This window comes from Ruegeria sp. CG4 (assembly GCF_056537185.1).
Window position 1 is genome coordinate 113614 of sequence record NZ_JBQFRB010000008.1, and the last position, 56294, is coordinate 169907.

56 protein-coding genes (2 of these 56 only partly in view) are annotated in these 56294 nt (G+C 55.4%); 29 read left to right on the plus strand and 27 right to left on the minus strand.

The genetic code is table 11. The features are described from left to right. Both ACR0J2_RS18610 and ACR0J2_RS18615 read left to right on the plus strand, forming a co-directional pair. Window positions 1–90, plus strand: the end of a protein-coding gene (locus ACR0J2_RS18610) for an AraC family transcriptional regulator (RefSeq protein ID WP_171676790.1). 888 nt of this gene lie to the left of the window's left edge; only the last 90 of its 978 coding nucleotides appear in the window; its start codon lies beyond the left edge, outside the window; the stop codon is at window positions 88–90. Between the two features lie 46 nt (window positions 91–136). Then, the gene (locus tag ACR0J2_RS18615; protein WP_480813463.1) at window positions 137–1201 is read left to right on the plus strand and encodes an alpha/beta fold hydrolase; all 1065 of its coding nucleotides are present in this window, start codon (window positions 137–139) and stop codon (window positions 1199–1201) included. Window positions 1202–1313: 112 nt separating this feature from the next. Here ACR0J2_RS18615 and ACR0J2_RS18620 read toward each other — a convergent pair whose 3' ends face one another. Further along, window positions 1314–2225 carry an alpha/beta fold hydrolase gene (locus ACR0J2_RS18620; RefSeq protein ID WP_480634877.1) on the minus strand — a complete coding sequence of 304 codons (912 nt, stop codon included), beginning with the start codon at window positions 2223–2225 and terminating at the stop codon, window positions 1314–1316. Between the two features lie 320 nt (window positions 2226–2545). Beyond that, window positions 2546–3571 carry an ankyrin repeat domain-containing protein gene (locus ACR0J2_RS18625; RefSeq protein WP_171676786.1) on the minus strand — a complete coding sequence of 342 codons (1026 nt, stop codon included), beginning with the start codon at window positions 3569–3571 and terminating at the stop codon, window positions 2546–2548. A 340-nt stretch (window positions 3572–3911) separates the two neighbouring features. Between ACR0J2_RS18625 and ACR0J2_RS18630 the strand changes: the two genes are divergently transcribed. The 3 genes from ACR0J2_RS18630 (at window position 3912) to ACR0J2_RS18640 (ending at window position 5393) form a co-directional block, all read left to right on the plus strand. Further along, window positions 3912–4217 (plus strand): ArsR/SmtB family transcription factor, encoded by a 306-nt coding sequence (locus tag ACR0J2_RS18630; RefSeq protein WP_253762237.1) that lies wholly within the window; start codon window positions 3912–3914, stop codon window positions 4215–4217. Between the two features lie 221 nt (window positions 4218–4438). Further along, window positions 4439–4771: a YegP family protein gene (locus ACR0J2_RS18635; RefSeq protein WP_171676784.1), complete on the plus strand. Its 333-nt coding sequence runs from the start codon at window positions 4439–4441 to the stop codon at window positions 4769–4771. A 304-nt stretch (window positions 4772–5075) separates the two neighbouring features. Then, window positions 5076–5393 carry a bactofilin family protein gene (locus ACR0J2_RS18640; RefSeq protein WP_171676782.1) on the plus strand — a complete coding sequence of 106 codons (318 nt, stop codon included), beginning with the start codon at window positions 5076–5078 and terminating at the stop codon, window positions 5391–5393. A gap of 139 nt (window positions 5394–5532) precedes the next feature. Here ACR0J2_RS18640 and ACR0J2_RS18645 read toward each other — a convergent pair whose 3' ends face one another. The 3 genes from ACR0J2_RS18645 to ACR0J2_RS18655 form a co-directional block, all read right to left on the minus strand. Next, the gene (locus ACR0J2_RS18645; protein WP_171676780.1) at window positions 5533–6873 is read right to left on the minus strand and encodes a DUF7986 domain-containing protein; all 1341 of its coding nucleotides are present in this window, start codon (window positions 6871–6873) and stop codon (window positions 5533–5535) included. A 120-nt stretch (window positions 6874–6993) separates the two neighbouring features. Beyond that, window positions 6994–7230, minus strand: coding sequence for a DUF6429 family protein (locus ACR0J2_RS18650; RefSeq protein WP_171676823.1), 237 nt, complete (start codon window positions 7228–7230; stop codon window positions 6994–6996). Window positions 7231–7262: 32 nt separating this feature from the next. Next, window positions 7263–7556 carry a hypothetical protein gene (locus ACR0J2_RS18655; protein WP_371810755.1) on the minus strand — a complete coding sequence of 98 codons (294 nt, stop codon included), beginning with the start codon at window positions 7554–7556 and terminating at the stop codon, window positions 7263–7265. Window positions 7557–7816: 260 nt separating this feature from the next. Here ACR0J2_RS18655 and ACR0J2_RS18660 point away from each other — a divergent pair, with 260 nt between their 5' ends. The 6 genes from ACR0J2_RS18660 to ACR0J2_RS18685 all read left to right on the plus strand — a co-directional run bounded on the left by ACR0J2_RS18660 (window position 7817) and on the right by ACR0J2_RS18685 (window position 13567). Beyond that, window positions 7817–8122, plus strand: coding sequence for a WGR domain-containing protein (locus ACR0J2_RS18660; protein ID WP_480813464.1), 306 nt, complete (start codon window positions 7817–7819; stop codon window positions 8120–8122). Between the two features lie 526 nt (window positions 8123–8648). Beyond that, the gene (locus ACR0J2_RS18665; RefSeq protein ID WP_253762224.1) at window positions 8649–9053 is read left to right on the plus strand and encodes a DUF3768 domain-containing protein; all 405 of its coding nucleotides are present in this window, start codon (window positions 8649–8651) and stop codon (window positions 9051–9053) included. Between the two features lie 253 nt (window positions 9054–9306). Beyond that, window positions 9307–11172, plus strand: coding sequence for a ParB/RepB/Spo0J family partition protein (locus ACR0J2_RS18670; protein WP_171676775.1), 1866 nt, complete (start codon window positions 9307–9309; stop codon window positions 11170–11172). A gap of 176 nt (window positions 11173–11348) precedes the next feature. Beyond that, the gene (locus ACR0J2_RS18675) at window positions 11349–11885 is read left to right on the plus strand and encodes a hypothetical protein (RefSeq protein ID WP_171676773.1); all 537 of its coding nucleotides are present in this window, start codon (window positions 11349–11351) and stop codon (window positions 11883–11885) included. A gap of 246 nt (window positions 11886–12131) precedes the next feature. Beyond that, window positions 12132–12734 carry a class I SAM-dependent DNA methyltransferase gene (locus ACR0J2_RS18680; protein WP_171676771.1) on the plus strand — a complete coding sequence of 201 codons (603 nt, stop codon included), beginning with the start codon at window positions 12132–12134 and terminating at the stop codon, window positions 12732–12734. Window positions 12735–13366: 632 nt separating this feature from the next. Then, window positions 13367–13567, plus strand: a complete 201-nt coding sequence (locus ACR0J2_RS18685) for a hypothetical protein (RefSeq protein WP_171676770.1) — start codon at window positions 13367–13369, stop codon at window positions 13565–13567. Window positions 13568–13652: 85 nt separating this feature from the next. On the opposite strand, the gene ACR0J2_RS18690 is transcribed toward ACR0J2_RS18685, so the two are convergent. Beyond that, complete coding sequence (locus ACR0J2_RS18690; RefSeq protein WP_480813465.1) at window positions 13653–13853, minus strand: hypothetical protein; 201 nt, start codon at window positions 13851–13853, stop codon at window positions 13653–13655. A 183-nt stretch (window positions 13854–14036) separates the two neighbouring features. On the opposite strand from ACR0J2_RS18690, the gene ACR0J2_RS18695 reads away from it, so the two are divergent. The 3 genes from ACR0J2_RS18695 to ACR0J2_RS18705 all read left to right on the plus strand — a co-directional run bounded on the left by ACR0J2_RS18695 (window position 14037) and on the right by ACR0J2_RS18705 (window position 17407). Then, window positions 14037–14456: a ribbon-helix-helix protein, CopG family gene (locus ACR0J2_RS18695; RefSeq protein WP_171676768.1), complete on the plus strand. Its 420-nt coding sequence runs from the start codon at window positions 14037–14039 to the stop codon at window positions 14454–14456. Next, complete coding sequence (locus tag ACR0J2_RS18700; RefSeq protein ID WP_171676766.1) at window positions 14453–16282, plus strand: relaxase/mobilization nuclease domain-containing protein; 1830 nt, start codon at window positions 14453–14455, stop codon at window positions 16280–16282. The genes ACR0J2_RS18695 and ACR0J2_RS18700 overlap by 4 nt, the downstream gene beginning before the upstream one ends. A gap of 87 nt (window positions 16283–16369) precedes the next feature. Then, the gene (locus ACR0J2_RS18705; protein WP_170514426.1) at window positions 16370–17407 is read left to right on the plus strand and encodes a hypothetical protein; all 1038 of its coding nucleotides are present in this window, start codon (window positions 16370–16372) and stop codon (window positions 17405–17407) included. A gap of 484 nt (window positions 17408–17891) precedes the next feature. Here the strand turns inward: ACR0J2_RS18705 and ACR0J2_RS18710 are convergent, their stop codons facing one another. The 3 genes from ACR0J2_RS18710 to ACR0J2_RS18720 all read right to left on the minus strand — a co-directional run bounded on the left by ACR0J2_RS18710 (window position 17892) and on the right by ACR0J2_RS18720 (window position 22626). Continuing rightward, window positions 17892–19661, minus strand: a complete 1770-nt coding sequence (locus ACR0J2_RS18710) for an adenylate/guanylate cyclase domain-containing protein (protein ID WP_171676752.1) — start codon at window positions 19659–19661, stop codon at window positions 17892–17894. A gap of 449 nt (window positions 19662–20110) precedes the next feature. Further along, a complete protein-coding gene (locus tag ACR0J2_RS18715; RefSeq protein ID WP_253762242.1) occupies window positions 20111–21436 on the minus strand; it encodes a pyridoxal-dependent decarboxylase in 1326 nt (441 codons plus the stop codon). 122 nt (window positions 21437–21558) lie between these two features. Then, a complete protein-coding gene (locus ACR0J2_RS18720) occupies window positions 21559–22626 on the minus strand; it encodes a pyridoxal-phosphate dependent enzyme (protein ID WP_171676757.1) in 1068 nt (355 codons plus the stop codon). Window positions 22627–22720: 94 nt separating this feature from the next. Between ACR0J2_RS18720 and ACR0J2_RS18725 the strand changes: the two genes are divergently transcribed. Then, window positions 22721–24244 (plus strand): winged helix-turn-helix domain-containing tetratricopeptide repeat protein, encoded by a 1524-nt coding sequence (locus tag ACR0J2_RS18725; RefSeq protein WP_480813466.1) that lies wholly within the window; start codon window positions 22721–22723, stop codon window positions 24242–24244. Between the two features lie 329 nt (window positions 24245–24573). Here ACR0J2_RS18725 and ACR0J2_RS18730 read toward each other — a convergent pair whose 3' ends face one another. Continuing rightward, window positions 24574–25206 carry a tyrosine-type recombinase/integrase gene (locus ACR0J2_RS18730; protein WP_152460026.1) on the minus strand — a complete coding sequence of 211 codons (633 nt, stop codon included), beginning with the start codon at window positions 25204–25206 and terminating at the stop codon, window positions 24574–24576. Window positions 25207–25404: 198 nt separating this feature from the next. Here ACR0J2_RS18730 and ACR0J2_RS18735 point away from each other — a divergent pair, with 198 nt between their 5' ends. Together ACR0J2_RS18735 and ACR0J2_RS18740 are read left to right on the plus strand one after the other, a co-directional pair. Continuing rightward, the gene (locus tag ACR0J2_RS18735) at window positions 25405–25674 is read left to right on the plus strand and encodes a hypothetical protein (protein ID WP_480813467.1); all 270 of its coding nucleotides are present in this window, start codon (window positions 25405–25407) and stop codon (window positions 25672–25674) included. 151 nt (window positions 25675–25825) lie between these two features. After that, window positions 25826–28048: a tetratricopeptide repeat protein gene (locus tag ACR0J2_RS18740; RefSeq protein ID WP_480813468.1), complete on the plus strand. Its 2223-nt coding sequence runs from the start codon at window positions 25826–25828 to the stop codon at window positions 28046–28048. 423 nt (window positions 28049–28471) lie between these two features. Here ACR0J2_RS18740 and ACR0J2_RS18745 read toward each other — a convergent pair whose 3' ends face one another. Together ACR0J2_RS18745 and ACR0J2_RS18750 are read right to left on the minus strand one after the other, a co-directional pair. Further along, a complete protein-coding gene (locus ACR0J2_RS18745) occupies window positions 28472–29689 on the minus strand; it encodes an HlyD family secretion protein (RefSeq protein WP_480813469.1) in 1218 nt (405 codons plus the stop codon). Then, window positions 29686–30066 carry a hypothetical protein gene (locus ACR0J2_RS18750; protein WP_170613811.1) on the minus strand — a complete coding sequence of 127 codons (381 nt, stop codon included), beginning with the start codon at window positions 30064–30066 and terminating at the stop codon, window positions 29686–29688. The genes ACR0J2_RS18745 and ACR0J2_RS18750 overlap by 4 nt, the downstream gene beginning before the upstream one ends. A gap of 397 nt (window positions 30067–30463) precedes the next feature. Here ACR0J2_RS18750 and ACR0J2_RS18755 point away from each other — a divergent pair, with 397 nt between their 5' ends. The 5 genes from ACR0J2_RS18755 (at window position 30464) to ACR0J2_RS18775 (ending at window position 34784) form a co-directional block, all read left to right on the plus strand. Further along, a complete protein-coding gene (locus tag ACR0J2_RS18755; protein ID WP_480813470.1) occupies window positions 30464–31471 on the plus strand; it encodes a helix-turn-helix domain-containing protein in 1008 nt (335 codons plus the stop codon). Between the two features lie 143 nt (window positions 31472–31614). After that, window positions 31615–31905, plus strand: coding sequence for a hypothetical protein (locus tag ACR0J2_RS18760; RefSeq protein WP_480813471.1), 291 nt, complete (start codon window positions 31615–31617; stop codon window positions 31903–31905). Window positions 31906–32302: 397 nt separating this feature from the next. After that, window positions 32303–33685 carry a cytochrome ubiquinol oxidase subunit I gene (locus tag ACR0J2_RS18765; protein WP_480813472.1) on the plus strand — a complete coding sequence of 461 codons (1383 nt, stop codon included), beginning with the start codon at window positions 32303–32305 and terminating at the stop codon, window positions 33683–33685. Then, window positions 33685–34686 carry a cytochrome d ubiquinol oxidase subunit II gene (gene cydB / locus ACR0J2_RS18770; protein ID WP_480813473.1) on the plus strand — a complete coding sequence of 334 codons (1002 nt, stop codon included), beginning with the start codon at window positions 33685–33687 and terminating at the stop codon, window positions 34684–34686. Before ACR0J2_RS18765 ends, cydB begins: the two co-directional genes overlap by 1 nt. Further along, entirely contained in the window at window positions 34683–34784 is a 102-nt protein-coding gene (locus tag ACR0J2_RS18775) for a DUF2474 family protein (RefSeq protein WP_480813474.1), read from the plus strand. The genes cydB and ACR0J2_RS18775 overlap by 4 nt, the downstream gene beginning before the upstream one ends. Before the next feature lie 971 nt (window positions 34785–35755). Here ACR0J2_RS18775 and ACR0J2_RS18780 read toward each other — a convergent pair. From ACR0J2_RS18780 to ACR0J2_RS18810, 7 genes are all read right to left on the minus strand, one after another. Continuing rightward, window positions 35756–36436, minus strand: coding sequence for a DUF6629 family protein (locus ACR0J2_RS18780; RefSeq protein WP_480813475.1), 681 nt, complete (start codon window positions 36434–36436; stop codon window positions 35756–35758). A 158-nt stretch (window positions 36437–36594) separates the two neighbouring features. Then, window positions 36595–36873 (minus strand): hypothetical protein, encoded by a 279-nt coding sequence (locus ACR0J2_RS18785; protein ID WP_281971844.1) that lies wholly within the window; start codon window positions 36871–36873, stop codon window positions 36595–36597. A gap of 481 nt (window positions 36874–37354) precedes the next feature. Then, window positions 37355–37987, minus strand: coding sequence for a tyrosine-type recombinase/integrase (locus ACR0J2_RS18790; protein ID WP_480634875.1), 633 nt, complete (start codon window positions 37985–37987; stop codon window positions 37355–37357). Window positions 37988–38221: 234 nt separating this feature from the next. After that, window positions 38222–39316, minus strand: a complete 1095-nt coding sequence (locus ACR0J2_RS18795; RefSeq protein WP_171676740.1) for an alpha/beta hydrolase — start codon at window positions 39314–39316, stop codon at window positions 38222–38224. A 60-nt stretch (window positions 39317–39376) separates the two neighbouring features. Then, complete coding sequence (locus ACR0J2_RS18800; protein ID WP_480813476.1) at window positions 39377–40279, minus strand: mechanosensitive ion channel family protein; 903 nt, start codon at window positions 40277–40279, stop codon at window positions 39377–39379. Window positions 40280–40394: 115 nt separating this feature from the next. Next, window positions 40395–40952, minus strand: a complete 558-nt coding sequence (locus ACR0J2_RS18805) for a hypothetical protein (RefSeq protein WP_216601677.1) — start codon at window positions 40950–40952, stop codon at window positions 40395–40397. A 62-nt stretch (window positions 40953–41014) separates the two neighbouring features. Beyond that, entirely contained in the window at window positions 41015–43462 is a 2448-nt protein-coding gene (locus ACR0J2_RS18810) for an arylsulfatase (protein WP_480813477.1), read from the minus strand. Between the two features lie 256 nt (window positions 43463–43718). Between ACR0J2_RS18810 and ACR0J2_RS18815 the strand changes: the two genes are divergently transcribed. Continuing rightward, on the plus strand, window positions 43719–44738 hold the full coding sequence (locus tag ACR0J2_RS18815) for an AraC family transcriptional regulator (RefSeq protein WP_171676734.1): 1020 nt from the start codon (window positions 43719–43721) through the stop codon (window positions 44736–44738). Window positions 44739–45058: 320 nt separating this feature from the next. Here the strand turns inward: ACR0J2_RS18815 and ACR0J2_RS18820 are convergent, their stop codons facing one another. Continuing rightward, window positions 45059–45691 (minus strand): tyrosine-type recombinase/integrase, encoded by a 633-nt coding sequence (locus ACR0J2_RS18820; protein WP_171676732.1) that lies wholly within the window; start codon window positions 45689–45691, stop codon window positions 45059–45061. A gap of 356 nt (window positions 45692–46047) precedes the next feature. Here ACR0J2_RS18820 and ACR0J2_RS18825 point away from each other — a divergent pair, with 356 nt between their 5' ends. Genes ACR0J2_RS18825 through ACR0J2_RS18845 form a run of 5 tightly spaced genes read left to right on the plus strand, consistent with a single transcriptional unit; the run spans window position 46048 to window position 50068 of the window. Beyond that, window positions 46048–46662: a TetR/AcrR family transcriptional regulator gene (locus ACR0J2_RS18825; protein ID WP_171676730.1), complete on the plus strand. Its 615-nt coding sequence runs from the start codon at window positions 46048–46050 to the stop codon at window positions 46660–46662. Continuing rightward, on the plus strand, window positions 46659–47813 hold the full coding sequence (locus tag ACR0J2_RS18830) for an efflux RND transporter periplasmic adaptor subunit (protein ID WP_171676728.1): 1155 nt from the start codon (window positions 46659–46661) through the stop codon (window positions 47811–47813). Before ACR0J2_RS18825 ends, ACR0J2_RS18830 begins: the two co-directional genes overlap by 4 nt. Further along, complete coding sequence (locus ACR0J2_RS18835) at window positions 47810–48946, plus strand: ABC transporter permease (RefSeq protein WP_171676726.1); 1137 nt, start codon at window positions 47810–47812, stop codon at window positions 48944–48946. Before ACR0J2_RS18830 ends, ACR0J2_RS18835 begins: the two co-directional genes overlap by 4 nt. Before the next feature lie 4 nt (window positions 48947–48950). Further along, window positions 48951–49664 (plus strand): ABC transporter ATP-binding protein, encoded by a 714-nt coding sequence (locus ACR0J2_RS18840; protein WP_171676724.1) that lies wholly within the window; start codon window positions 48951–48953, stop codon window positions 49662–49664. Then, the gene (locus ACR0J2_RS18845) at window positions 49661–50068 is read left to right on the plus strand and encodes a hypothetical protein (RefSeq protein WP_171676722.1); all 408 of its coding nucleotides are present in this window, start codon (window positions 49661–49663) and stop codon (window positions 50066–50068) included. The genes ACR0J2_RS18840 and ACR0J2_RS18845 overlap by 4 nt, the downstream gene beginning before the upstream one ends. Before the next feature lie 217 nt (window positions 50069–50285). Here the strand turns inward: ACR0J2_RS18845 and ACR0J2_RS18850 are convergent, their stop codons facing one another. Genes ACR0J2_RS18850 through ACR0J2_RS18860 form a run of 3 tightly spaced genes read right to left on the minus strand, consistent with a single transcriptional unit; the run spans window position 50286 to window position 51698 of the window. Next, window positions 50286–50867 carry a helix-turn-helix transcriptional regulator gene (locus tag ACR0J2_RS18850; protein ID WP_171676720.1) on the minus strand — a complete coding sequence of 194 codons (582 nt, stop codon included), beginning with the start codon at window positions 50865–50867 and terminating at the stop codon, window positions 50286–50288. Further along, window positions 50864–51439 (minus strand): cytochrome b/b6 domain-containing protein, encoded by a 576-nt coding sequence (locus tag ACR0J2_RS18855; protein ID WP_171676718.1) that lies wholly within the window; start codon window positions 51437–51439, stop codon window positions 50864–50866. The genes ACR0J2_RS18850 and ACR0J2_RS18855 overlap by 4 nt, the downstream gene beginning before the upstream one ends. A 7-nt stretch (window positions 51440–51446) precedes the next feature. Then, window positions 51447–51698 carry a PepSY domain-containing protein gene (locus ACR0J2_RS18860; RefSeq protein WP_171676716.1) on the minus strand — a complete coding sequence of 84 codons (252 nt, stop codon included), beginning with the start codon at window positions 51696–51698 and terminating at the stop codon, window positions 51447–51449. 411 nt (window positions 51699–52109) lie between these two features. Here ACR0J2_RS18860 and ACR0J2_RS18865 point away from each other — a divergent pair, with 411 nt between their 5' ends. Continuing rightward, window positions 52110–52604: a c-type cytochrome gene (locus ACR0J2_RS18865; protein WP_171676714.1), complete on the plus strand. Its 495-nt coding sequence runs from the start codon at window positions 52110–52112 to the stop codon at window positions 52602–52604. 299 nt (window positions 52605–52903) lie between these two features. Here the strand turns inward: ACR0J2_RS18865 and ACR0J2_RS18870 are convergent, their stop codons facing one another. The 4 genes from ACR0J2_RS18870 to ACR0J2_RS18885 form a co-directional block, all read right to left on the minus strand. Next, entirely contained in the window at window positions 52904–54796 is a 1893-nt protein-coding gene (locus ACR0J2_RS18870) for a type IV secretory system conjugative DNA transfer family protein (RefSeq protein ID WP_152460673.1), read from the minus strand. After that, window positions 54789–54947 (minus strand): DUF4177 domain-containing protein, encoded by a 159-nt coding sequence (locus ACR0J2_RS18875; protein WP_152460674.1) that lies wholly within the window; start codon window positions 54945–54947, stop codon window positions 54789–54791. The genes ACR0J2_RS18870 and ACR0J2_RS18875 overlap by 8 nt, the downstream gene beginning before the upstream one ends. Window positions 54948–54959: 12 nt before the next feature. After that, entirely contained in the window at window positions 54960–55973 is a 1014-nt protein-coding gene (locus ACR0J2_RS18880) for an ATPase, T2SS/T4P/T4SS family (protein ID WP_152460675.1), read from the minus strand. A gap of 205 nt (window positions 55974–56178) precedes the next feature. After that, window positions 56179–56294 carry the final stretch of a TraB/TrbI/VirB10 family type IV secretion system protein gene (locus ACR0J2_RS18885; RefSeq protein ID WP_170575215.1) on the minus strand. 718 nt of this gene lie beyond the right edge of the window, so only the last 116 of its 834 coding nucleotides appear in the window; the start codon falls outside the window, past its right edge; the stop codon is at window positions 56179–56181.

The window sequence follows — 56294 nt, forward strand, 5'->3', positions numbered from 1 at the left end:
AGATTTGGCTTTTGGGAGCTCGGTCGGTTTTCCGCGCAATTCAGGGCATTGTTTGGAGAGCTTCCCAGCCAGGTTCTGGCGCGCCAGTAGAAGTTGATCGGTTGTCATTATTGCCTTTCTACAACTCCAAAAGTTGATGATGCGCGAACGTCTGTTATGGGGAAGCTGCACTGCGGCGTTTAATGACTTGGCCGAGGGCGGCTTTGGGCCGGTTGTTTATGTCCTTGAGAATAGGGCGGGGATGTATGCTGAGACGGTTCCAAGTTCTGCGCTCGAGTCTACAAGGGAAGTCGGCTGTGGCAGCATGCATTTGTATAAAGGTCGTGCTAAAATCTGTTCGTCTGTTTGGACGGGGGAAATCATGCCGACAGCCATTCTGAACGGCGCGAAAATTTACTACGAAGATACTGGTGGCGAAGGCGAAGCGGTCTTATTCTCGCATGGCCTTCTGTTCAGCGGGGCCATGTTTGAAACGCAGGTCGCTCACTTGAGGGACCGCTTTCGCTGCATCACGTACGACCATAGGCGTCAGGGACAAAGCAGTGTGACCGAAAGTGGTTATGATATCGACTCGCTGACCGCCGATGCCGCAGAACTAATCAGAAGCCTGGACGCGGCACCTTGCCATTTTGTCGGCCTGAGCATGGGTGGGTTCGTGGGCATGAGACTGGCAGCTCGTGAACCAAGCCTTTTGAAATCGCTGACGTTGCTTGAAACCAGTGCTGATCCTGAAGAGCCAAAAAATGCTCCCAAATATCGAATTTTGAACTTTGTGGCGCGATGGATCGGATTATGGGCCGCCATCAATCAGGTCATGCCAATAATGTTCGGTCGCTCTTTTCTTGCCGATCCAGAACGAGCGGAAGAAAGGAAAAGGTGGTCAAAGGCAATTGTGAGCAGCCATCGGATCGGGATCACACGGGCGGTCAAAGGTGTGATTTCCAGAGAAGGCTGCGCCGAACTGCTTGGGAAGATAAAGGTTCCGGTCGGTATTGGCGTCGGAGACGAAGACATCGCAACGGTTCCGGAGAAATCACATCGAATACATAACTTAATCGCAACCTCAGAATGGGTTGTTTTCAAGGGAGCTGGCCATTCCTCTTCGATTGAAACACCTGATCAGGTGACGGCGTTGATAGAGCGTACAATTCAGAGAACTTTGAACGGTAGATCGGCGAAGACGTTACACCGCCGCCAATGATAGAATGAGTTTATCTATCTATTGCTTTAATTGGATACGGGTGGGTCCTCGAAGGCGTTTGAACATGGGGCAGGGCTTGCCGCAGTCGCTATTGGGTCTGCTGTCAGCCCCCTCAGCCGCCGCTGGCAAGGAATTCTTTGATCCTCGCATTCAGGGTTGCGGGTGCGTCCTCGTGGATGATGTGTGACCCATTTTCGATGATTTCGACACGTGCATCAGGCAGCCGTTCGCTAAGTCCATTGATTAGCAGCCTGAACAAGTGCGGACTATCACCTCCGCCTATAAGAAGGACCGGCATATGGATATCCGAAAACGATGTTCCGATAAGATCGGGGAAGCCATGATACAGTGAGAGGGCTCTGTCAGGCCCTCGGTTGTCCCAAACTTGAGCGTATCGTTCCTCCGATAGCGCCTCGAAGTATCTGTCACCCAAAACCCCTCGGCCAAACTTTTCAACGGCCAACTCATCATCGCCGGTCCGAAACGCCTTTTCAGATGGGCCTACGGTACCTATGCCAAACTTAATGATGTCAAACGCAAGCCGGGGCGCAGAGAACAAAAGGCCGATCAACTGGGCAGGCTTTGGCGGAATACTCACGTGCATTGAGACAGCAGGCGGTTCAATGAGGACGAGGCTGCGGAACATTTCCGGCACCTGCTTGGCCGCTAAGAGTGAAACAAGGCCGCCCCACGAATGCCCCACGACGTGCGCTGGTCCTGCATCCATCACTTTGATCAAACTCGCCAGATCTTCCACATGCACCTGGATTGGGTCCCTGGCATCGGTTGGTATCGGAGCGTTCGGGACATGATAGCGTCGACTGTAGGCAATCGTGCGATAGTTTTCCGAGAAAACGCCAAGCTGTTGGGACCAAGTGCGCACGTCCGAGGCGCTGCCGTGCACAAAAACCAGGGGCTCGCCTTCACCCTTTTCGAAGGTCGCAAGAACGGTGCCGTTCACTTCCACTGACTTGGCTTCATCCAAATCGAGCATGGTTACAAGAATATCGCAATCTAGCTTCATTGTTAACGGCAGCTTCGGCGGCCGCACTGCAGGTGCGGCTTTGCAAGATCAACGGCGGGTTTGGGCCGCGAACTTCTGCAAGAAGATCCGTGACACGCTCAGACGCTGCACTGAGTCCGAGGTCCTCTTCTAGTCCCTAGCAGGCAGTGAATGCACGGCGCGGTGGGGAACGGCAGCAATCCTGATATCTATGATTTTCTGGGTTGGCACGAAGTGCGCATCACAAGCACTCGCGTTTAAGGCAAGTAAACCTCTCGCTCAGAAATGCGAAACACTTGATGGGCTTCGAGGCCGGGATGAGGGTATCTAAGCCGGGCGCGTTACTCCCAACAAGCCCGCGTGCCGGACCGCGCGCCGGCAGCATCGAGCAGCGCCAAGATCTCTTCGTGGCCTAGATCGGCGGCAAACCAGCGCGCGGTACGTCCGTAAACATCGGCACGGTTAAGGCCATCGGGGTCCGATATCGCAATGATCCGCTCTACCATCGTCTGATCATCGCGCCAGGCGGCCGCCATCAGGGGCGTCTGACCCAGCGCGTTGATCTGGCCGGCATAGTGGGGCAGCAGCGCTTTGGTGGCGAAAAGCTCGTAGAGCCCGTGCTGCTGTCGGTCGATCGCGTCGAAGAGGAGTGGTCTGAACTTCTTGTTCTGGCTCATGTCACGTATCCAGGTCTTCTCGAACGCCTCGTCGCCGGTTGAATTGAGTAGAAGCGGCAGGCTCGGCACCCCTGGGTCGTCCAGCGCTCGAATCGGGCCGGGCACCAAGATCGTTGCAGCCTCCACTTCGAGGATGGGGCCCACATTCTGGTTCTCATAGACCACACCTGTCACCTCAACCTCGGCCCCTAGGGGAAGCTGCAGATCTCGGTTGTGGTGGAACTCGGTTTCGAACTTCGAAAACAAGAGCGGGACTTGTTGTCCGTCGGGCGTGTCGATCCAGACGTCCCAGCTCGTGGCATAGCCTGTCTCCTCGTTGAATTGGCCGAGCCTCAGGCCCGCCTGGACCGTGCCCGTGAGGCTCTGCCGGTCGCCCCAGCAGCTTCGCGCCGTCCGCATCACCGCACGTACGATGACAAGGCGCGGTTCGTTCGCGTCGAGCGTTACGGACCAATCCAGATTTTCCACAGGGCCCCAGAGCAGCTCGAGCGCGGCGCCGATGGGGCTCTCTACCTCTGGGCCCCCGACCACATTGGCGCCACGGGCGAGTGCGGCCTCGACGCCCGCGATATCAAGAGCTTCGATCGCGGCGATCAGGGCGTCCTCAGCGGGACCACCCCGTGCCGGTGCGGCGAGTGTCAGCAGGAGCCCTAGGACCCAGGCTCCTTTTATGCGATGCGATCCGATCATCTTTGGCTCTCCTTCGTGCTAGACCCTTTTACCAGGCGGGAACATGCACAGAAAGGAAGAGGATAACTGCAACCAGCATCAACGATGCGGCGAATGACAGGTTTGGTGAGCTGCACCACGGCGTGGCTGTATTCGATGAAGGTCCGGAGTGGGCCTAGCGTGAGCGTTTCATGTTCAGTGAAGTTTTCAATTTGTAAGTTCCTGCTGAGTTTCCCGTAGCGGGCGTAGTTTTATCGGAACCAATCCACTGGTTGGGCGGTGATCGGCGAATTTTTCGCCGTGTCGAGACAGTGCTTAGAGTTCGTGATATCAAGATTTATCGTTCTTTTGGGAGCGCCACTTGAAACCCGATCTCAGCAAAAACGCCCTTGAGGCGACCGATTTATTAAAGGCCATGGCGCATGACGGCCGTTTGCAGATCTTGTGCCTGCTTCTTGGCGGTGAGAAATCTGTCAGCGAAATCGAAACCACCTTCTCCATGCGGCAGGCAGCAGCTTCCCAGCAGCTTTCACGTCTGCGCCTCTCTGGTTTGGTTGAGTCAAGGCGCGACGGGAAAAGCATCTATTACAGGATTGCGGACGAACGAGTTTCGGCGATTGTGGAGGTCCTGTACGATCTGTTTTGTAGCGAAGATGTGGAAAAGTGATCTGCGTTCGATGCGGTCATAACAGGGCTGGACCAAACCGGACTGACGAAAACGCAGCGCCTTTTCCGTCTTTTCTGAGCAACTAGTTTGAAACTATGGGCGCTGTTTCTAAACTCACCAACTGGATGACATAGTTTTTTTTGTTTTTTTGCCTTGTGACGAACCGGTGAACATAGCAACGTCGTGTCGAATTTTTGTTCAACTATAAAGAGGTAGATCACATGGCTGGGAAATTTGAGATCTTTGAAGACAAGGCGGGAGAGTTCCGGTTTCGGCTTAAAGCCGGAAATGGCGAGATTATCTTGGCCAGCGAAGGTTATGTACAAAAAGCAAGTGCCGAGAACGGTATCGAGTCAGTGAAGACAAATGCGCCAAATGACGACCGGTACGAGCGTAAGGAGACGAAGTCAGGCGGGTATATGTTTAACCTCAAAGCCAGCAATGGTCAGGTGATCGGCACCAGCGAGAGCTATACCAGTGCATCCGCTCGGGATAATGGAATTGAGTCTGTAAAACGAAATGCGCCAGACGCGCGTGTCGAAGACCTGACCTGATCAGACAAGAACAGCAACGGCTGTTGGTTCCTCGCGTTCATCCTATCACGGCGACTATTTCAAACAATTGTTGAGATTTGTGCGCCGGTCTGAAGATGCACGCAGGGCTTTTTGAAGTCAGCCTTCTGCGCGCAGCTGCCTTGTACGCTCCGCGTTGACTTCTGCTGCCGAGTACGGCGGTCCGACATGAATATCCGTCGCTAGAGGCGGATATTCGCCCTGTGATCAAGTCAATTTCCCTGCAGGTGGTCAAATCCCGACTTGCATCTTAGGGTCGCCGTTGTTTCAAGCAGAGGATCTCAACGTGGCCAACTCAATAGTTGAAGAAGACCTGACAATCGAAGGCAATGTCAGCTCCAACGGAGGAGGTGTTGACGTCAAGGGCAATGTGGTTGGGGATGTCAGTGCTGACGCGATTACCGTTCAGTTGGGCGGATCTGTAGATGGCGCGTTGTCAGCAAAGCAGATCACGATAGAAGGCAAGCACAATGGCAGCTTGAGTTGCGACGATCTGAAGCTTGCCTCGAGCGCACAAGTTCAGGCCGATGTCGTGGCCAGGATGATGGAAACCGAAAGCGGCGCCCAGGTTGTGGGCAAGGTAAATATCACCGGGGCGCAATAGAACCCGTCCGGGATTGGTCTGTTTCTTAACGATCGCCGAGCCTGTGAAGAAACTTCGGGTGTTCCGAGACGCGCTGTGGCGGCAGTTTCTCTGCAGACCGAATGCCCGAACACGGACCACGTCTCAGCACCGCGCGGGATTATTTCCGGTATTCTGACAGCCCAAGCTCGTCCCACATCCAGCCGAAATCATAGTCTGCAACGGGCGAGCCTGTCTGTCGGGCACTGCGGTTCTCAATTGTCTTCAACCAGTCAATGACTTTGTTCTTACCCTTGGCACTGCGAACGGCCTGGCGCGGGGTCTTGTCTCCCAGCGCCGGGATTGGCTGGTCGAGCGTCTCACGGTAATGCTGATCGAGATACTCCTGGGCGAGTTGCCGGGCTAGGGCAGGGGGGATGTCCTCATCTGCAGCGAGTCCGGTCTCCGGTTTTTCCTCTGCCATCATCTGTTCGACGGTCTGGATCGCTGTCAGCGGCGGCTTCACCAGATCACCTAGCAGCTCAAGGATGTATGCTTCGCCGCGTCTCGCACGCGCGACTGAATCTACAGATAGCGTCAGCGCCCTGCCTTTCAGGGACAGAGACCCGAGGACGGCAGCGCCAGACATCGACTTGTCCAGGACCAGGCCGGTCCCGCGTCGCGGACGGCTTGCGTTGTCCAAAGCCAGCCACGTCCATTCTTTCTGACCCGAGGCCACGAGTTCATCGGCCTGCAACAGTCTCTCTGAAACCCGGTTTTGTGTAACCCCGGTGACAAGCGGGAAGCGCAGCTCGTGGAAGATCAGGTCGTCGCCATCGCTGTTGCTGATCTGCGGTGGTACCGGATCCAGCAGGTTTGGCAGATGTGCAAAGAGCCAGGCATTGGCAAAAAGTGGTGCAGAGCGCCCTAACTGGTCCTGCGTCAGTCTCAGGTCATCATCAGCGTTCAGCTTCAAGACGGACCGAAGCCCATCTTCGAAGAACGCAACGGCATCGGCGTTGAACGGAAGCAGTGCGCCTGAGATTACATTGTGATCGCCCTGCGGGACGATCCGAACAGCGATGCGGTCCCATTGCTGCAACATTTGCGTAGCACTGTGTTCCCGAACGGTGACGGGGTCCGCGTCTGAGAGCAGATCCGTCAGCACCATCGATTTGCCTGGTACGATCTTGCTGACCTCATAAAGGCTGACCGGCGCGTCCCGCAATCCGGCGATATAAGCTCGGGTCTGGGCACTCTCCTTCGATCCCTGTCGCTTCAGATAGACATCAGCAGCGTTTTCACTAGCCGGTCCGAATGTCCTGCCCAGCAGATCTTCCAGCCCGCCACCCCTCAGGACTATTGGCCAATCGTCGCCAAGCACTTCGCCCAGCACTTCGAAGTCGAGATCGAATGTCTCGAGGGCTGGCAGAAAATGCTCTTCCAGGACATCCGCAAGCCGCTCGTGCCAAATGTCATCGCGGGTGATGAACCTTATGAGCCTGTCAAGATCATGTCCCATCGACCTGCGCCTTTCATCATCAATTGCCGAACAGCTGCGACCTAGCGCAGATTGTTGCCATCAGCCAGATGTGAGACCTGCACTGGCGCAGATTGACTCGGCGGTCATGCAGCGGAAACGCTATTGCCCAGGCTTCTGAACAAAGAGTTCTGTGAAGAGCGCTTCTGATCGGCGCAGCCCATCCTCGGTCAACACCACTGACTTCACCTTCCCTTTAGGGTCCAGGATCAATCCTTTCTGGTGCAAGCGGTTGAGCGCGCCCCAGTCAAAACCTTTCCAGGCACGCCGCTCGTCATGCAGTGTCAACCAAAGCAATGCCAGAACCGCGTCATCTACCTTGTCTTCGTCGAGTTCCATGACAACAGTGGAGGCAATCAAGGTCGGGTCCGTCAAGGTTTATTGCTGTCGATCCAGCGGGACATCATAGAGCGATCCCGAAAGCACTCGTCGGGTACAGCGCGACGCCTGATCCGCGCAATACGCTCGGCGAAAGCCACCTGTTTGGAGCTTGGTCGGGTATCGCGGACGCGCGGCATAGAGCGCTGTGTGTCAATCCACTGGCTCAAAGCCCGGCGATCCTGCTGGATCTCCCAGGGTAGAACCACGTTCTGCAGCTCTGCGATTTTACGTGCGTAAGCGAGTTGTTTGGCGGTTGCTGGCAGTGTTGCCTGTGTCTCTGAAATGGCAGTTTCGGACATCTGCTTTCCCCTTCGACGGTTCTGTAATTCTTAGAACAAAAGAGGGGTAAAAGCAAGTATGTTGTGGACAGAGCCATCTAGTACACAAGATGTAGTGCTGGTATGTTTCTGGCGGGCTGAAAGCAATTCAGAGCACCCCACTGCTGACAGTGTCAGTCAAAAAGTAGGCAGAGACCCGCGCCTGACAGGCCGATGTTCGTTCAGCAGGTGGAGGTCCCATTGAGGATCAGAATCCATTCCGACGAATGGATCTTGCAAAGTCATTGGACAGGCGGTCTGAATTGACCGACAATCCCGTCATGGAGCTGACAGACACCACACCTGTCCACCTGATCCATGTGGATCCAGACGTCAACATGGCGCGGTTCTATGGAATAGAGTTGCAGCCGACGCTGTTTGGGGAAGTGTCTGTTCTTCGCACCTGGGGACGTATTGGCACAAACGGGCAAGCCATGATGGTGACGTATGATGACGAAGCCCTTGCTAGTGAAGCGCTCCATAATCTCGAACAGCAAAAGCTCCGTCGAGGGTATGTTCCGGTCGGTGAGTGACTTCGGGCTGCAATTTGTTTCTTTGGCAAATCCCGAGCCTGTCGGCTCGTGAGCGTGCTCTTGGTTCCAGCCGGCAGGCCGGCTTCCACCCAGAACACCCCTGCATGATCTCCCTGACGCAATAGCCCCTGAACCGTCTTTTGCGAGCCGGGGCAGGGGCCTTGGATCATGGTCGGTTCATGCTGTGGTGATCTGCCCATGCGGGTTTCGATCCCTTTTGCGCTTCCGCAGGATCAAAGATCCCTTGGCTTCTTTTGTTGGTCAGGCGGGATTTGGACAAGCCAAACGCCACCCGACGTCAGGGGGAAGGCGCGGCCTCCCCCCTCGGACAAGACAAATAGACAAGACCGTGTCCTCGCGCGCCTGCGCTGCGGGCCGCACCACTCTTGTCGATTTGTCCTGTCTCGCCCCTCTCCGCGTTCGCCACGTGGCAGGTTTTAGAGACGACGCCCTTTCAGGGCTTTGCTCAAAACCAGCACCAAAGGGGATCAGCCCCGGAGGTCGCACCACAAAAGGAGAGACGGTTTTGAACATCGAAGCGACAAAAGAAATCGAGACTGACGCGAGCCTGCAGGCGGCAGAGATTGTGGCCCAGAATGACCTGTTTCGGAAAGCCCTGATTGATCCGAACGCAGCAATCGAGATGCATTCTAAGGGAATTCAGGGTCAGGTTTTTGTCACGCCCGGCGTGTCAGGCGAAGGGCCGGAGTTCCAGGCAGCGGCACTGGCGGCCGTGTCCACGGATACGCACTTTGCCGAAGGCAATGACCCCTATGGCGATCACACTTTTGGGGCGGTGACAGTCCGTGACCAGAAGCTGTTCTGGAAGATCGACCTTTACGACGCGGACTACAAATACGGCTCCGACCGTCCGTTTGATCCGGCAGTCACGCGCCGCGTTCTGACCATCATGTGCCCCAGCGAATACTGAGACCAGCCTTGTCCCAAAGGGACTGGGTCTGCACGTGCAACCTGCGCAGGAAAGGAGGTGAAATCATGCCTGCAAATATCATCGAACAGCGAACACGTGAAGCTGCGGAATTGCTCAAGAAGGGAGGCCTGTCTGCAAACATCGCCCTCCGCTTCTTGAAACAACACGTAGCCGCTTAAGCGGCCCCGCCTTACCCCCAAGGGGGTAGGGCACCCTTACCACGATCTCAAACTCTGAAACAAGGATTTGCCCCATGAGCAAACTTGAAACATTCGCCGCACCGGAAACCATCGAAACTGTTGCCCTGTCTGATCTCTACCTGTCTGACATCAACCCCCGTCAGGAGGTTGCGGAGGAAGGCATTGCCCTCTTGGCCGACAGTCTGGTCATGTGCGGCCTGATCCAGAACCTGAGCGGGTTGCGCGATGCGGATGGCAAAGTCGCTATCGTTGCCGGTGGTCGCCGCTTGCGCGCCTTGAACATCGCTGTGACCGAGCGCGCCGATCTGGCACAGGTTCCCGTTAAGGTCACGGACAACGCGTTTGTTGCAGAGCAATGGGCCAATGCAGAAAACACCGCCCGCGAAGAACTGGACCCGGTGGACGAGGTCCGCGCTTATGGCAAGATGGCCGAGAAATCCCTGTCTGTTGCCAAGATCAGCAATGCGTTTGGCGTGACGGAGGCCCATGTGCGCCGCCGCCTCGCGCTTGCCTGTCTGCCCATCGCCGTTCTTGACGCGCTCAAGGCCGGTGAGATCAGCATGGGGCTGGCCAAAGCCATGACGGTCAGCACCGAAGAAGAGAAAATTCTGGAGGTTCTGGAACAGGCCAAAGACTGCCGGTGGTTCAGTGAGCATGATGTTAAACAAGCCCTCACGTCCGAAGCGGTCAGCAGCACCAATCGAAAGGCAGTGTTTGTGGGACAGGAGGCCTATGTTGAAGCCGGTGGCACGGTCACTGCTGATCTCTTTGCTGATGAAACCCTATTCAACGAGGGCGAGCTACTGGATCATCTGTTTGCTGAGAAACTGGCGGCAGAAGCGGAAAAGCTGCGTGAAGCGGAAGGCTGGGACTGGGTGGACACCCATGATGAAAGCTACATTCCCTATGGGTTCTCGGGGACCGAAGGCATGCACCGTCTTGAGATGGTGAGCCGGGACTTCACGGAAAAACAGGCCGAACGGTATGACGAACTTGCCGAACTCCATGAAGCCGAGGCTCTGGACGAGGCTGGCGACAAGGAACTTGCAACGCTCGAAGACTATGCCGCGCCGTTCTATTCTGACGAGCAACGCAAGCTGTCCGGCGTGTTTGTCTATGTCGGCAACACTGGCGAGATCAAAACATCATCGGCCTATGTCGCGGGAGAACATGTGCAGGCCGCCATTGAGGCCGGTGTTCTGGAACCAGTCAAAGAGACAGAGGTCAAAGAAACACCGAAACCGGCTTATTCGCAGAAGTTCATCGACGACATGGTAGCGATCCGGCTGGCAGCAGTGCAGACGGCCCTGCTGGACAAGCCGGATTATGTGCTGAGCCTGTTTGCCTTCTATGCCACCCCGGCCTCCGGTCTGACCTGCAACCTGTTCGGGTTTGGCTATGGTGGCGCTGAACGGAACACGCCCGAGGTCGATGACCAGTTCATCCTCGACCCCCGCCTTGGCGGGGAACAGGATGCGGCGGCAGAGGCAGCCTATGACCAGTTCCACGAGATGGCCGCAAAAGGCAGCGTGGAGGCGTTCAAAGCGTTTCGCGATCTGGGCAAGAAAACCCGCAACGGTGAGATCACAGCCTTTCTGGCCCGGCGGTTCCTGACCCAACGCCCAGAGTTCATGGCTGAGATCGAGGCTGAGATTGGAGCAGACATCCGCGCGATCTGGACACCTTCGGCTGAGAATTGCTTCAAGCGGCTGAAAGGCTGGCAGCTGGATGACCTCTATAAAGACCTGCTGGATTTGCACATAGATACCGACATGTTCAAAACCTTCGCGAAATCCAAGAAGGGCGCGAAGAACGAAGCGATGCACAAGCTCTTCAATGATCCAGAGCATCAAAAGGCACTGGGCGTGACCGAGGCACAGAGAGCCCGGATCGATGCTTGGGTACCTGAGTGCTTCTGAACCAGCAGGGCAGGGCGCATAACGCCCTGCCAATCAATCTCCGGCTGTGTCAGCCGCAATGATGAAAACTCAAAGTGGCATTGCGTGAACAACCCGTCGAGACTATCCATCAAAGGCCGGTCGCCTATCACATTTTCAAAGGCAAGAACTTCGCAGAAACGGATTTGGAAAACCCCATGAAAACCCCATCGAACAAGCTCGAGAAAGCCGCCCGCCGTGTTTGGAAGTCCGCGCAGATGTTTGTCGGGTTTCATACGGATCAGAAGGGCAAGCCGCGCACACAGCCGAAGCTCTGGCCGCCAAAAAACGGGAGCGCGTCGATCCATGGTGATCCCAGCGCGCAGGAGGCCATCGTGGTCGTCAAAGCCGCTGATCCGGACGAGGTACAGGACGTGCAGATCAAGCTGCACCCAAACCGCATTGTTGTGCGCCGCGATGCAGATGCCTGGTGGCAGGGTGTCGCTGTAGATGAGCATACCGTGACAGTTCGAATGGCCGACAACACCATCATCGAAATCCGCCATGACGGATCGGTGAAGCGCCGCTCGGCAGAAGATGAAACCCATGTCGAAGCTGATGGCAGCATCTTCAAGTTCACGGAGTTTGCCGAGGCGCATATGACGGGTGACGGGGTGGAAATGACCCGCCGTACTGAGGATCGCATTGCCACGATCACAGCCGATGGTGTTGTCGATCGCGCGCGCAGGCGGTAGCCTGATCTCAATACCTCAAGACTTTCCTTTGGTTAAACTTGCGGCCCGCTTCGGTGGGCCTCTTTCTTGTGTGCAAGATCGTCGGCAGAGGCTTGCCGAGGTCGCCTCTATTCCCTCCATATGCCATTCCAAACCCATGTTGACTGTTGTCGCCAACCTAGCCAATGTCGCGCGTTCGTATCGATGCGTCTGCGTCAGCGCAGATGTGTTGGGGCCGATGCAAACCCACAAGGAAACGCAAGCAACATGACTGATGACTGGAACGACTATGCCGATGGTTGGGACGACAATAGCGACGTCAGACGCTATGCGCGTCGCGCTTTTGCCTCGCTCGACGACCACTTGAGTCTCCGTGGGAAGGATTGGCAATCAAATCGCGTGCTCGACTTTGGATGTGGCACCGGATTGCTGACGGAGAAGATTGCACCGCATGTGGAGGAAGTTGTCGCGGTTGATACTTCGGAGAATATGATTGCGGTCCTGCACGAAAAGCAGCTGCACAATGTTAGAGCAGTGCATGGAGATATTCTGGCTGGAGATGTTCCGGGGCTCAAGAACGGGTTTTCAGGTTTCGATTTGATCTGCGCTTCATCCGTTTGCGCCTTTCTTCCCGATTACAGTAGCGCTGTGGCAGTGCTAGCGGGCTTGCTCAACAAAGGCGGGCATTTGGTTCAGTGGGATTGGCAAGCGTCAGATGATGGCGGTTTCGGATTGACGTTGAATCAAATGAAAGCCGCGTTGGAGGCGGCAAGGCTTGGTTCACTTCGCGTCGAACGGATATTCGAGTTCAAATCTGATGAGCAAGTCATGCCTGTTTTGATTGGAGCGGGGATTCGAAATACAGACTGATCTTGTGTTTGGATGAGTGAACAACCATTGCGCCCAATTACCTGACCTTTGGTGTGGCTCGGGCAGCAAAGTTCAACTTAGAGATTTAGCACCGGTTATTGGTCAGACTCCGCCATTTCAAATTGTGTCCGGCTGATCACCTGATCCGCACAAGCGCGGATCAGGGCCGGACCGTCCGGTCTTTGGCCTCCGCCATTTGGAATGCGCGGCTTGCACCGCCGGTGATCCTCCCTCCTTTGCTGCGAGGGTCATACCGGCCCAGAAAGGCCACCCGGACCCGGAGCTGAACACTGCGCCTGTGTCGGACCGAAGCGATGTTGCTGCCATTTACTGCATCGCTTCGTTCAGATGCCTCGCGTGCAGCGATCCCAGAATGCCTTGCCTGTTCACTTGGCCTGACAGTTTCGGGCCCGTTGCCGGAGAAGATCCTCAGCTGCCCGTGTTTCTGTGGTGATGAACATAAGCGAGCAGTCGGGAAAGACGCGCGGTGCCCGGACCGGGTACCGCGCTTCAACAGGGAATATCCCCTGCGCCTGCGGCGCATTCCGCGCGGAGCAAATTACCTGCTGACATCCCCTTTTGTGCTCACTTTTCCCATGTTCATCGAAACACGCCATAGCGAGGATCAAACAATGGCAACTCAAACACTGAAACTGAACGTCAAGACCGGTGAAAAAGAGGGCAAGACATTCTGGGACCGATGCGGGGTGCTCTTCGTCCATACCGATGAGACCGGAAACATCACCTCGATCCAGGTCAGGCACAGCATGTTCCCCGGCGTCGAGATGGTGGCCTTCCCAAAACGCACCGATGACGATCGCGTCACCGAATGACGAGAGGGCAGGGCGGCGCAAGCCGCCCTTTCTTCTGCTCCGGCCAAAGGCCGGACCACATACGCGCCACAGGTGGCGCGCGGTCCTAAGACCGGGCAGCGGTGTCGATCTGCCCCAATGCGGCAGCAGACAACCCTGCCAGACCCGCCGCGCAGGCGGCGGGAAACTGAGCGCGCCCAGGCGCGCGGAAAATGCAGATTGCATTTAACGTGCCGGAAAGTGACGGGCGCTGTTCGGGCAGCTCCCGCTTTGCGTGATTGCCCTGCGCCAGTCCACCGGCACCCACGCCTGTTTAAGGAAAAGGGGCGGAACCCTTTTCCCGGCGTGGAAATAGCCTCCAAGAGCAAAACTGTTCCGGGGGCAATTTGAGAAAATGCGGATTTCTAAAATCACCCCCGGTTTCCTCTTGGAGAGTATGACAGGATAAGGTAGTTGTGTTACAAACTCGAAATACAACCTGAGGTATACATTGAGCAAGCCAGCCGACACCACTGTCTTTTCCGTGCGCTTGCCTTTGGATGCATTGGCGCGTCTGGAGGAGGCCGTGGGCGCGCTCGGGGCCAAGAGCCGCAACCAGATCATCCAGCGTCTGATCTATCGTCTGATCGGGTATCTCGATCCTGACCCCGCTGTTGTGGATCTCTGGCAGACGCACTTGCGGCAGGTTCAGGGTGGATACACCAACCTCAATCAACTGGCGAAATCGGCCAAGCGCGGCACGGTGATCTGGACGGATGACGACCGGCGCGATGTCGAAAATCTCCATCGTGCGATCATCCAGCACCGGCAAGACCTGAAAGCGCTGATCACAGCGGCCCGCCGAAATCGAGAACCGGAGGCCGCCATTCGCCGGATCTTGCGCGACGATGATTGGACATCTGAAGTATGAATGTCGCGGCTCGCAATCTGACAGCAGAGGATTTCCTGGAGCTTGCCTTCCGGGAAGCGCAGAAGGGTATCGATCGATCCAAGCAGATCAGCCTGCAGCTGCAGACCGCCAAGCGCATGAAGTTCATGATCTCGCGGGCCTCATCCATCAAGGCGCGGCTGGGTGCTGTGGTCGGAAAGCCCGAGGCGGTTGTGAAACACGTCCGCAAAGGTGGGGTGAACAACGCCCATGAGCTGCGCCGCCAGATCAACTATCTGACCGTCAGGGTAGAAGGCGTATTAGACATCCGGGACAATGGCGTGACCCCGCTCGATGCGGATCAGGTCATTGATTTGATTGAGACTTGGGCCGAGGATTTCAACGGGAAAACCAATTACGGGTATACCCGTCACATGATCGTTTCTTTTCCCGAAGGCACCTATCCAGACGCCGCGCATGAGGCGGGCTTGGAGTTCGCGGATCGTCTATTTGGGAGCGGTGATTTTGGCGATACCTGGGACTATCTGACCGTGTTCCACAACGACACCGACAACCCCCATGTCCACATCGTTGTGAACAACCGGGGCGTCGAGCATGGTCAGTGGCTTGCTATGGGCATGAGCAGCGAGATGAACATCGACGTTCAGCGCGCCATCCAGGTTGAGGTTGCCGAAGGATACGGCATTGAGCTGACCGCGACGACCCGCCTTGAGCGCGGTTTGCGGCAGGAAGTGGAGACCGACACGTGGAAAGTTCAGGCCGGACTGTCACTTGTTGAAAGCACTCCGGAGGTTGAAGTTAAGGCCCGCGACATGGCCGGTGATGTGATGACTCTCTCCATCGCAAGAATGTCGGATCTGTTTGATGAGCGCGCCAACGCCATCAAGGACCGGATCGAAGAGTTTGCCATCCAACTCGTAGAGGGAGACGAACCAGTGGTTTCGCGCATGGAACATCTATTGGATCAAGCCCATCATTTTGATGATTACGGCGCGCCGGGAGACCCGTCTTACGTGTCGCCCGAGGTCATGAGCAACCTGCGGCGACACATCGAAACAGGTGGGTCTGAGGATACGATAGCGCCCGAACTAAAGGCTCAGGTTGTTGCCCATATCAACAACGTTCGGGACAACGAACAGAGCCACCCGTATCTGTCGGCCCTTGCTGACATTGTCGATGACAAGGAGTTCCAGGCGTCCGCTGATTATGCCCCGGCAGCACGCCGCTACGAGGTCTATATGCAGGACACCTTGGGCGAGGGGGCCTATGAGGACTTCCAGTCTCAGACCAAAGAATTGCTGCAATCAATCGACAAGATGGAAGGTCTTGCTCGTGAGGTTGACGACCCAAATCTGCGTGTCGCTATGGACATTCAGATTGGCGAGATGAAAGGCGACGTTGCGGATCTGCGCACCAACGATCCGGACCTTCAAGCCTTCATCATCGAGGACCGGCGGTATGCAACGATGATGGATACCGCCGAAATGGATGTCTTGGATTACCCACAAGCCGCTGAGTGGTCCGAGATCCGCAAGGACGTTACAGAGACCGCCACCAGCTACGGCTTGGACGGCGAGGCGTTCATTGCCCGGTTTGGAGACCATCACAACGTCACCCTGGGCACAACAATGGGATGGCGCAGCGACGACATATCGACAGCTGCGGCTCACTTCAACAGTCAGGGTTTGCCTGACAGCTACGAGCGGGCCGAGGCCGTTGTCGATGAGCTGCACCAAACAGCCTCTACCAAGATCATCGCAATCTCCGAGGAACTTTCGAACGTCCACGCCCACGCCACTCATCCGCTCCTAGAGGGGCGCGGTGACGATGACGGACACAGCTTATAAGGACTTCGCCCGGTCTGCCTGATGCGCGCGCCAACGCCCCAGGCAGATCCATCACAGAGTTATCCATCAACTCGCAAAGGAAAAACTATGGTTTCGCGTACAGACTATCTTTTAAACGAAGTCGAACACTTCGCACCCTATTCCAAATTTGATCAATCTGCCCCGCGCGAGGATCGCGTTTCAGAGCAGATCGACATCATCAAGAAAGAGCAGCAGGCGATGGGCTATGATCGTGCAGCCATCGCCTCAAACAGCTTCGACATCGAGGACCAGGCCAACCGCCGAGTTGACGAACAAACGGCACAACAAGATCTGGTCGAAGAACTGAAAACCGAATTGGAGGCTGCGGAGCGATCAGGGGAGCCGGTAGATCTGAACGATATGCAGGCATTGGTGTCTCAACACATGAGTGATGCTCAGGAATACGACCTGTATCACCCCTACTATTCGTCCCTTGCGGATCTGTCGGGCGACAAAGAATTTCAGGAGTCCGACGACTACCAGTCGCCCGCTGATCGCTATGTTCAGTATATGCAATCCGCTCTGGGGCAGGCCGGTTTTGAGACCTACGAGCAACAGACCAAGGACATCATAAACTCCATCGAAAACATGGAGGCGCTTGCCCGAGAGGTTGAAGATCCACACTTGCGCGCCGCAATGGACGTCCAGATCGGAGAGCTGAAGGGCGATGTCGCAGAACTGCGCCCATACGATACTGACCTGCAGGCGTACACTGTTGCTGACGACAGTTACACCACATCCATGAATGCGGCCGAGTTGGACAACCTGGATCCGTCCGAGGCCGAGAAATGGCTGGCAGTGCGTGACGAAATTGTTGCAACCGCCAACAGCTTCGGTCTCGACGGAAACACCTTCCTGGCCCGCTACAACGATCATGACAGCGTTTCGGTTGGCGCAACGGCGACTTGGCGAGGAGCGGACATTTCTACCGCTGCTGCTCACTTCAACAGCCAAGGCGTTCCAGACAGCTACGCGCGCGCCGAGGCCGTTGTTGGTGAGCTGCACCAAGTTTCATCCAGCAAGATTGCCGCCGTGGTGCAAGAGATTGCCCATACCCGCGAACAGGCTACCCACGTCCATGAGTATGATGGACACAGTCTTTAACCACGGAGGACATGATAGATGATTGTTCGCGCCGGTGAATGTGTTGCCGGGAACAGCGAGACCACCGGGTTGGAGTAATGTGGGGTCTGTTCCGATTGGGACGGACTCTTGTCCTTGGACATTCCGGGCATTCGCTGCACCACGTTTGAATAGGCAAGAAGCGGACGGAGTGAGCTTTCGCTGCGGCTGCGCCAAAGACTGCTTCGAGTGAGTGTGTCAAAACCGGTCGTTCTTGATCGCTAACGGTGCGTCAGACATCGCGCGAGCTCTACCACCGATTTGATCGCGCGCCGGGCGCGTGCCCAAGTCGGGAGTGCGCGACAAAGCTGTTTTCCGTAGTATGGAAACCAGCCCCTTCCCGCCTCAATCCCAGTTTCTCTGAGAGTGCCTACTCAGAGAACCTTGCGGTAGTACACAGACCTTTTTCCTGCGCAAATTGAAAGAGAGGAAGGCGGAAATATGCAATCAAACGCATCTGCATGTATCAGAATTCTGGAATCCCTAGTACCGCCATCTGTTTGCCAACCCGCTCAAGTACGTCTGGAGAAAAGACCATTGCTTCTTTGAAGCGTTTCACTGTCATGTCTGGATGGGCGCGCAATAACTTCTCTGCAGACGTGCGCGCTTCTTCTTCGCGTCCTGCTCCCAACAGCGCGGCACAGAGGTTTCGGTGAACCCAATGTGCATTCGGGCGTTCTTGCAGAGCGCGAATAAATAGGTCTGCCGCCTGATTGTCGTCACCGGCAACCTGATGAGCGCTGCCCATGCCTACAAGATTGTTGAAATTCATCGGGTCTAACGGGCTTAGGCGCATCGCCCGTTCGAAGTGTTTCATGGCCATTTCTGGCCGGTCTGCATAGGTTTCGAGCCAGCCCAAACGGCTCAATGCCCATGCGGAATTGGGATCGAGCTGGATCGCGCGTTCGAGAAGGACACGCGCAGCACCATAGTTGCGTGCAAATGTGTGAACCGTACCTAGTACCGACAGTATCAATGGATCGTCGGAAGACATTTGGGCGGCCCGTTCCGCGCGGGATAGCGCCTCGGCCTTCGCTTTGCTGATATCAGCGACCCAATTGTACACAGAGCGTTGCGCCCAGCACCAAGCGGCGAGAGCAAGTGCCATTGGATAATCGGGATCGATCTCAAGAGCCTTGTCTAGAAGCTCCAACGCTCTTGCCGCTGATTGCTCCTCTAACATCCAGGCATCGGGCATGGCGCGCATCGTGTAGTCATACGCGCCAAGATCATGAGGCGGCTTCCGCCGTGTACGTTCAATCTCCGCAAATTGAATTGAGGGCTGCAGGGCGCCAGCGACTTTCTCCGTTATCTTGTCTTGGAGATCGAAGATGTCGTCGAGAGACCCGTCATACTTGTCTGCCCACAGGTGTGCCCCTCCATCGGTTTCGATCAGCTGCACAGTGATTCTAACGCGTTGCCCCGCACGTTGGACCGATCCTTCAAGTACGTACTTCACGCCCAACTCGCGCCCGATATCCCGGACATTCATGTGTCGACCCTTGTAGGCAAAGGACGAATTCCGCGCGATCACGAAGAAGGACCGGATGCGCGAGAGGGTGGCTGTGATTGCCTCGACGACACCATCCGCAAAGTAGTCTTGGTCCGCGTCACCAGACATATTGTCGAAAGGTAAGACGGCGATTGAGGGCTTTTCCGGCCGCTGGAGCTGAACGCTGCTAGAACTTTTATGGGTGTTGTTGTCAAGCTCCGGAGACCAACGGAACACACGCACCGGCGTGGGGATGTTCTTTAATTGATGTTCGCCATCATCGGCAAAACTTGCTTCGATCCTCTTGGCAACGTGTTCATGAGTGCTTGCACTAAGGCTTATCCCACCTGGAGAAGCAATTTCCTGAAGGCGAGCAGCGAGGTTCACACCATCGCCAAAGATATCTTTTCCCTCGATGATAATGTCGCCAAGGTTGACGCCGATCCGAAGTCGCAGGAGCGGTTTGCCTTGCGGGTCCTCCTTCCGGGTAGACATTGCGGTCTGTATCTCGACGGCGCAAGCCACGGCGTCTACCACACTGCCGAATTCTACCAATGCACCGTCACCCATCAGCTTAACCAAGCGTCCCTTGTGAGCGGCTACGGTTGGGCCGAAGATTTTCTTGCGGATTTGGTTGACGGCGGCAAGGGTCCCTGTCTCGTCGGCGTTCATCATGCGTGAGAACCCGGATACATCCGTGGACATGATGGCTGCTAAGCGGCGCTGAACGTTCGTTGAACTCATACTGCTTTCCTAGCGGCGACTGCGTGAGCTCGCAAGACCGACGCATATTCGAGGTAGTGTATCTACCGCTTCTGCTTGATTGTTCTTGGCTTCCCAGCGGAACATGAACAATAACAGAGGTGGTATGGCACTGTGGCCATATAAGCTGGCCCCGTTTCAGTGGACGGTTTCAAAAGGTCCAGCTGACCGGTCTGCGAAGTCAGCCGGGCTTACGTTGCCAAGATACCCATGTCGACGACTTCGATTGTAGAACAGGTCGATCTACTCGACCAGATCGAGCGACAGTTTGGTGGCGGCAGACCAAAATTCTTAGGACGATGGGGAAGCCGCTACAGGTCCGAAACCATGCGTCGCCTACTTTTGTGGCAGGTCATAGGCTAGCCCAGCTCTGAAGCTCGCATGTCTGAATCTCAGGTGGGCTCGCTGACCCAAAGGAATAGGGCGGAGGTTCACCCATCCTTAAGACTTTCTTGCGCTATGGACACCATCTCCTTGATCAAAATGTCGAAGTCGCTCTGCGTGCTGCGGTGATTGGCGATAGCGCATCGCAAGGCATAAGTGCCAGAGACGCGGGTATCCGAGAGCGCCGCAATGCCGGTTTCCTGCAATCTCAGCATAACCTCCCGGTTGAGAAACTCGCAGTCTGTATCGGAAAGCCCCTTTGGACAAAGACGAAAGCACACGATGTCCAGAACCGGCTCAGCCAAAAGTTCCATGTCGGTGCGTGCGCGGATCAGATCTGCCAGATAATGCGCCTGGTCGATGTTCTGGTCGATCAGGCGGGCAAACTTCGCGGCACCGTGCTCCTTCAGGCTCATCCAGACTTTCAGCGCCCGGAAGCCGCGCGAGGTCTGGATGCCGAAGTCGTGCAGCCAATCGGCGGCCGCAACGCCGCGGGTTTCGCTTTCCAGATAGGCCTGAGACAAGGCAAACGTGTCCAGATGTTGTTCACGTTCTTTAACTAAACAGCAGCCGACCTCAAACGGAGCATGCAGCCATTTATGCGGATCAAGCGCAACGGAATCCGCGCGTTCCATTCCAGCCAGTAGGTGTCCGTGTTTCGGCGCCATCGCAGCGAGGGCACCGATGCAACCGTCAATGTGGAACCACAGGTTTTCTTGTGCGGCTAGATCTGCCAAGGCAGGAAGATCATCTATGGCTCCGGTATTTATCGTTCCGGCATTGGCGATGATTGCCACGGGCTGGACGCCCTCGGAACGATCAGTTGCGATCTTCGTCTGAAGCTGATCTACATCCAACCGATAGTCAGGCGTTGACGGGATGCGCCGCAGCGCCCTGCGTCCGAGACCAAGAAGTTCCATGGCCGTCAGATGGCAGCCATGCACCTGGTCGGAGCCGTAAAAGGCCAGACGAGCGCCGCTCAACCCTCCTTCCCGGATGCTTTCTTGCCCAAGGGCTTCATTGCGGGCAACGGTGAGCGCAATGAGGTTGGCCACTGAACCGCCACTGGTCAGCGTACCGCTGGCGGTGCTCGGGAAGCCTGCGATTTCCTTGAGCCAGTCTACCACTTGCCGGTCCATCTGGGCTGCGGCGTGATTACCCCCCCCCAGATTCGAGCCAAGAATAGCGGCCAGGAAATCACCCAGAGCGCCGGTGAAGTTACTCGATCCCATGTACCACATCCAAAACCGCGGATGGATGTTGCCCATTGGATAAGGCATCAGATTCTCCTTGATCTGATCGAGCACCTCTTCCAGCGGCGTGCCACTCTCGGGTAACGGAGATTCATAGAAACACTGCACCTGCTCTGGCATCTGTTGCCAGACCGGCGCGTCGCGCACCTCGCTCAGATAGGCCACCGCATCGTCAACCGCGCGATGTGCCGCCGCGCGGTGCGCCGCCCAGTCAGCAGGATCAAGGGTCTCTTCGCCTGACACTACGCACCCATCTGCGCTGTGGGTGTCGAGTGCGAGATCGCGATTTCTTCTTCGGTCATCTCCGGCTCGATGTTTTCGAAAAGTGGTGTGGTCATATAGCGCTCTGCTGTGTCTGGCATCATGGCCAGTAGGACAGAGCCTTCGGGCGCGTCCTGTGCGACTTGCAGCGCAGCCAGAACGGTTCCGCCACCAGACACGCCGGTCAGTATCCCTTCCTGACGCGCCAGATCTTGCGCTGTTTTGATCGCGTCTGGACCCGCAACGGGCATCAGTTCATCAAAGTACTTGTTGTCCAGAGATTCTTGAAGAACCGCCGGGATGAAATCAGGCGACCACCCCTGGAACGGGTGCGGCTCCCAAGCGCTGTGGCCTGAAGCCGGGCTGCCATTTGGGTTGCGTTCCTGAGCAATGCCACTGGCGACCAGCCCCGCATTGGCAGGCTCGGTTAGCACGATTTTGGTTTCGGGGCGGTCACGTCTGAGCACCCTCGCCACGCCGGTCAGCGTGCCTCCAGTGCCGAACCCGGTCACAAAATGGGTCAGCTTGCGCCCCTTGAAGTCAGCGACGATCTCCGGCCCTGTGGTGCGTTCGTGGATTAGCGCATTGGCCTGCGTCTCAAACTGGCTGGCTAGAAACCAACCATTAGCCTCGGCCAGTTCCACGGCTTTGTTGTACATTCCGACCGCCTTGAGCGCACGCGGTGTTAAAACCACCTTGGCTCCAAGCATGCGCATCAGTCGCCGCCGCTCAACTGAAAAACTGTCCGCCATTGTGATAACCAACGGATAGCCCCGGGCGGCGCAAACCATGGCGAGGCCGATGCCGGTATTTCCGCTCGTGGCTTCGATCACCGTTTGCCCAGGCTTCAAGGCACCACTCTTCTCCGCCTCGTCAATGATGCTTACGGCCAGACGATCCTTCACTGATGCCGCCGGATTAAAGAACTCTGCCTTCACGTAAAGCTCCACATGTGATGGTGCGAGTTTTTGCAACTTGATGATCGGCGTGCTGCCAATGGTTTCAGTGATGTTGTCGTAGATCATCGTGTTTTCCCTCGTTTCGGCCATTTTGGCTGTTTGTTTTGAATCAACTCTATTCCAGCTTTGGCGTCAGAGCTTGCAGAACATCTGTAGAAATCCTGTAGAGATGTTATTGTAAGCGATGATTTATTGTTTTGGTGATTTTGAACTGGATACGGGTTCGGCTGAACTGCGATGCGGCGGACAGGAAATTCCTGTCGAGCGGCAAGTCTTCCTGCTGCTGGAGTTGCTGGTCAAGAACGGCGAAGGTCTGACCTCTCAGACAGACATAATTGATACGATCTGGAACGGGGCAGCGATCTCAGATGCGGCGATCGCCAGCCGTGTCCGATCGGCCCGCGCGGCAATAGGAGATGACGGCGAACACCAGCGCGTCATTCGCACGGTAAGGGGCCGGGGCTATAGGTTGGTAGTTCCGGTCGTGAAGCGAATGAACCCCGACATGGCCGGCTTTTCATCAGCGGAGGGGTCGGCTCCGTCTATCGCTGTGCTCCCGTTCAGTGCGTTCGGCGACTTGGACCGCGCAACGATCATTGCCCCTGCCTTGGCTCATGAGCTGATCGTTACTCTGTCTTTGACCCGGTCGCTGACGGTCATTGCACGGGCTTCTAGCTTTCAAGTGGCCGACGGGAGGGAAGCGCAAGAGCGGCTGGATGTCGATTACGTTGTTACTGGGTCCGTAGAGATCCGCGCCAAAAGCGTAACCGTGTCTCCGGTCATGACATCGTCCAAGACAGGAGAGGTTATCTGGGCCGACAGGTTTCACGGCAAGCTGGATGACATCTTTACGATCAAAGCAACTGTTGCCAATTCCGTTGTCTCTGCTGCGGAAATGCATGTGCCGCGCCATCAGGCCATTCAAGCCAAGGCGCTTGATACCGAAGCTTTAGATGCCTGGAGTTTCTTTCACCTTGGTCTCAACCAAATTTACCGTTTCACCTCCGAAGATAACGCCAGGTCGGCTCAGTATTTTCAGGAGGCCCTCTCAAGGGCTCCCGATTTTGCCCGCGCGCATGCGGGTCTGTCATTTGTCGCCTTTCAACGTGCCTTCACAAGTTTTGACGAAGATCGCGGGGCCGCCGCACAGGAAGCCCTGCGCGCCGCCGAAAGGGCTATGGAGCTTGCCCCCGACGATCCCTTTTGCAATTTTGTTTTCGGCAGAAGTTACTGGATGTTGCATGATTTGGAGTCAGCGACGCATCACTTGGAACGGGCCGTCCAACTGAATCCAAACTATGCCCAGGGCCATTACTCGTTTGGTCTTGTTCAAACGTTGAATGGGATCAGTTCAGACAGTATTGATCGCACATCCGAACTTGCCACGCGTCTCAGCCCGCTAGACCCGCTTCTTTACGGGATGCACGGCATGAAAGCGTGGGTCCGGGTCAATCGACAAGACTGGGCCGGTGCCGCCGAATGGGCGGACAGGTCCGCGCGCACACTCGGTGCTCATTTCCTCATAGACATGTTGGCGGCGATGACCCATGAGGCTTGCGGCAACAGCAATGAGGCAAGGCATTTTGCGTCCCGCGCCCGTTCCCGCCGCCCAGACGCCAATCAGGACCAGTTTTTTGCAGCCTTTCCGCTGCCTGAGGGCCTGGCCCGAAACACCGGTCGGGCCGCTCTGACACAACTGGGTTTTTAGACAGGTGTTGACGCAGGACAGGTCCGTAAGATCGGTTGGCGCACTCGACCTTAATGACTTGCAGAATAAACCTCTTCGTCTTTACCTCGGAGCTCAGATAGAAAGTGGTGTCAGTTCATTCCGCTGACCTCAATAAGTTCGCGCCGCCAAGACCATTGTTGACAATGCAGGCCACAGTTCGAACCAGTTGCTTTAGCCACCACCAGAGAAGCTGACATTGATGCCCGCTGCAGAAGCGGTCTCTTTGGGCTCGATTGTAACCATCGCTGCGCCGAGAACGTACGCCCGGTCCGGATTGGCGAACGGCACTTGCCGCCCGCCAAGGTACTCTAGATGTCGATTTTCTCGGCGATACTCAGCGCATCTTCAAGTTCGACGCCGAGGTATCTGACTGTGCTATCGACCTTGGTGTGCCCGAGCAGAAGCTGAACCGCTCGGAGATTTCCCGTTTTCCGGTAGATCTCTGCCGCCTTGGTCCGTCGAAGCGAATGCGTTCCGTATCCGCTTGGTTCCAAGCCAATTGCAGCCACCCAGTCTCTGACAAGCCGACCGTACTGGCGCGTCGAGATGTGTGGTCGGTCGTGGAAACGGCTCGGAAACATGAACGGGCAAGCCAGCATCTCGGGCGACTTCACCCATGCCAGGACAGAGTCCCTTGTGTTTTCAGTCAGTTCGAACTGAACGGGGCGCTTGGTTTTGCTTTGGATCACTGAAACACGCTCTCGGACGCGGTCATCCTTGACGAGATCAGCCACTGCGAGTTTGACCAGATCGCATCCACGCAGTTTGCTGTCTATGGCGACGTTGAACAAAGCCAGATCGCGAAGGTAGCCCGCAAGTTCCAGGCGTGCGCGGATCGCCCAGACCTGTTTTGGCAAGAGTGGGCGCTTCTGGCCGATGATACGCCCCTTGTTCCACGCTCTGCGTTTTGGGGTTACGGCGGGTAGTTGGACTCTTGGCATGATATGCCCTCCGATCCCCCCTCCACGCCCAGTCATCAGCACCGTGCTGACAAGGCGATTCTACGAGGCGGCGGAATGTCCGCAGTCCAAAGACAGTTTGGCACGCCATTTCTGCGTGAGCATTAGGCGGCTCCGAGCCCAAAGCGGAAGTGCTCCATCTCCGAACCTCGCAGACGCGGCAAACTAGTCGCCATATCCATGAGCCGCATCGCAGAAAGAAAAGCGGTCGTTCATTCACTGCGCAGCGAATTTTCGGGTGCCAATGTCCGAGTTGCGGACTTTGCAGACATCCGCATTTTTACTCCAAAGGACCACAGTCAGCCCGAAGCGGACATTCAATTCAAGACTTTGCAATTCCGGCTTAGCGGACAAAGTCGCCATCGAAGGCTGAACAATCAAGGACTATTTGCAGCCCAAACCGGACGTTGGCGCCAAAATTTTGCAATTCCTGAAATCCAGACAAGTTGACCAAAAATCCTTTCAACTAAGATGTTCAATGAACTTGCCACAGCCGCACACGAAAGAGTTCATGTTGGACGGATTTACGTCCTAACTTATCGGGATAGGACAGCGGACCAAAATGCCATTACACTAAGTTTGCAACGGGTTGGAGGTGTCTTTGTCAAATGAGATTAGAAGACTTTCCGCAATAGTGGCTTTCGACATGGTTGGCTACAGCCGACTAATGGAGTTGGACGAGTCCGGAACCCTCGCGCGGCAAAGAACTGTCCTGGATAAGATCATTAACCCAAAGGTGATCGAGTTTGACGGTCGAGTAGTGAAGACCATGGGAGACGGTGCACTGATTGAGTTTGCTAGTGCCGTAAACGCGGTTTCATGGGCGGCTTCGGTACAACGCGCGATGATTATTCACGAACGTGATCAGGATGCGGATAAACGAATCTCTTATCGTATTGGGATCAACCTCGGTGACGTTCTCGTCGAGGGAGACGACATTTTTGGGGAAGGGGTGAACGTCGCTTCCCGCCTGGAAGGATTGGCTGAGCCCAACGGGATTAAGATCTCGGATACGGTATTCAAAAGCGTGAAAGGCAAACTGGATCTTGGCTTTGCCGACGTCGGGCTCAACAAGGTCAAGAACCTTTCGGAGCCAATACAAGCATTCAAAGTGCTTCTTGACCCAGGTGATGCCGGCAAAATTCTTGCCGATGCAAACCCGATCTCAAGCCGGATCGGAAAACCTATGGTTGCCGCAGCGGTTGTTCTTTTGGTGGGTTTGAGTGTCCTCATCGGTTCAATCTGGACTCCGAGCTTCGGTGATCCCGACGATGGAATATTGATCGTCCCGTTTACGGCCGAAACAAGCTCTGACAAGGTCTCAGCGGATGTCGTGACAGAGTTGTTTCTCCGATCATACGGCAGGCTTAGGCAGTTGCCTTCTGCTTCGTACAGTACATCGATGCGGTACAAAGGTATCGCCGTCACGTTAGCGGACCTGAAACGGGACATTGATGTCAGGTATGTTCTCGATGGGTCAGTCAGAACACGCGAAAACGAAATCGAAATCCGTGCGCGTCTCAGAGATGCAACAGAAAGCGGCGACGGCGTCATCTGGCAGCAAGTTGTAGAAGGGGAAAAAGACCGGCTGTTCGACCTTGTCAGCGACCTGAAATTCAAAGCAGCTGGCGCGCTGAAGCTCAAACTCAACCCGGTCGAGCGCCGTTTTTTTGAAGAGACGCCCACAACTGACCAAAACGCATTTCTTGCCTATGCAAACGCCGATAGGTTGCTGCACAGCAAGGATTTCACGGATATCGGTAAAGCCCTGCCGTTATACGAGGAAGCAATCTCGCTAGATCCAAACTTTGTTGCGGCAAAACTTGGATATGCAGAAGCCAACTTTCAAATCTGGGAAGGAAGCTACAACACAATACGTTTCACGCTGGACGCACTGGACGAAGCAAAGACTATTATCCGAGATGTGCTCAGCGCCGATCCCTCAAATTCAGTCGCTATTGGATTGCAGGTCAGATTGCTATTGCAGCAACTCCAAAGGGACCGCGCTTTGTCTATGGCGAGAGCCGCAGTTTTCAACAGCCCAAGCGAACCAGGCCTTAGGCTTGTGCACGGGCTCACTTTGAATGCGGTTGGCGATTACGAACAGGCCATTGAGGCGTTCAATCAGTACGAGGCGCTGTCTGCGCGCCTCAGTTCGGGCGACAAAGGGGATCTGGCTTGGAATTTACTCCGGGCGGGCAACAGCCAGAAGGCGCTTTCGTTGTTGCTTAGCATTCCGGAGAACGAACTGCGCGAACAGCATTTTAGATTTCTGGCGGAAGCTTTTTTCCGCGAAGGCGACAGCGAAAAGGCTCGTGAATATATCCAGCGTTTTCTGACCAATAACGTATGGCTGAATGTGATGTGGATGAAGCCATGGTTCGAAATTTATGATGATCCTAATTTATTCATAATCTATTCCGAAGCAATGTTGGCGTCTGGATTGCCTGAATGGCCTTATAGTTACGACAAGGGGCGCGAAAGGGACCGCATCGGGCACGATGAGCTACTTGAATTGTACTCCGATCAGTTCGAAGAACAGTTCACGACAGGCCCATTTGGAGCGCCATATTCAGAAGAACGAAGAGCTGACGGAACGGTCGAAATGGAATTTGGTTGGATGAATGGTATCCCTCTCAATGGGACTTGGAGTATCAAAGACGATGCTATTTGTCAGAGGCTTCCTTCGGTCCATCAGGGGAGAGAACAATGCCATTTCCTATATCGTGACGCGGATAGGTCGACCGAGGCCAATAGGCATGTGTCAGCAGTCTTGTCCTTCGGTGTGATCGATTCAGAATTCATACGTGTCAAAGAGTATTGAATGCCGCGCATTGCATACCTCAATGAATTCTGCGGATGCCAGATTGGTGTTTTAGAAGGCGACATAAGCACTTCTTTTAAAGACCACCTGCGAGAACTAATCGAATTTTGCAAAGTCTGCTTCCTGCGCATTACTGTCATTGGGACACCGCGCAGCATTGGTCAAAATGGCTCGGAGCAGTCATTCGCTGCACGTTGCGCTAGGGCCTGCTATGCGGACGAAACGGACATTCCGGCCTACTGTATGTGGTTGTCATTTTCCTGCATGAGATCACCTGAGCGGACAATCAAATCGTTAGCCGTGTGGCAGAAAGCCGTCACATAACTCGCATTTATTTTACGTGCGATCTGTCTGCAAATTGCCGAAACGGCTCCCAACATTTGTTGGGAGCCGCATTTGTTGAAAATGGATGGAGTTGGAAAGTCAGGCGTGACCACCACCGATCAAGCCGATACCCGAAGTCAGACCGAACCAAGCTTTAACCCGTAGACCGACCGCCTTGATGATACCCATGGCCTGAATCCCGTGGGCGACAAGTGTTCCTTCCATTTCGCCTTCAAAATTGGTGGTGTAGGATTGTACAATGCAACCACTACCTGGAACCAAAAGTTCGCGGTGCTCTGGGTGCACCAGATCGAGATGCACAACGATCTGACCCCGTTTCGCCTTTTCACTGGGCTCAATCAGGCGACCGCTAGGCGCTAGCTGACCGGAAGAAATCTGCTCCTGAATACGTACGATCCTTGCAGGAAGAACGGTATTGCGCATCGAGATGTTGAAGTTGCTTTCGCACGCCACCTCTGCGGCCATTCCCTCGTACAGTTCGGTGCGAGAAACCTGCGAGAAACCAGCAACGATGCGTCCTTTCTCTGTATCTTTCCGATCCGGTACAATCAGCATTGCGGGGCTCATCGCTGCTTGCGCTGCGCGCGAACCGACATTCAGGGTGACTTGTTCAACAACGCCGTCGACAGTGCTGTGTGTCAAAGTCTTGGACAGCTCGACCTGGGCCTGCTTCAGCGACGCGCGTGCTGATGCAAGCTGGGCCGGAAAAACGGCAGTCGCCTGCACCTGAGCCACACCAAGTTGCGTTTCCGCAGCCTCAACCTCTGCTTCCCGAGTGCTCAAGGTAGCTTGGGCGCGTTCCAACTGGCTCACTTGAAATGCTGCAGAGCCCTTTGCTTGAAGTGCCTCGTGATCCATCAGCACCAGCTCAGCCTGTTCTCTGGCGGTAACTGCGGCATCCACCAAGGCCTGAGCAGTTTGGACCTGCAATTCAGCTGCCAGTTTCGCGCTTTCTATCTCCTCAACTTTACGGGTTGCAAAATCTACTGCTGCTTGTTCCGACGCATTCTCGACTGCAAACAGCGGATCGCCCGGTTCTACACGATCACCGCCCTTTACGTAGATATCTGTTACTGTTCCACCGTTCTCGGCAACGACCGGAACAGTTCTGAATGGCACAAGACCAGTGTAAGATTTGGGGTAGTAGTAGAAAACTGCGAAGAACACGATCAGTGCCAGAACGAACCACATGAAAAGCGCTCGGTGAACGTTGTACAGAGTGACCGGTAGCCCGCGCCACTTCAGATAGATCACGCGCAGTACAAACGGAAAGGATGTGACGAGCAGTTCGATCATTTCACCAACTCCTCATTCGACGGGCGCCACCACAACATAAAGTCGCGGGCGATTGCGGTCAGGATTAGGGCGCCCGGCAGTAGATTGCTGAAGTGGCTGAGGGCCGGCATCAGCTCATACGCCAAAGCTACTGTAAGCATCGTCGGAATAGTTGTACGCAGCGGAGTGCCGATTGATTTGTGTTCGGTGTAACGTTCAAAGCGCGCATAGAGGTGAACGACCAGCAGGATCGCAAGGGCGAGAACGACCAAGCCGACCCATGCATAGGTGTCGGTTTGATTGGGCGCGACCCACCATCTGGGATCGCCACCAGCGGCAAAGGCCGGAGTTGAAATGACGCCAACTAAGGGCGCCATCAGGAACGCGGGTGGTTTCATGTTTCAGGTCCTTTTGTTGCGCAGCCAAGCTGCGCGTGTAGGTTTCAAGTGTCTTGAGAACGTCAATTCTCGGTTGGTTGTTGTGTGGTTTCTGAGGGCTGTTCCTGCGGGGCGTAGGGTGGATCCCAACGACGTCCGTTCGGTGTTTTCTCGCCAAATGGCGCACTGTGTAGACCGTGGATATTTCCCCCGGACCACTCTTGCTTGGCGGAATTTTGGATTGCCTTCAGTACGCGGTAGTACCTTGCGAAGTAGATCATGGTCGTTTCCTTTCCGATGACCGGGACCTAACCGTCATCGCGCCTGCGATCCTGAGGGTTCTGGACATTTGTTATTGGCTTCTGGACAATTCCAGTAACTGCAGGGAGTTGCGTGCAAGTCAGGGGAGGACGTAAGAATGCCACGCATCAGCGCTTACAGACTGCAAAACGTTGGGCTGCGTTATTCGCAAGAACCCGGAGCGCGCATTCCGTTTCCTGAGGTCTTGGAGATGGCTGGGGTGCCCGTTGATATCGGCAGCAGCCCAGACGCCACCGTCGAGCTGCTTCATGAGGCGGGTACAATTGAAACTGCGTGCCGGGTTCTGGAAGACAAAACCTTTGCAGCTCGCGTGGGGCTGTCGGCACAGGGTCCTGGTACCCTTCTGGCTTACATCGTGCGGGCGGCCGAAACGGTGGAAGACGCGCTGGCTTTGACGCAGCGCTTTTATGCAATGCAAGACCCCGACCTGCGCCTGGACATCGTAGGAGCACCTGGTGAGCCAAGGATTACGCTGGAAAGCAATGTGATCCCAGCACATCAATACCCGCGCCACCGCGAAATGCTGATCTTCGGCCTTTATAAACGCGTTCAACAGATCACCTCGGGTGGGCTTGCCCCGATCTCGATTGAACTGGAAACGGACGATACCGAGCATTGCAAGAAGTTGGCCGAACTTGCTGGCTGTCCCGTCGAAGGGCTCAAAGCCGGATATGCCCTGGCCCTGCCCCCAAACGGCATGAGTTTTCGGATCCCGACTGCGGACCCCACGTTGTTGGGGCATTTGCGTCGGCACGGGGAAGAACAGCTGAAGGCTCAACCCGGTGCCGTCCGCAGTCTATCCGACCGCATTATGGACATGCTCGGGGAGCGTCTTCCTGGGCCGATACCAAACGGCGACGATATAGCCGGAGAGCTTGGCTTGACGCGACGCACCATGACCCGGCACCTGTCTGCCGAGGGAACAAGCTTTAAGGCTCTTCTGGAAGGTGTGCTGTGCGACCTGTCCAAACGCATGCTGCGTAGCGGTGAAGGTGTTGCCCGCGTAGCCTTCATGCTTGGATTTGCGGATCAGGCCGCCTTTTCGGTGGCGTTCAAGCGCTGGACAGGTGAAACGCCTGCCAGATTCCGTAAAGCTGGCCGCTAGAGGGACTGGCACCGGGGGTCGAAAGATGTCCAAGATCCACAAAACCTTGTCCCGTCCCCAAAAGAAAGCGGGCCATCGGGTCACCTAGTTCAATGGCACACAGCAGCCGCGGTGGTTGCTAACCCAGAACAAGGATGAACCCTATGAAGACCTCGAATAAATTCTTTGTCGCCCCGATCTCAGGCGCACTTCTGATCACCATGGCGGCAACAGCTCAAGCTGACTACGTCACCGACAAGGCGATCAAGGGTGCAGTTGTCGGTGCCACTGTCGCCGGTATCGCAGGCGAAAGCATCGTAGGTGGCGCGGCCGCTGGTGCCGCGGTTGGTGCCGTGGGCGGTGCGATCCAAAAGGACAACTTCGAAGACGCGCAAGACGAAGCCCAAGAGCGTCGCGACGACTTCAAAGAAGAACACAAAGACTGGAACGACTAAGACACCACCCCCAGTGAAGCAAAAAAGGAGAAGCACAGCCGAACAAACCTGACCGGTCAGCCTGCGCTGTTAGCATCCGGACGCAGTTTGACTGACCATCCCCCACAGAACTCGCACAGTTTCTGAGAGGTTGCCACCCAGCTTGCAATCGAGCTGGGTGGCAACTTTGTTTTGGGCCTTCGAACGTCACACGTACCAGGCGCTCGCGGTTTCAAATTTCAGTCGCCCATCTCGACCAGGGTTTTGTCCAAAACCCAAAAACAACCGTCCAGAACCCAAACGAACTGAACCAGACACCACCCCAAATACGGCTCATCTGAATGACATCGACGAGTTGGCAGCCGAGACACCCCTGTTCACTGCCGCACTTTGCAACCCAATGCCAAAGGAAACGGCAATGAACCTATTCGCAAACTTCGACGCAGAGACCCTGGCACGCATCCAGTTTGCCTTTACTGTGTCGTTTCATATCATCTTCCCGGCCTTTTCCATTGGCTTGGCAAGCTTCTTGGCCGTTCTCAATGGACTCTGGCTATGGCGCAAGGACAAGGTCTACCTCAACCTTTTCAACTATTGGAAAAAGATTTTCGCCGTAGGCTTTGCCATGGGCGTCGTGTCCGGCATCGTGATGTCTTACCAGTTCGGCACGAACTGGAGCGTATTCTCGGACACCGCAGGTCCCGTAATCGGACCCTTGATGGCCTACGAGGTCATGACGGCCTTCTTTCTTGAGGCTGGGTTCCTCGGCATTATGCTCTTTGGTCGTGAACGCGTCGGTCCCAGCTTGCACATGATGGCCACGGCGATGGTCGCCCTCGGCACTCTGATTTCGGCTACGTGGATCCTTTCGGTCAACTCCTGGATGCAGACCCCGGCCGGGTTCGACATCAACGAACTGGGGCAGTTCATTCCCGTTGACTGGTGGTCGATTGTCTTCAATCCGTCTTTTCCCTACCGCCTGACACACATGGTTCTTGCCGCCTATCTCACCACTGCTTTTGTGGTGGCCGGGGTTGCGGCCTGGCACCTGCTACGCGGCAATCGCACGGCCGAGGTCACTCGAATGTTCTCGATGGCAATGTGGATGGCCGTTCTGGTCACCCCTCTGCAGATCGTCGCCGGCGACCTTCATGGTCTGAACACACTGGAGCATCAGCCGCAGAAAGTGATGGCGATGGAGGGTCACTTCGACAGCCATCCCGAAGGTGCCCCACTGATCCTTTTTGGTATTCCAAACGAGGATGAGAAGCGCGTGGACTATGCCATCGCTATTCCGAAACTCTCGTCGCTGATTCTGAAACATGACCCCAATGCCCCGCTTGAAGGGCTGGACACTATCCCCGACGACGAGGAACCACCGGTCGCGATCGTCTTCTACAGCTTCCGCGTGATGCTCGCTATCGGCTTTGCCATGTTGGGCGTTGGCCTGTGGTCGCTTGTTCAACGGGTTCGCGGCCGCCTCAACGACGATCGCTGGCTGCACCGGACCTCCGTTCTATTGGCGCCCAGCGGGTTCGTGGCGGTACTGGCCGGTTGGATCACTACCGAAGTGGGGCGCCAGCCGTACACGGTATACGGGCTGATGCGGACGTCGGACTCCCTTTCACAAGTGGATGCACCTACAGTTGCCGCGTCTCTGATAGCCTTCATCGTCGTGTATTTCGCCGTTTTCGGAGCAGGCACGTTCTACATGCTGCGCCTTATGGGGAAACCACCTGTCGAAGATATCCAGAAAAGTCACAAACCCATTGAAATCTCTACTTTGACGGAGGCGGTGTAATGCTTGAACTCTCGACAATCTGGGCAGGCATCATTGCCTTTGCCGTTCTGACCTATGTGATCCTGGACGGTTTCGATCTTGGAGTTGGAATCCTGTTCCCCTTCGCGAAAACTGACAAAGATCGCGATGTCATGATGAACTCGGTCACGCCAGTATGGGACGGGAATGAGACCTGGCTGGTCATGGGCGGCGGAGGTTTGTTCGCTGTTTTCCCGCTGGCTTATTCCGTGGTGATGCCCGCAATCTACATGCCGATCATCATCATGCTGCTTGCGCTCGTCTTCAGGGGTGTGGCCTTCGAATACCGGTGGCGAACGGTGCGTGGGCGCTGGCTGTGGGATGTCGCGTTTCACGGTGGTTCAACCGTGGCTGCCTTCTGCCAAGGCATCGCGCTTGGCGCGCTGGTTCAGGGCATCCCGGTCGAGGACCGGCAGTACGCAGGTGGATGGTGGGATTGGCTGACACCATTCTCAGTGCTGACCGGAGTGGCCCTGGTGATCGGGTATGCCTTGCTGGGCGCGACCTGGCTCAATATGAAAACAACGGGTGAGATACAGCGCCGGATGCGTTCTTATGCCCGCCCGCTGATGCTTATGACGCTCGCGTTGATCGGCCTTGTTAGTCTTTTGACCCCATTCCAAGACTCGATCTATCTGATCAGATGGTTTTCGTGGCCCGGTGTCGTTTTCTCTGTGTGTGTGCCGGCTGTTGTTGCTCTCATTGCTTGGATGCTTCATCGCGGCCTGAAAGAACAGCGCGACTATCAGCCCTTCTTCTGCGCCGTTGCCTTGTTCGTCGTCTGCTTCATCGGCATTGGGATCAGCTTTCATCCCTATATGCTACCCCCAAGCCTCACGATTGCTGAAGCCGCCGCGCCGGACAGCAGTTTGGCCTTTGCTCTGGTCGGAGCCGTCGTTCTGCTGCCTGTGATCCTGGCCTACACCGCCTACACGTATTGGGTTTTCCGCGGGAAGATCGATCCAGAGGAGAGCTTCCATTGAAACTGCAAAAGCAAGTTTTCTGGTTCAGCGCGATCTGGTTGGGCAGCGTCTTTTGCCTAGCGACTGTCGCTTACGTAATCAGGTTGTTCATCACTTGAAATGGCAAGGACACCAATGTTCGCGCGTCGGCATGTCCAGAAGACGCAAATACTACTCCAAGCGCCGAAAGAAACTCCGTTCCGGCCTGCCAGATTCCCATGAACAAGCGGCCGGCTGGGTCGTCTCAAATTTAATAATCCAAGGGGGCTATTATGCTTTCTCGTGCAAAACCAATGTCTGTGCAGTGGAATCAGATTGACCCGGCTCTGCCCATACAACCTGAAAACCGCGGTGGTAGCCGTTCGTCTGGCATGTTGCCAAAGCTATTCACAGGGCTCCTTGCTGCATGGCTTGTTACCTTCGTTCTATTGCCCTTCACCTCGGCCGTCACTGGGGCGGTCTCGAAAGACCTACCCGCAATTATGGACATGTTGCTAGTCTTGTTCTCTGTACTTGTCGTTTTTACTTCCACAGCTGCAATAGTACTAAAAGGGTCAACACTGCGAGCCGTCCTTGGGCGAGGATTGGCCTCTCTCGGTACAGCGCTTATCATTTCGCCCGTAGGGCTCTCGGTCCTGTTCGCATTATACCTGCAAGACTGGGTATCGATCGTAGTAGATACGTCTATCGAGCAGGCGGGAAAAACAGCGATATCCCTGTTTGGCGGTGTCTTCGTTGCCAATGCCCTCGCAATGGGATTGGCGTTTGGATGTTTGTCTCTGCTACTTGGGATCAGGCTAATGCAAAATCGTCCAAAACCACTCGTTTCACCTTAGGCGAGTGAACTTCCGCTTTGGGCTCAAAGCGGACTTGCGGCGCTGCGGCGGTTCGCTATCCAACCCAGACCCAAAAGCGGTCATTATGAGATTTGAGACGATTTTGCCGTTGCATTAGCTTAGCCCCCTAGGCCGCCATTCGGAATTCCGAAGCTGTCGCTGGGACTATCATGGCTGACCGACTGCTCAGAGCCCAGAACAGTCGCTCCATAAGACATCAATCGGAGCCTGCAGCCGATGCGGTAAGAAGAGAATTAGAGGGCTGGAGCGGTTCCAGTTTTCTTTTCCAGTGACCGCAGTACAACAATCATGTAAGCGGAAAGACCGGCCGCGAAAAAACACCAAATCGATGTGAAAGCGTGGGACGCGAAGAAAAAGCCGGCCAAGACTGAGATCAGGATAAGAAGTCCAAAAACTCTGATTTTAGGGTGAGAAGACAACAGCAGCGGGACACAGATGATCACGGCATAAATCACCCGCGCCACCATTTTGCTCGTTTCATTAGTGAACATCTCCGGATTCAAATAACGGATCGAATTGTGAATGAGGTCAATCTGCAGAATGCTTGGATTCAAGGTGATAGGCAGGTACAAGAGCGACCCTCCAGCAATGCCCAAAACTGTAAAGGCGATGAAGAGGCGTTGCCGAAAACGGTACGGCTCGCAAGCAGCAGCTGAAAATGGCACCCAAGTTGGCCAAAACCAGTACGCAAAGAACAGAAAAACCATCGCCGCTGAGACACTTTCATAACCTTGGTGCTTTTCAATTCCTAGCCACACAAAACCTTCCGCAACCTGCTGCATTCCAAAGAAAAGTGGATAAGTCGCTAGCGGTAAGAAACGTACACCGACCCGCCAAGCAAGCGGCATTGTGATCGCGCTACTTGCGATCAAGACGCCGCCTACAGCAAAACTGGCATTTGCAGAAAAACACATACTCTTACAACTTTAGCACGCTTTGTCTTGCACGTCTCGTAGCAGCAAATTGGCTCGACAAATCAATGGCCGAATAGTCCGCTTAGCGGTCGCTAAAACAGAGTGCCGAGAACGGCAGCTAACAGTGCCGGCACACGCGCATTTGACCATTGTCTGGCCTATCTGCGGACGCCTCGGGCGGCTTCGGGATTTTCGGCCAGAAAACCGCGCAGAACCGCAAAGAGCTCTGTTGCATGCTGCAAGTCATCTCTGTGCAACGCGGCGCGAATATCGTCGCAAATCATCTCATGCACCTTCTGGGGCCCGTGATGCGTATGCATCAAGTATTCGCCCATAAGAGCAGCATCGTATTTTGTGATATGCTCATGTTCAGCTAGCGCTTCAATCTCGACCCGCGTCAGCGCAGACATGTCTTCAATATCTTCGATCGCAATCATGTATCACCCTCTTAAGCCATCTCATGCTACCGGTTTGGTGCTTTGATGCATTGATTTGGCTCAATCACGTAAAGGCGTTAGTTAGATGCCAATCATCATTGAGATATCGAACTTGATACTCGCATGCGGGAGCATTCCAGGGTCTCGTGAATACTAGCCACAGCTTCTGATGACTACTTCGTCCGCAACTCGGACGCTCGACAATCGCGTAGCGGATGACCGGTTTTGAATTGCGCCGATTTGGCAGGCTTGAATGTCCGCTTTCGGGAAATCGCGCAGCATTGCCACGACGTGTTCTGTGATGTGATGGACGCGCGGCCGCGAAGATCGCTGCATCAGCATCAGGCCGGTTTGTCCGCATTCTTCCAGTTCGTGCAGACCGCAGAATTCGGCGCTTTGGGCTCGGCCCGACCCACCGCTGCGACTCGCACGCAGGTCCGCTCAGGATTGGCGAACGGCGCGAGCCGTCCGCCAACGTGGTTCAAATGTCGATTTGCTCGGCAATGCTCAGCGCATCTTCAAGTTCGACGCCAAGGTATCTGACAGTGCTGTCTACCTTTGTGTGTCCGAGCAGGAGTTGAACTGCCCGGAGATTCCCGGTTTTGCGGTAGATTTCCGCTGCTTTGGTCCGGCGCAGCGAATGGGTGCCGTAGCCGCTGGGTTCCAACCCAATCGCAGAAACCCAATCCCGCACAAGTCGGCCATATTGGCGGGTTGAGATATGTGGGCGGTCATGAAACCGGCTGGGAAACATGAAACAGCAGCCGATCATTTCCGGCGACTTGATCCATGCGGCAATGGTATCCCGCGTGTTTTCAGAGAGTTCGAACTGAACGGGTCGCCGGGTTTTGCTCTGGATCACAGACACCCTCTCGCGAACGCGGTCATCTCTGACCAAATCGCTGACGGACAGTTTCACCAAATCGCTTCCGCGAAGCTTGCTATCAATTGCCACGTTGAACAGCGCAAGATCGCGCAGGTTGCCGGCCAGTTCGAGCCGCGCGCGGATCGCCCAGACCTGTTTCGGGAAAAGCGGCCGTTTCTGACCGATGATCCGGCCCTTGTTCCAGGCTCTTTGTTTCGGGGTGACAGCGGGAAGTTGGAATCTTGGCATAGTGCGTCCTCCAAACCTCCCTCCAAACCCAAACATCAGCACAGCGCTGACGCCTCAGTTTACTGTTGGTCTGAATGGCCGTTGTCAGCTTGCTGTTTCTTTGAGAAACGCCGCAGACGCATTGGGCAGCACCGAGCCCCAAAGTGGTCACTTTCAAGAGTTGGGTTTCGCGCTTGCAGCGAAGAAATCAAGCACGTGCAGAAACAACGCGATGAACGCGCACCGGCATATTGGTTACTGCGTTAAAACGATGCCCGTCTCAGCTTCAAGTTTTTCTGCGTCGACGGTAATTATGCGTCCCGTTGCGTCGTTGCTGATGACGCCGCCTCCAGACTGATGCAGTGACTTGAGGAATTTCAATATTTCCGGAGATGAACCGATCTTGAAATGCTTCAGCGGGTCACCGGACTTAATGTTGGTCAAGTCAAATACGGCAACCTTCAGACCACCAAGCTCAGACACGGATTTGATATCACCGACCCTATCTCCCTGACGCCGAAGTTTTGCTGAGAGGCTAAGCGCCAGATCATCATTTGTTGTCAGCAAGATGATGGGTATACCTTGCGCCAGGACAGGTTGTGCCTGCGTGCGAAAAACATCTATGTCGAGGTCCGCAGATATCAGGATAAGAGCCCGGATTTTCCGCAAAACCGATATTTGATTTTGCTGAGCCAATTCACGCATGGAGTCCATGGCCACGAAATTTCCCATGGAGTGGGCAACCACCAGATAGTTCGTCAGACGCGACTCTGACATGGCGGCGAGGGTCTCTTTGAATGATCCACGGGCAAACAATGCGCTTTCACGGTCATCAAGGTATTTCAACACGCGGCCGGCAGAAGGCCATGAATACACGATTTCGACCCCTTCGCGTCCGCTATCTTCTGCGAGGGCGGTTGCGCGTATGACAGCTTCGGCTGAATTGGTATTGAACCCATGGACGAAAACAAATCCTTGGCGGTTATCTACGGCGCGCTTGCCGGCCTCTTCATTTATGGCCCGCACAAATGCCTGTTTGCCTTTCAGCCGCACGGCAGAAGAGACCAGGAACTGCGTGTTCGGATCAACATCTTGTCCTTTAGGGTACCTCACTTCCCCGATTTCCCGCGCTGGCGGTATCGAGATGACAAGTTTGGAATAATTGGTCTGGTCGGAACGGGTTTCAGTAAAGAAATCTGGCGCGGGTGCAGGCGCCCGGGAGGCCGCGACCAGGATGGTCCTTTCGCGTGCCGGCGTTGCAGCATTTGGCAACAGAGCCAATGTTCCGCGTTCACCGCAGCCGCTGATCATTGCGGCGGCAACGACAACCAATACAGTCAAACTGCGCATGGCCATGTCCTTTTTTGAAGCGCTAACAACAATTGATTAGACGCGCCAGTACGTCAGCCGTCAGCCAGAGGCCGATACACGCGGTGCCTCGGTGTCGTCCGCGGTGGCAATAACATCGTCTGAACGATCCACTTTTACAGTACGTTCAGCAAACTCGATACCGTTGTTTGCAAAGCCTTGCTGCACCAGCCTGTAGACTTCGCGGCGGATGAGAAACTGTTCGCCAGGCAGGGTTGTAAATTTGACACGTACGGTCAGCCCGTAGAGATCGACGCCGTAGATACCTTGAAACTTAACAGGAGAGAGCATTTGCGGACCAAAATACTCGTCCTCTTCGATTTGCCTAGACAGTGCCTTGATGACTTTTTTGACTTTGAGGATGTCCGTGTCGTGGGGGACCTGAAACTCAAGCTTTGAGATGACCCAGTCCCGGCTGAGGTTCTTGACCGATTGAATGGTGCCGTAGGGGAGCGTTTGCAGCGCCCCCCGGTGGTGCCTGATCTGCATCGATCTCAGAGAAATCTTTTCGACGGTGCCGCGTGTCTCGCCGATCTCTACATATTCTCCCAGCCGAAAGGCATCGTCTATCACAAAGAAAATGCCCGCTAGAATATCCTTCAGGAGGCTCTGCGCCCCCATACCCAATACGATCCCGACGATGCCTGCCCCTGCCAACATCGGTGCAATTTTGACCCCAAGCTCTGCAAGGGCGACAAGGATCGCAATGATAACGGTAAAGGTGATCAGGATTGCCCGCACCAAGGGGATGACACTCAGACCGCGCGACGATGGCGCATGCTCAGGGTCGGTGGTTTCCTGCCGGGCATTGCTGGACAACAGGTAGTGGCGCAGCGCAGCGAGCATGGCGAGCGACAACAAGCTGCCGCTCAGCAGGAACAATAGAACGCGGGTTGTCGAGGTGATCTGCTTTGTTTCGCTGTGAAGCAGGATGCCGCCAAACACGACCTCTGCCACGACGAGGATGATCGAGCCAAGCCCAACCAGCCACCAGTACAAGGTGCTTGGTTTTGCCAATTCAGTATCCCCCTATCTTAACAACGCACCACGCGTGCTGTTGCTAGTACATAACCGCACGCCGGTAGGTGCGCCGCCGAACTCCTGCCGCAGAGACGGGCGTTCTGGGCATGCCCACAACATCTATGAAAAGGGATGTGTTCTCCCCAAGCACCGGCATCGTGCCCGTGAGAATGCGAGAAACCGTATAGTGGAGATCATCCCCGTCAAGAACGGGGTTCGTCAATTCCACCACGACTTGCAGGAGTTCATCATCCTCGAGGATCGACAGGTCGGCGTTTGGCGGCACAGCGAGAAAGCTATCGTCGCCTTCGCTCCAGAAAGGGACAAAGCGTTCGGTTTTCATGTTGCCCGCAATTCGGTCTGGACGATCCGAAAAGAACAGAGTCACCGGGCTGACCCCACTTAAAGTGAGGCGGTTCTCGGTGGCTGAATAGGCCATGCTCTTGGCTGTCTGGACAAAGAGAAAATCCGCCTCGCCGTCAGAGGATTCTTCTGCTGTTGCCGGCAGAGCAGCCGTGGCGGCCAGTAGTGCTGCCCCTCCAGTGCAAAGCTGACGCCGGGTTGTGATGGTTTTGTGTGCTGTTGGGTGATCCTGCATGTCATCCTCCACTGAATTCAAAAATGACAGGGCCCCGTCGGAAACGGGGCCCTGATCAGGAATTAGTCGCTTGCGCGCTGCATGGCATCTTCAAGCCGCTTCTTGTCGGCGTCCGAAAGTTCCGGCCTGTCGATTTTCAACGTCAGCTTGTCCAGCTTGGCCGTCAGCTTGAAGGGCGGTTTGTAGTCGTCGTCGTAGACACCTGTTAGCGTATCCTGCCCGATGTCGAACGACTCATCCCATTGCAGAATGACTGGGATCGTGTTCTTCATCTTCTTGGTCGCAACAACCTTGCCATCCACGCTCAGGGTGCCTGTGCCGCTCTGTCCGATGCCACTGGCGTCGCCATAGGCCAGCGTTCCGTCACCCAATCCGTCATATTTGAAATCGAACTCGACGGTATGTTTTCCTGGTGTCAAAGCGTCGTCACCCTGCCACTGGATGCGCTCAAGATTGAGCATGTTCCAAGTGAAAGTCGGCTTGCCGTCTTTGAGGTAGAACCCGTAGCCCGCGAACCTGCCGCCAGACGTCACGATCATACCCTCCGCGCCGCCTTCAGGCACCTCGATCTCGGCCGTGAACGTATAGGACGAATTCAAGATACTGGGAGAGTCGCCCTGAGGCACACCGATCATGGGTTGCGTATAGACAAACTCGTTGCGGCCTGCCGTGATGCTTGGACGTGGCTTGGCAAGACGCGTTGTTACGGATGCATCCAGCGGGAAGACCTGATACTTTCTGGCTTCTTCAATGAAGATCGCTTTCAGTTCTGTGACCTTCTCAGGATGATCTTTGGCCACGTTCTTTTGCTGGTTTGTATCCGTTCTGAGATCATAAAGCTCGAACTCCTGATTGTTCAGCGGGTCGGGGTTCGGTGTCTTGGGGGTTTCCCATGGCATCCGGTTGACCTTGGTGCTCAGGAACCAGCCCTCGTGATAAATTGCCCATTGGCCCATCATCTCGAAATACTGTGTCCGGTGACGGCTGGGGGCATCTGCGTTCGCCTTGTCGAAGGTATAGGCAAAGCTGGTGCCTTCGATCGGGGACTGAACGATGCCATCCACCTCTTCGGGTTCGGTAATACCTGCAACCTCAAGGATGGTCGGCACCACGTCGATCACATGCATGAACTGGTCGCGCATGCCGCCCTTGTCGGTGATCCCGTTGGGCCATGTCACGACCATGTTCTGGCGGACCCCGCCAAGCCGGTTGGCATTCTGCTTGAAGTAATCAAACGGCGTGTCAAAGGCCCATGACCACCCCGCAGACATGTGGTTGTAGGTCTCTTCGGTACCCCACTCATTATACCATTGCAGTTGGGTTTTGGCAGGCATCGCGGAGATACCGTTGAACCAGGCAACCTCATTCGGCGTGCCCATTGGACCGCCTTCGGCGGATGTTCCGTTGTCACCGTTGATGTACATTACCAGCGTATCGTCCAACCGCCCCAGATCACCAATCGCGTCAATAACGCGGCCGATTTCGTGGTCGGTATAGGCGGCATAAGCAGCAAAGACCTCGACCTGTCTGACAAAAAGCTTCTTTTCATCGTCAGTCAGTTGATCCCACGGTTTGATTTTGTCCGCAGGCCATGGCGTGAGGGTTGCGTCCTGTGGCACAAGGCCCAGCTTCTTCTGGTTCTCAAAGATCGTCTGACGCAGCGCCTCATAGCCGTCGTCAAAGAGGTTCATCGCCTCGATCTTTTCGACCCACTCCTTTGTTGGGTGATGCGGTGCGTGGGTCGCACCAGGAGCGTATTTTACAAAGAAAGGTTTCTCAGGGTCGATCTGATGCAGCCGCGTAATATGCTGGATCGCATCTTCGGCCATACCCGTGATCATGTTCCACTCCGGATTGCCGTCATAGGGGTAAATCTGGGTCGTGTTGCGGAACAGGTTTGGTTGCCATTGGTTCGCGTCGCCTCCGACAAACCCGTAGAAGTATTCAAAGCCCAGGCCCGTCGGCCATTTATCGAAAGGGCCCGACTGACTGGCGGCAAAGGCGGGTGTGTTATGGTTCTTGCCGAACCACGATGTTGCGTATCCGTTCTCCGACAGAATTTTGCCGATCGTCGCTTTGTTTTCGGGGATGATGCTGTTGTAGCCCGGATAGCCAGTAGACTGTTCCGAAATCACGCCAAAACCTACCGAATGGTGGTTGCGGCCCGTGATCAGAGCCGCGCGCGTAGGCGAGCAAAGCGCAGTAGAGTGGATGTTGGTAAAACTCAGACCTTCGGCGGCTAGTTCATCCATTGTATCTGTGGGGATGACACCGCCAAATGTACTCGGAATGCCAAACCCTGCGTCATCAAGAATGATCAACAGGACGTTTGGTGCGTTCTCCGGCGGCACCACTTTGGGCGGCCAGTATTCGGTAGATTGGAGCGCCTGTGGCTCGATCTTGCCACCGAAATCCGCAGGTGGCGGCGGCAATTGCCTGCCATCAATTGTTGTCGTGGCACCTGGTGACCCAGGCGGCGCTTCGGTCTGTGCATGGGCACTCAGGCTCACGCAAGACATAGAAACTATCGCTGCAGCAAGTGCTAGATTTCGATGTGTCATAGCTCTGTTTCTTCCCTAAAAGTTGCTTTGCACCCTGAGTATGGGAAAAGCCTTGGAGCAGGTCTCGTCCCCATTGGATTTTGCCGATCTTGGGTGGTTAACGAGCATCTGGAGGCTGAGTGATCTTTTATTGATTTGGATCAAAGTGCTGGTCTAGATTTGACTTCAGCGGCCAAAACCCAACGACAAGCTGGAGTTTCATATAATGCCATCATCCATTCCGCTCATTCGCGCCGCATCCATGCACCCTATGCGGCGATGGGCGCATGGCAATCATCTTGACGTTGACGGGTTGCTGGCAAATGCGGGGCTGGAGTGGGTTCCAGATAATGACCCTTACCTGCCAATTCCGCTGCGCGGCGTCGTTCAGTTGTTGGTGGAGCTTTCGAGGCAGCAAGGTGCCGACACACCGCGGCAGATCGTCGACGGGCGCGGCGGTTTCGAGATCGGGTTGATTGGCGCAGCGGCCTTTGTCGGGCCGACGGTACGGGATGGGTTTCGCCGCGTATCGCGTAAGATGCAAATCCATTCCACACATGAAATTTTCATGGTTGTTGACGGGCCGAATTCAATTCAAATCACAGATGGCTGGATTTTGGAGGTGGGCGAGCAGGAAGTTCTGCACTACGTCCAGCAATATGTGGCGGCGCTGATTGACATGATTTGCTCTGTTGCGACTAAAAATAAACCCGCTGTTTCTCGCGTCGAACTTGTACCCCACCCAGACGAAGGCTTGTCCCATTTGAAACCTTGGCTCGGGGATCGAGTGGTGCCCGCGAAAAATCGCACGCTGAATGTAATAATTGACCAGGACGTGGCCAATATCGAGTTCCCGGAGGAAGTACGCAGCCTCGCTGTCAAAAAAGACGACACAAACTTGCCTGTATTGCGCGAGAGCCAGACGCTGGCCGATCAGGCTGGCGCGCTTGTCGAAAGCATGCTTGGGAAGACACCACCAAGCTTGGACAGCTTGGCTGCTGCAGCAGGGACCAGCACACGCAGCTTCAGGCGGCTACTTTCTGAAGAAAACACCAATCTTGATCAGATTGTAGATAAGGTTCGCGCTGAGATTTCTATTGGTCGCCTACTTGACGAACCAAGCGTATCGCTGAAGCAGTTATCGCGTGAGCTTGGTTATGCAAATCAGGAAACTCTTTCCCGCGCAGTCAAACGATGGACAGGTCAAACACCGAGCGGTTATAGACGGCAACACTCCTCGCCGTGACGGTGTTCGTAGTCCATAAGCATCTATCAGTCGCGCCGAAGAGCACGATGGTGCGTAGATTTTCTTGCACTTGCCAAAGTCGGTTCCGTCCCGCAACCTGTGAACCTGCTGCTTTAAAATTGGCGGACTGAGGACGAATGGCCGGAAACGACGCTGCACCGCATCGGGGAAAATTACGCTTGCGCAGAAAACTTGGTGCTGCGAGCGCACACAGCGAGAATATCCAAATCACAGGATGGGCTCGAACCTAACCACTGCTGCGGTGCGACCGTAGGTCGGGTCTGGATTGGCGAACGGCAAGTGCCGCCCGCCAACATGGTTCAAATGTCGATTTGCTCGGCGATGCTCAACGCATCTTCAAGTTCTACACCAAGATATCTGACAGTGCTGTCAACCTTTGTGTGTCCGAGCAGCAGTTGAACAGCCCTGAGATTTCCGGTCTTGCGATAAATCTCCGCCGCCTTGGTCTGGCGCAGCGAATGGGTGCCGTAACCGCTGGGTTCCAACCCAATCGCAGCCACCCAATCCCGTACGAGCCGGCCATATTGGCGGGTTGAGATATGTGGGCGGTCATGAAACCGGCTGGGAAACATGAAACGGCAGCCGATCATTTCCGGCGACTTGATCCATGCGGCAATGGTATCCCGAGTGTTTTCAGAGAGTTCAAACTGAACGGGTCGCTTGGTTTTGCTCTGGATCACAGACACCCTCTCGCGAACGCGGTCATCTCTGACCAAATCGCTGACGGACAGTTTCACCAAGTCGCATCCGCGAAGCTTGCTATCAATCGCCACATTGAACAGCGTGAGATCACGCAAATTCCGGGCCAATTCGAGCCGCGCGCGGATTGCCCACACTTGTTTCGGCAACAGCGGCCTTTTCTGGCCGACGATCCGGCCCTTGTTCCAGGCTCTTCGTTTCGGGGTGACGGCGGGAAGTTGGACTCTTGGCATATTGGGCCCTCCAATCCTCCCGCCAGGCCCAGACATCAGCACCGCGCTGACACCTGAATTGTACTGTCGGTTTGAATGGCCGTTGTCCGATTGCCTGTTCTTTGAGAAACACCGCAGGTGCATTGGGCCGTTGCGAGCCCAAACTACTTGATGCCGCATTTTTCATAAAGGTCGACTATGGGTGTTGCGCAGTCATAAGGCTCTCTCTTCTGTTCCCTGTCGATCTTCTCGCTCCCAAAGGATGCCATGCGCACCATTTTCGATCCCCTATGCCGCAATCAACTGCAGATGCGCTTGACGGTATGCAAACATCGCCCTATTTAGTTAGTGATTAATCGCTAACAATTTGGTGCGCAATGCCTACTCGTAAGCCTGCAGATGAACGCAAGACTGAGATCGTACAGGCAATGCTGCGTCTCGCGGACGAGTTGGGCCCGGATCGCCTGACCACGCAGTCGGTTGCTGATGCAGTAGGGTTGACGCAGCCCGCAATCTTCCGGCACTTCGCGACCAAGCAGGATTTATGGCTGGCGGTGGCTGCGGTGATTTCTGACCGCCTCAAGACTGCGTGGGCTGACGCGCTGAAGACATCCGACGATCCGACAGCCCGGGTCAAAGCGCTGATCTTGGCGCAATTGCACCAGATCGAGACAATGCCGGCCATCCCGTCCATCCTATTCTCGCGTGAGTTACAGGTAGAAAACGACGATCTGCGCCAATCCGTTCTTGCGCTGATGACCGAATTGGTCGCCTTGTTGGCCATTGAATTGACCAAGGGACAGAAAGCAGGCCTGTTCGACACAGACCTACTGCCAGAAGACGGGGCGCTATTGTTGGTCTCGCTGGTGCAGGGGCTGGCGATCCGCTGGACTTTGGGGAAGCGCAGTTTCGCATTGGAATCTGAAGGACGCCGATTGCTCGACGCTCAGATGCGGCTGTTCCGAATAGCAAGTACGGAGGTTTCGCTATGAACCGCCGTATCATTCTGGGTGTAACCCTTGCTGTCGTCCTTGCCGTCTTTGGCTGGTTTGTCTTAACAGAGCGCCCGATCAGGGTTTCCACTGCCGCCATTGAAAATAATGTCCCTGTGCGCGTTTATGGGCTGGGTACGGTCGAAGCACGGATCGTCTCGGATGTCGGATTTGAAGTTGGTGCCGCGTTGACCGAACTTTCGGTCGACAGTGGCGATGCGATCGAAGCGGGGCAGGTCATTGCCCGGCTTCATCCTTCGGAACAACAAGCAAAAGTTGCGCGCGCCGAAGCGGGGTTTGCTGCCGCAGAGGCCACCCTAGGCAAGGCCGAGGCAAACGTGATCCGCGCCCGCGCCATTCTGGCGCAGCGGCAATCGACAAATGCGCGCCAGCAGGAACTTGCCGGACGCAATGCAGTTTCGACCCAGACTGCAGAAGAGGCGCAGCGTGATGTCGATGTTGCAGCGGCCGATCTGGCCGTCGCAGAAAGTGATGTTGAAGTAGCCAAGTCCATGCACAAGGACGCTGAGGCAGCCCTACAATACGAACGCGTGCTGCTCGATCATCATGTGTTGCGGGCACCATTTGACGCGGTCGTCGTTGAGCGCCATGTCGAAGCAGGTACCGTTGTTATCGCTGGTGAACCTATCTTTACTCTTATGGATCCGAACACTGTCTGGGCATTGGCCTATATTGATGAGGAGCGTGCCGGGCCGCTGCGACTCGGACAGGTTGCCGAAGTGCGATTGCGGTCTCTGCCGCATCAGGTCTTCACGGGTAAGATCGCGCGGATCGGTATTGAAAGCGATCGGGTGAACGAAGAGCGCCGGGTCTGGATTGCGTGCAATCGGTGCCCGGAACAGGTTTTTCTCGGCGAACAGGCCGAAATTTGGATCACGGTGACAGAGTTGGAGGATGCGTTGTTGGTTCCAGAGATCGCCGTAACCGGGTTTGATGGGCATGAAGGTCGTATCTGGGTCGCACAGGAGGGACGTGCGCATCAGGTGTCCGCAGTCTTCGGTCACCGGACCGAGGATGCACGGGTCGAGCTGGTCAGTGGTATTGCCGACGGCGCGCAGCTCATTGTGGCACCCGTTAAAGGGTTGTCGGAGGGACGCATGGTTCGGGTTGCCGAGAGGGATGCGCCATGAACCTCGCATACCGCGATGTGCGTCAAAATCTATTCCGCTTCGTACTGACTTGCCTCGGCCTCAGCCTTCTGATGGCGGTCGTGCTGGCTATGATTGGTATTTACAATGGGCTGGTCGCGGACGCGCTGAACATCGTCAAAGCACCGCAGGCAGATCTTTGGATTGTTGAATCAGGTACACAGGGGCCCTTTGCAGAAGCCTCGAAAATTCCCGACGGTACCCGTGATGCCGTGGTCCGATTGCATGGTGTGGCCGAAGCGGGCAGCATCAGCTACCAGACCGTCGAGGCGCCCTTTCGCGGCGAAACGCTACGCCTTTACGTGATCGGATACGAGTCAGGTCATCCCGGTGGACCCGAAGCAATCTCGGCTGGACGCGGGATCAGCCAGTCCCATTTCGAGATCGTGGCAGATGCCAAATCCGGACTGTCCGTCGGCGATGTGATCCGACTGGGCCGCGATCCTTTCACTGTGGTCGGGTTGGTCGAGGATACGATGAATTCCGCCGGTGATCCGGCAGCGTTCATCACCCTGCGCGATGCGCAGGTGCTACAGACGCAACTGGCCCCGCCGGCGCAACGCGTTCAGGAGGCGCGAGGCGCGGGGTTGCTCGAAAGTCAGGACAGTGTAGCAGCTGTGATCGCACGGCTTGAGCCGAACGCTGACCCAGATGCAGTGGCGCAGTCGGTGCGGCAATGGAAACATCTTGGGGCCCTGACACAAGCCGATCAGGAGTCAATCTTGCTGATGTCTGTGGTGGACCGGGCAAAGCGGCAGATAGGTTTGTTTCTGGGCATCCTATTGTCTGTTTCAGCCGTTGTGATCGCTCTGATTATCTACACAATGACCATGGAAAAGCTGAAGCAGATCGCCACACTCAAACTGATCGGCGCGCCCGACCGCACGATCGTCGGGCTGATCGTGCAGCAATCCATTGCACTTGGTGCGGTTGGCTGGAGTTTTGGTCTGATCCTTATCCTGCTCGTCAAGGACTACTTCCCCCGTCGAGTGGTGTTGGAGCCGATCAACGCCGCCGCGCTAGCAGGGATCATCCTCTTTGTCTGCATTGTCGCCAGCGGCCTTGGCGTGCGTGCCGCACTCAAGGTCGATCCAGCCACGGCAATCGGAGGGTGACGTCATGCTCAATGATCCGCGCCGCGTGATTGTAGATGTTGCTAATGTCTCCAAACACTTTGGCGAGGGCGATGCTCGCGTCGACGCACTGAAGGATGTTGATCTGTCAGTCCGGGCGGGCGAAGTGGTGGCGCTACTCGGTCCGTCCGGATCGGGCAAAACGACGCTTCTGAATGCCATTGGCTGCATCATTGCTCCGAGTGCGGGCAAGGTTACGCTGGACGATGAGGTGGTTTACGACAACCAATGGCTGCGAGACGATCTGCGTAAGCTCCGGCTCGACAAGATCGGGTTTATCTTTCAGTTCCATAATCTTCTGCCATTTCTCGACGCCAAAGATAACGTTGCGCTGGTGCTGAAACTGGCTGGAAAATCGACGGCTGAGGCGCAAAGGCGCGCCATCGAACTGCTGGACTATTTGGAGGTCGGTCACCGCAAGGATGCGATGCCCGCGCTTCTGTCTGGAGGTGAGGCGCAACGTGTGGCCATCGCACGCGCCCTTGCCAACAACCCCCGTATCATTCTTGCTGATGAGCCAACTGCGGCGCTCGACAGCAAGCGGGCCGGGATCGTGATGGACCTGATGCGCAAACTGGCAGCCGAGCAAGACACCTGCATTATCGCGGTGACGCATGACGAAAAGATTTATGACCGGTTTGACAAGCTGTTCCACCTTCGCGACGGCCAGCTTGATGGAGAGGGAGCGGACGTGACATGAAAAACGCAAACTCTGGCAACCGCGCCCTGAACATAGCGGCAAGCGTGGCAATAGTGTTCGGCGCGTTGACCGTTTTCTCAGGCGGCAGGGCCTTGTTCGGAAGCGAGGTAGCGCGCGCCGCCGTTGGCGATGTGGTACCATTCGTGCTGTGGTTCAACTTTCTGGCGGGATTCGCCTATGTCGTCGCCGGTATAGGGCTGTTTCTGCGGCATCGGCCAGCGGTCTGGATTTCGATAAGCATTCTGGGTGCCACCGTTCTGGTTTTCCTGGCCTTCGGCGCTCACGTGCTGCAAGGCAACGCCTATGAGATGCGCACTGTTGGTGGGATGACCCTGCGCACGGGTGTCTGGTTAGCCATTTCTGTTGTGGCTTGGATGCATATCTTGCGGGCGCGTCGATCCTGATAGCACAGCCTGCGAAATAGCGATTCACCCGTAGGCAACACCAAAACCGCCTGAAGCTCTTCCTTGCGACATGCCACTGGGGAATTCACCGCTTAGGACAAGCAGGCATTGCGTGAAGGTCCAAAATGCCCGTCTGCCCGGAAAGTTGGGTTTAACCCAATTTGACCTGCGGACGGTTTTGAGACCGATGTCAGTATTTGCATCCAAGACCAATCCACTATTTTGCGTGGAGCTTGTCCCCCGGCGCATTTGCTTCAAGCGGCTGATGGCCTTTCGCCACCTCACCCGTGGAAAAGTCGCCTGACATCAATTCTTCCATGAACAGACTGACGAATTGGGCCCGACCATGCGTGTCGGATTTTGAATAGATACTGGTGGCCTGAGCACGAACGGTGCCAGGCGCAGTGTTTCTAACTTTTGCGATGGCCTCATTGTCGAGCCCTTTGAGGATCATCGTCGCGATGTCGCGCTCCGCCTGCGTCAGGTTCCAGTCCTCGAAGAATCCCTCCATCACCTCGGCCATCTGCCCGCGCGCAACCCTCAGACCGGCGTCCATGTCGTTCACCCGCGCCAATAGCCGTCGCAATTCCACCATCAGGAACACGACGCCACCGACAAGTGCGAGTGCTGCCAGCGTTTCGAGTCCGAGATGGAGGTCTTCTAGGTGCCCGCCGCCGCTCAGATCGGCAATCACGTCGCCGATGAAAAACAGCGCGCAAAGCGCTTGCAGGATGATGATACCCGCAAGCACTGTCGCGCGTCGTTCCTTTGTAATCGGCGTCATTGTGTGACGTTTCATTCCACCTCTGTTCCGTCCGGAATGCGTTTGTGCCCATTTATCATAGCGCGCACCAGATTTACACCGGAACGCCAGCTATCGAACGCCACACCGGCAACATGAAGCGCAACCGACAGCATGAGCCAGTTGAAGGCGAACTCATGTGCCTCTTCCACCCAATCAATGCCAAAGAACCGGATCGTCGTCATCATGTACCCGGTTACGCCGAGGGCTATCACTGTTAGCCAGAGGTTGTAGGCCATGAAGGCGCCCAGCGGGTTGTGCGACAGATGAACCGTGCGGTCGCCGTGCAGAATCGCCCGCATATGTCGGATCGCTCTTGCCGGGTTTGGCGGGAAAGCGGAAAAGCGCGCGTGCCGTGGACCGATGACGGCCCAGAGCAGACGAAGGGCGACAAGCCCCAGAGCAGCATTACCCACCCACTCGTGCAGCTTGCTTTCTTCTTCGGTTATTGCGCCGTTCAGCAGGATAGTCAGGGCAAGCGACCAGTGGATCAGCCTTACCAGTGGGTCCCATACCGCGATGTCACGGGCGCTGTCGCGCCCGCTTGCAGGATCTGTAACAATCGACATCGTCAGCTCACTTCGTCTCGAGCTTGATGATCTTGCCTGTTTCGGGGCTCACATAAACCTCGCCCATGGATTTATCCTTGACGAAATAGACCTCGATCTTGCCCTCTTCCATTTCGGCCTTGCGGACCTCGTAACCCATTTCGGTCAAGTTGGAGGTTACTTGTTCCATCGTGGTGCCGAGTACCGTGTCTGTGCTGAGGTCCTGTGCCAGAGCAGGGGTGGCCATCGCGATAAATGTGATAAGAGCCAATTTGCGCATTTTCTTTTCCTTTTCAGATATCTCAAGGGCGGCAACGATTGCTGTCGCTGGACTCTGACTTGAGCTTTGTGAAACGGTTGCGCCATTGGTGGTCGGCTTATGCATCTACGATTAAGCGCGTGCTTAGAGCAAGAGATCGCCGCTCAGGACGATCTTGCAGCCAAATCAAAGCGAGTCACGCCGAGTTTTCATCGGCTCAGACCACGGATAGTGACACCAATCCCTGAAGAATTCTGCGCTGCATTTACGTGCAACGCAGAACTGACACGCATAATCCAAACAGCGTCATCAACGACGAAGATGGCGGAAAGCTTGAAATCGAGTTTAGCGAAAGCCTGCTTAGAGGTTGATTACTTCGAATTCGTCTATACTGATCGCCGGTCTTCCGTCGTTAGGCATGGAGCTTTGAACATGAAACAGCTTGTGAAAATTGGCTTGGCAATCAGCGTTGCATTCTGGGCAGTTTCCCTGAACGCCCAGCAGTCTGATCCGCATCTGATTTACGAACAGAACTGCGCAGCCTGTCACGCCCCGCATGCCGGAGATTTTGTTTCCGAAAATTTGGTTGCAACTGAGAATGGCCTTGTCGGAAAAGCCTCTGGTCGCCTTGCCCTCGATTTTCTGGAGGCAGGTCATGGCAGGCTATCCGACAAGGAAATCGACGACCTGATTGACCAGTTCGAATTTATCCACGAATCTGGACGCCTGTTCCAAGAGAAGTGCATTATCTGCCACGACAATGCTGCCAAATTTGCGCGTCTCAAGTTAGTTTTGCGCGACGACATACTTACAGGTCGTTACACGGATCGAAATGTCGCAGAGTTTCTGTTGCATCACGGCAGACTCGACGCAACTGAGGCTCAAAAGATGGTAGAGATTCTTACGCACCAACTTCAGGTAAGGTAGTCGAGCATGGAATTCGCCTTCGGTGTAGGTCGGCTGACGACCTTAGGTCGGACCTTTGGCCCTATTCGCTAAAAGTTAGAACTGTCCGCAACTTGTAGATCCAGGTTCTCTTCCTCGCTGCGATATACATGAACGGCTGGATTTCACGCCGCGCAGCCGCGCCGAAAATGATGCGGTCGCGGCGATTTTCGTGCTGCGAGCGCGCGCAGCGAGATTTTGACACTTCCGCTCGGGGCTCTCTCCTGCCGTTCTCTGCATATTGAAGTAAGGTCCGGTTCGGCCGCGTCCTGTTACCCCCGTCAAGTGAAGGCGCTACTTTCAGCCCGTTTGGCTTTCATTTTCTCCATCGCCATATCTTTCGCTGACCGACTTTTCCGCTTTGCGACCGTGCGCTGCGCATCAAATGCCGCCTGAAGTTCCTGGTCTTTTTCAGAAACCTCTTTCACCGGGGCAGGGGCCGGTTTCGCATCAGCCACTGCCTTTGCCGTATCCTTGGCCTGCTCTTCAGCAAGATCCAGGTGTGTCCCTTTGATCTTTGGCGTGTCGCCACCAAGGAACTGCATGAAATAAGGATCTTCGAAATATCGAATCTTGTTCGCAATCACGGGCATCTTGCCTTCGCGGATCAGCACAACCTCGTTTTCCGGCAGACGACCAACGTGCTCTGGCCGGAGCAGCCGAATGCCTTCTTCACGCTCTGATATGCTGCCCATTTCCATCTTGCCGAGTGCTCGAGACTTCGACTTGCTTATGACCGTTTTGTCCCCGATGGACCTGGACACATGTTCGCGTACTTCGGAATCCTCTGAGGCGGCAAACATCTGGGTTCCAGCGTTTGCCAGCATCGCCCGCACACCCTCGTGCCCATAAATGTCCTGTAGGCGCGACAGTGTTTGCGAAATCACCACGAGCCTGCCCCCGAACGATCGCATGGTGTCATAGGCTTCAACAACGCGCTCAAGATGGCCGAGGCGTTGGAACTCATCGAGCAGCATCAAAACCTTGAACGGCTCATCTTCGCCCGGCTCAACAGTTTCGATGGTGTTCACCAGATCGAGGAAGAACAGGCGAATGAGCGTCCGGAACTCTTTGACCTTTTTCCCTGGCACGGAAAAGTAGATCGAGCTGGGGCGCCGACGCAGATCTTCAAAGTTGATGTCATTGCCCTGCGTGGCTCTTGCTACCGACGGGTTGCGCCAGAGCTGCAGGCCGGAGTTCAACATAACCGAAATCGTTGACCGCAGGATTTTGGATTCTTCGGCTGCAAGATTCAGAAACTCATCTGCAGCTCGCGCATATCCAACTTCTTCAGCCATTTTCTCATAGTCCTTTTGCTTGGTCGTTTTGACCAGGCGCAGGACTTCGGAAATGTATGGCCGCTTTCTTTTGATCGCCAGCATCGCCATTGCGCAGAACATGCCTTCAACACCACCCATAAAGCCCTGCGCGGACGAGCTGGGCGTGTCGAACATCTGAGTTGCAACCTGAATCACTTCTTCCCATCGCCGGTCCAGATTGTCGGCACGTGCTGCGCGGCGCAGAGGGTTGTAGCTGTGGCTTTTGTCGGGGTTCTCGGGGTCGAACATAAAAACCTCATCGCCCATTGCTGCCCGACGCGCGCCGGTTGTCTGGAAAATCTCGCCCTTGATGTCCAGGACGACGCAAGACCCATTGAAACGCAGGACATTCGGGATCACAAAGCCGCTGGTTTTGCCCGAACCAGACGGGGCAATGAACATCGCGTGCGGCTTTTGGACACCGGGGCCGGGCTTATAGTAGATCGCGTTTTTGTCCTTTGGCTCACCAAATTTGGCAAACACGATTTCACTATCCAATTTGTCTTTGAGCTTCAGAACCGACGCATAGCCTTCCTGGACGAGCTGAGGGGCCTTTGCAAAGGTCGCATCACCGTATTTCGTTGAGGGACCACGCAGCGCAGCCGCCACAAATGCAAAGGTCAAAACACCCACTGCGACCACCGCCACCAGACCCATGATCTGCTGCGTCTCTGCAGGCTGTGCCATGAACTTCTCTGGGATCGCCCAGATGTCCAGCCCGCGAAAGCCTCTGGTGTTGATGTATTCGAGAGCCAGCCCGACCACCAACACCGCGCAAGCCGAGGTAGCGATAAAGCCCATAGTACCGGCTATCGCGACCTTCTTGCCTTTGGGTAGATCCTGAAACTCAGCCATCGGTCAGCTCGCGTTTGAAGAAGCACACGATGCCAAACTCGGCAGGTACGACGCCGACCATTTCCCAACCGTCTTGCCCGAGCTTCGCAAACTTCTCGCCTGCATTTTCCTCTACCCGCATCAAGACATTACGATACTCAAATTTTTTCATTCTATTTCTCCTTCAGATAAGTTGATCAGCGGTCATCAGGGGTGGGAAGATCACTCCGTTGACCTTCCGTTCGTCACCGATTTTCTTCATGTGAACGATCATGTGAATGGTGGCCCGGATGTCATCGACCACTTCTGACTTTTGAACGGTCGGAGATCCGCGACGCACCATCTTGCTCATACGTCCAATGGCATCTACTGGTGAGTTGGCGTGCATGGTACAAACAGAACCATCGTGGCCGGTGTTCACCAGTTCCAGGAACATATTTGCGTCGTCGCCCCGAATTTCACCGCAGACGAGGCGGTCAGGCCGTAACCTCAGCGCCGATTCCAGCAGCTTTGTTGGTGATCGAGGGCCATCTTCTTCGGAACGGTCAGCAAGTAGATCGACAGAATTGGGTTGCTCGATGTCCAGCTCGGCCACTTCTTCAATCGTCACGATCCGTTCGCCAGGATCGACGCGCTTCAGCATTGCATTGAGAACAGTGGTTTTGCCAGACGAGGTGCCCCCGGCAATGATCACGTTCCATTTGCTTAGCATCGCAAGGTCGGCCAGCTCGTCAAAGTTCATTGTTCCGGCAGCGAGAGCAGCCCGAGCCTTTTCAAGCGCGCTGTGATCATTGTTTTCTGCCAACGCCGCCTCTTTGCTGGCGAAGCTGAACGCGCCCAGATCGACGGTTTTCACGCGGAGCAGGCGGATCGCCACGGACCCCACGCCGGTTGTTGCTGGCGGAATCACAACCTGCACCCGCGCTTTACCCTGCTGTGTCGGCACGTTGGCCGTCGCAATCGGCTTCTTTTCTCCGAATGTCACATCGCTGAATCCGGCCACGCAGCGCCCGATGTTTTCCACATCATCTCTGTTCAGAGTAATGTCTGTCCTGGTCATGTGTGTTGTGCCCATTTCTTCGACCCAGACCGATCCGTCAGGATTCACAGAAATTTCGCTCAGGCTTTCATCGTGCAACAGATGCTCGATCTTGCCTGTATAGTATTCCAGAAGGCTATTGCCGTTCCGCCCGCTCATGTTCTTGTCCTTGGTAGAGCACTTTTTTGAACACTGGAGGTTGCCTTCGCTGCATCTCGGCTTTGCCTCGAACACGAAGGCATCCACATAAGATTCATTGCTTCCAAAAAGTGCTGAATTTGCTTCAAAAAAGGCCGCTACCGCACTCGATCATGCTGGCAGCGGCCGGAAAGACTGCTGAGGCGGTCGGCTCATTGGCTCGCGCTCAGAAGCTATCGAACACAACGTCGCGCTGCAGGATGGCGTTGATGCGACTGCCCTGATCGACAAAGACTGTCGGAGTAATGCGCAGGTATTCATCAAGCGCCGCTGCCGTAGCGT

Bases quoted from the DNA above. Each gene is read 5' to 3' on its own strand.
- ACR0J2_RS18615 (WP_480813463.1), top strand. From the start codon at position 137: ATGATGCGCGAACGTCTGTTATGGGGAAGCTGCACTGCGGCGTTTAAT.
- ACR0J2_RS18620 (WP_480634877.1), bottom strand. From the start codon at position 2,225: ATGAAGCTAGATTGCGATATTCTTGTAACCATGCTCGATTTGGATGAA.
- ACR0J2_RS18625 (WP_171676786.1), bottom strand. From the start codon at position 3,571: ATGATCGGATCGCATCGCATAAAAGGAGCCTGGGTCCTAGGGCTCCTG.
- ACR0J2_RS18635 (WP_171676784.1), top strand. From the start codon at position 4,439: ATGGCTGGGAAATTTGAGATCTTTGAAGACAAGGCGGGAGAGTTCCGG.
- ACR0J2_RS18645 (WP_171676780.1), bottom strand. From the start codon at position 6,873: ATGGGACATGATCTTGACAGGCTCATAAGGTTCATCACCCGCGATGAC.
- ACR0J2_RS18650 (WP_171676823.1), bottom strand. From the start codon at position 7,230: ATGGAACTCGACGAAGACAAGGTAGATGACGCGGTTCTGGCATTGCTT.
- ACR0J2_RS18660 (WP_480813464.1), top strand. From the start codon at position 7,817: ATGGATCTTGCAAAGTCATTGGACAGGCGGTCTGAATTGACCGACAAT.
- ACR0J2_RS18670 (WP_171676775.1), top strand. From the start codon at position 9,307: ATGAGCAAACTTGAAACATTCGCCGCACCGGAAACCATCGAAACTGTT.
- ACR0J2_RS18675 (WP_171676773.1), top strand. From the start codon at position 11,349: ATGAAAACCCCATCGAACAAGCTCGAGAAAGCCGCCCGCCGTGTTTGG.
- ACR0J2_RS18680 (WP_171676771.1), top strand. From the start codon at position 12,132: ATGACTGATGACTGGAACGACTATGCCGATGGTTGGGACGACAATAGC.
- ACR0J2_RS18685 (WP_171676770.1), top strand. From the start codon at position 13,367: ATGGCAACTCAAACACTGAAACTGAACGTCAAGACCGGTGAAAAAGAG.
- ACR0J2_RS18700 (WP_171676766.1), top strand. From the start codon at position 14,453: ATGAATGTCGCGGCTCGCAATCTGACAGCAGAGGATTTCCTGGAGCTT.
- ACR0J2_RS18705 (WP_170514426.1), top strand. From the start codon at position 16,370: ATGGTTTCGCGTACAGACTATCTTTTAAACGAAGTCGAACACTTCGCA.
- ACR0J2_RS18710 (WP_171676752.1), bottom strand. From the start codon at position 19,661: ATGAGTTCAACGAACGTTCAGCGCCGCTTAGCAGCCATCATGTCCACG.
- ACR0J2_RS18715 (WP_253762242.1), bottom strand. From the start codon at position 21,436: ATGCCAGAGCAGGTGCAGTGTTTCTATGAATCTCCGTTACCCGAGAGT.
- ACR0J2_RS18720 (WP_171676757.1), bottom strand. From the start codon at position 22,626: ATGGCCGAAACGAGGGAAAACACGATGATCTACGACAACATCACTGAA.
- ACR0J2_RS18725 (WP_480813466.1), top strand. From the start codon at position 22,721: ATGATTTATTGTTTTGGTGATTTTGAACTGGATACGGGTTCGGCTGAA.
- ACR0J2_RS18730 (WP_152460026.1), bottom strand. From the start codon at position 25,206: ATGCCAAGAGTCCAACTACCCGCCGTAACCCCAAAACGCAGAGCGTGG.
- ACR0J2_RS18735 (WP_480813467.1), top strand. From the start codon at position 25,405: ATGAGCCGCATCGCAGAAAGAAAAGCGGTCGTTCATTCACTGCGCAGC.
- ACR0J2_RS18745 (WP_480813469.1), bottom strand. From the start codon at position 29,689: ATGATCGAACTGCTCGTCACATCCTTTCCGTTTGTACTGCGCGTGATC.
- ACR0J2_RS18750 (WP_170613811.1), bottom strand. From the start codon at position 30,066: ATGAAACCACCCGCGTTCCTGATGGCGCCCTTAGTTGGCGTCATTTCA.
- ACR0J2_RS18755 (WP_480813470.1), top strand. From the start codon at position 30,464: ATGCCACGCATCAGCGCTTACAGACTGCAAAACGTTGGGCTGCGTTAT.
- ACR0J2_RS18760 (WP_480813471.1), top strand. From the start codon at position 31,615: ATGAAGACCTCGAATAAATTCTTTGTCGCCCCGATCTCAGGCGCACTT.
- ACR0J2_RS18765 (WP_480813472.1), top strand. From the start codon at position 32,303: ATGAACCTATTCGCAAACTTCGACGCAGAGACCCTGGCACGCATCCAG.
- cydB (WP_480813473.1), top strand. From the start codon at position 33,685: ATGCTTGAACTCTCGACAATCTGGGCAGGCATCATTGCCTTTGCCGTT.
- ACR0J2_RS18780 (WP_480813475.1), bottom strand. From the start codon at position 36,436: ATGTGTTTTTCTGCAAATGCCAGTTTTGCTGTAGGCGGCGTCTTGATC.
- ACR0J2_RS18785 (WP_281971844.1), bottom strand. From the start codon at position 36,873: ATGATTGCGATCGAAGATATTGAAGACATGTCTGCGCTGACGCGGGTC.
- ACR0J2_RS18790 (WP_480634875.1), bottom strand. From the start codon at position 37,987: ATGCCAAGATTCCAACTTCCCGCTGTCACCCCGAAACAAAGAGCCTGG.
- ACR0J2_RS18795 (WP_171676740.1), bottom strand. From the start codon at position 39,316: ATGCGCAGTTTGACTGTATTGGTTGTCGTTGCCGCCGCAATGATCAGC.
- ACR0J2_RS18805 (WP_216601677.1), bottom strand. From the start codon at position 40,952: ATGCAGGATCACCCAACAGCACACAAAACCATCACAACCCGGCGTCAG.
- ACR0J2_RS18815 (WP_171676734.1), top strand. From the start codon at position 43,719: ATGCCATCATCCATTCCGCTCATTCGCGCCGCATCCATGCACCCTATG.
- ACR0J2_RS18820 (WP_171676732.1), bottom strand. From the start codon at position 45,691: ATGCCAAGAGTCCAACTTCCCGCCGTCACCCCGAAACGAAGAGCCTGG.
- ACR0J2_RS18825 (WP_171676730.1), top strand. From the start codon at position 46,048: ATGCCTACTCGTAAGCCTGCAGATGAACGCAAGACTGAGATCGTACAG.
- ACR0J2_RS18830 (WP_171676728.1), top strand. From the start codon at position 46,659: ATGAACCGCCGTATCATTCTGGGTGTAACCCTTGCTGTCGTCCTTGCC.
- ACR0J2_RS18835 (WP_171676726.1), top strand. From the start codon at position 47,810: ATGAACCTCGCATACCGCGATGTGCGTCAAAATCTATTCCGCTTCGTA.
- ACR0J2_RS18840 (WP_171676724.1), top strand. From the start codon at position 48,951: ATGCTCAATGATCCGCGCCGCGTGATTGTAGATGTTGCTAATGTCTCC.
- ACR0J2_RS18845 (WP_171676722.1), top strand. From the start codon at position 49,661: ATGAAAAACGCAAACTCTGGCAACCGCGCCCTGAACATAGCGGCAAGC.
- ACR0J2_RS18850 (WP_171676720.1), bottom strand. From the start codon at position 50,867: ATGAAACGTCACACAATGACGCCGATTACAAAGGAACGACGCGCGACA.
- ACR0J2_RS18855 (WP_171676718.1), bottom strand. From the start codon at position 51,439: ATGTCGATTGTTACAGATCCTGCAAGCGGGCGCGACAGCGCCCGTGAC.
- ACR0J2_RS18860 (WP_171676716.1), bottom strand. From the start codon at position 51,698: ATGCGCAAATTGGCTCTTATCACATTTATCGCGATGGCCACCCCTGCT.
- ACR0J2_RS18865 (WP_171676714.1), top strand. From the start codon at position 52,110: ATGAAACAGCTTGTGAAAATTGGCTTGGCAATCAGCGTTGCATTCTGG.
- ACR0J2_RS18870 (WP_152460673.1), bottom strand. From the start codon at position 54,796: ATGGCTGAGTTTCAGGATCTACCCAAAGGCAAGAAGGTCGCGATAGCC.
- ACR0J2_RS18875 (WP_152460674.1), bottom strand. From the start codon at position 54,947: ATGAAAAAATTTGAGTATCGTAATGTCTTGATGCGGGTAGAGGAAAAT.
- ACR0J2_RS18880 (WP_152460675.1), bottom strand. From the start codon at position 55,973: ATGAGCGGGCGGAACGGCAATAGCCTTCTGGAATACTATACAGGCAAG.